The organism is Nocardia sp. NPDC052001, from assembly GCF_040680615.1.
Taxonomy (GTDB): domain Bacteria; phylum Actinomycetota; class Actinomycetes; order Mycobacteriales; family Mycobacteriaceae; genus Nocardia.
Map to the genome: position 1 here is coordinate 112,573 of NZ_JBFAXC010000009.1, position 57,671 is coordinate 170,243.

49 protein-coding genes and 4 pseudogenes (2 of these 53 only partly in view) are annotated in these 57,671 nt (G+C 66.3%); 28 read left to right on the forward strand and 25 right to left on the reverse strand.

The features are described 5' to 3' along the window. Positions 1–170: the 3' portion of a MerR family transcriptional regulator gene (locus tag AB0L82_RS33375; protein ID WP_364645958.1), read on the forward strand. It extends 124 nt beyond the left edge of the window; 170 of the gene's 294 nt are visible here — the last part of the coding sequence; the start codon falls outside the window, past its left edge; the stop codon is at positions 168–170. A 564-nt stretch (positions 171–734) separates the two neighbouring features. Here the strand turns inward: AB0L82_RS33375 and AB0L82_RS33380 are convergent. Beyond that, entirely contained in the window at positions 735–1,097 is a 363-nt protein-coding gene (locus tag AB0L82_RS33380) for a MerR family transcriptional regulator (RefSeq protein WP_364645529.1), read from the reverse strand. A gap of 152 nt (positions 1,098–1,249) precedes the next feature. Here AB0L82_RS33380 and AB0L82_RS33385 point away from each other — a divergent pair, with 152 nt between their 5' ends. The 3 genes from AB0L82_RS33385 (at position 1,250) to AB0L82_RS33395 (ending at position 2,749) form a co-directional block, all read left to right on the forward strand. After that, a complete protein-coding gene (locus AB0L82_RS33385; RefSeq protein ID WP_364645532.1) occupies positions 1,250–1,684 on the forward strand; it encodes an HSP20 family small heat-shock protein in 435 nt (144 codons plus the stop codon). Between the two features lie 596 nt (positions 1,685–2,280). Beyond that, entirely contained in the window at positions 2,281–2,424 is a 144-nt protein-coding gene (locus tag AB0L82_RS33390; protein WP_364645535.1) for a hypothetical protein, read from the forward strand. After that, the gene (locus AB0L82_RS33395; RefSeq protein WP_364645538.1) at positions 2,396–2,749 is read left to right on the forward strand and encodes a cold shock domain-containing protein; all 354 of its coding nucleotides are present in this window, start codon (positions 2,396–2,398) and stop codon (positions 2,747–2,749) included. The genes AB0L82_RS33390 and AB0L82_RS33395 overlap by 29 nt, the downstream gene beginning before the upstream one ends. A gap of 891 nt (positions 2,750–3,640) precedes the next feature. Here AB0L82_RS33395 and AB0L82_RS33400 read toward each other — a convergent pair. Beyond that, positions 3,641–4,297, reverse strand: a complete 657-nt coding sequence (locus AB0L82_RS33400) for a response regulator transcription factor (RefSeq protein ID WP_364645541.1) — start codon at positions 4,295–4,297, stop codon at positions 3,641–3,643. Continuing rightward, positions 4,294–5,433, reverse strand: a complete 1,140-nt coding sequence (locus tag AB0L82_RS33405) for a histidine kinase (RefSeq protein ID WP_364645544.1) — start codon at positions 5,431–5,433, stop codon at positions 4,294–4,296. Before AB0L82_RS33405 ends, AB0L82_RS33400 begins: the two co-directional genes overlap by 4 nt. Positions 5,434–5,592: 159 nt before the next feature. Here AB0L82_RS33405 and AB0L82_RS33410 point away from each other — a divergent pair, with 159 nt between their 5' ends. Further along, positions 5,593–6,072 (forward strand): DUF6326 family protein, encoded by a 480-nt coding sequence (locus AB0L82_RS33410; RefSeq protein WP_364645547.1) that lies wholly within the window; start codon positions 5,593–5,595, stop codon positions 6,070–6,072. 55 nt (positions 6,073–6,127) lie between these two features. Beyond that, positions 6,128–6,718: a DUF4913 domain-containing protein gene (locus AB0L82_RS33415; RefSeq protein ID WP_364645961.1), complete on the forward strand. Its 591-nt coding sequence runs from the start codon at positions 6,128–6,130 to the stop codon at positions 6,716–6,718. 222 nt (positions 6,719–6,940) lie between these two features. Here the strand turns inward: AB0L82_RS33415 and AB0L82_RS33420 are convergent. The 3 genes and pseudogenes from AB0L82_RS33420 to AB0L82_RS33430 all read right to left on the reverse strand — a co-directional run. Then, positions 6,941–7,288: pseudogene (locus tag AB0L82_RS33420) on the reverse strand (transposase); the annotation flags it as partial. A 304-nt stretch (positions 7,289–7,592) separates the two neighbouring features. After that, the gene (locus tag AB0L82_RS33425) at positions 7,593–8,138 is read right to left on the reverse strand and encodes a septation protein IspZ (RefSeq protein WP_364645550.1); all 546 of its coding nucleotides are present in this window, start codon (positions 8,136–8,138) and stop codon (positions 7,593–7,595) included. Between the two features lie 50 nt (positions 8,139–8,188). After that, positions 8,189–9,022, reverse strand: coding sequence for an SAM-dependent methyltransferase (locus AB0L82_RS33430; RefSeq protein ID WP_364645553.1), 834 nt, complete (start codon positions 9,020–9,022; stop codon positions 8,189–8,191). Between the two features lie 406 nt (positions 9,023–9,428). Here AB0L82_RS33430 and AB0L82_RS33435 point away from each other — a divergent pair, with 406 nt between their 5' ends. From AB0L82_RS33435 to AB0L82_RS33445, 3 genes are all read left to right on the forward strand, one after another. Further along, a complete protein-coding gene (locus AB0L82_RS33435; RefSeq protein WP_364645556.1) occupies positions 9,429–12,371 on the forward strand; it encodes a BTAD domain-containing putative transcriptional regulator in 2,943 nt (980 codons plus the stop codon). A gap of 137 nt (positions 12,372–12,508) precedes the next feature. Continuing rightward, positions 12,509–13,366 (forward strand): diacylglycerol kinase family protein, encoded by an 858-nt coding sequence (locus AB0L82_RS33440; RefSeq protein ID WP_364645559.1) that lies wholly within the window; start codon positions 12,509–12,511, stop codon positions 13,364–13,366. Between the two features lie 91 nt (positions 13,367–13,457). Continuing rightward, complete coding sequence (locus AB0L82_RS33445) at positions 13,458–14,951, forward strand: aldehyde dehydrogenase family protein (protein WP_364645562.1); 1,494 nt, start codon at positions 13,458–13,460, stop codon at positions 14,949–14,951. Here the strand turns inward: AB0L82_RS33445 and AB0L82_RS33450 are convergent. Together AB0L82_RS33450 and AB0L82_RS33455 are read right to left on the reverse strand one after the other, a co-directional pair. Then, the gene (locus AB0L82_RS33450; RefSeq protein ID WP_364645565.1) at positions 14,879–15,385 is read right to left on the reverse strand and encodes an IS3 family transposase; all 507 of its coding nucleotides are present in this window, start codon (positions 15,383–15,385) and stop codon (positions 14,879–14,881) included. The two genes, AB0L82_RS33445 and AB0L82_RS33450, sit on opposite strands and share 73 nt — an antisense overlap. 44 nt (positions 15,386–15,429) lie before the next feature. Next, positions 15,430–15,621: pseudogene (locus tag AB0L82_RS33455) on the reverse strand (group II intron maturase-specific domain-containing protein); the annotation flags it as partial. Here AB0L82_RS33455 and AB0L82_RS33460 point away from each other — a divergent pair. Further along, positions 15,528–15,836: a hypothetical protein gene (locus AB0L82_RS33460; RefSeq protein WP_364645964.1), complete on the forward strand. Its 309-nt coding sequence runs from the start codon at positions 15,528–15,530 to the stop codon at positions 15,834–15,836. The pseudogene AB0L82_RS33455 and the gene AB0L82_RS33460 sit on opposite strands and share 94 nt — an antisense overlap. Positions 15,837–16,290: 454 nt before the next feature. On the opposite strand, the gene AB0L82_RS33465 is transcribed toward AB0L82_RS33460, so the two are convergent. The 4 genes from AB0L82_RS33465 to AB0L82_RS33480 all read right to left on the reverse strand — a co-directional run bounded on the left by AB0L82_RS33465 (position 16,291) and on the right by AB0L82_RS33480 (position 20,471). Further along, on the reverse strand, positions 16,291–17,619 hold the full coding sequence (locus tag AB0L82_RS33465) for an acyl-CoA desaturase (protein WP_364645568.1): 1,329 nt from the start codon (positions 17,617–17,619) through the stop codon (positions 16,291–16,293). A 15-nt stretch (positions 17,620–17,634) separates the two neighbouring features. Continuing rightward, positions 17,635–18,732, reverse strand: coding sequence for a ferredoxin reductase (locus AB0L82_RS33470; RefSeq protein ID WP_364645571.1), 1,098 nt, complete (start codon positions 18,730–18,732; stop codon positions 17,635–17,637). 374 nt (positions 18,733–19,106) lie between these two features. After that, on the reverse strand, positions 19,107–20,027 hold the full coding sequence (locus AB0L82_RS33475; protein WP_364645573.1) for a hypothetical protein: 921 nt from the start codon (positions 20,025–20,027) through the stop codon (positions 19,107–19,109). Positions 20,028–20,045: 18 nt separating this feature from the next. After that, entirely contained in the window at positions 20,046–20,471 is a 426-nt protein-coding gene (locus AB0L82_RS33480; RefSeq protein WP_364645576.1) for a cupin domain-containing protein, read from the reverse strand. Between the two features lie 158 nt (positions 20,472–20,629). Here AB0L82_RS33480 and AB0L82_RS33485 point away from each other — a divergent pair, with 158 nt between their 5' ends. From AB0L82_RS33485 to AB0L82_RS33505, 5 genes are all read left to right on the forward strand, one after another. Next, complete coding sequence (locus AB0L82_RS33485) at positions 20,630–21,676, forward strand: ferritin-like protein (RefSeq protein WP_364645579.1); 1,047 nt, start codon at positions 20,630–20,632, stop codon at positions 21,674–21,676. 8 nt (positions 21,677–21,684) lie between these two features. Continuing rightward, complete coding sequence (locus AB0L82_RS33490) at positions 21,685–22,611, forward strand: alpha/beta hydrolase (RefSeq protein ID WP_364645581.1); 927 nt, start codon at positions 21,685–21,687, stop codon at positions 22,609–22,611. 93 nt (positions 22,612–22,704) lie between these two features. Further along, on the forward strand, positions 22,705–23,445 hold the full coding sequence (locus AB0L82_RS33495; protein ID WP_364645584.1) for an SDR family oxidoreductase: 741 nt from the start codon (positions 22,705–22,707) through the stop codon (positions 23,443–23,445). A 66-nt stretch (positions 23,446–23,511) separates the two neighbouring features. Continuing rightward, complete coding sequence (locus AB0L82_RS33500; RefSeq protein WP_364645587.1) at positions 23,512–25,245, forward strand: FAD-dependent oxidoreductase; 1,734 nt, start codon at positions 23,512–23,514, stop codon at positions 25,243–25,245. A 7-nt stretch (positions 25,246–25,252) separates the two neighbouring features. Next, positions 25,253–26,176 (forward strand): RNA polymerase sigma-70 factor, encoded by a 924-nt coding sequence (locus AB0L82_RS33505; RefSeq protein WP_364645590.1) that lies wholly within the window; start codon positions 25,253–25,255, stop codon positions 26,174–26,176. Between the two features lie 36 nt (positions 26,177–26,212). On the opposite strand, the pseudogene AB0L82_RS33510 reads toward AB0L82_RS33505, so the two are convergent. The 4 genes and pseudogenes from AB0L82_RS33510 to AB0L82_RS33525 all read right to left on the reverse strand — a co-directional run. Beyond that, positions 26,213–27,364: pseudogene (locus tag AB0L82_RS33510) on the reverse strand (low temperature requirement protein A); the annotation flags it as partial. A gap of 154 nt (positions 27,365–27,518) precedes the next feature. After that, positions 27,519–28,250 (reverse strand): alpha/beta hydrolase, encoded by a 732-nt coding sequence (locus AB0L82_RS33515; RefSeq protein ID WP_364645593.1) that lies wholly within the window; start codon positions 28,248–28,250, stop codon positions 27,519–27,521. A gap of 19 nt (positions 28,251–28,269) precedes the next feature. After that, positions 28,270–29,214 (reverse strand): alpha/beta hydrolase, encoded by a 945-nt coding sequence (locus AB0L82_RS33520; protein WP_364645596.1) that lies wholly within the window; start codon positions 29,212–29,214, stop codon positions 28,270–28,272. Positions 29,215–29,298: 84 nt separating this feature from the next. Continuing rightward, complete coding sequence (locus tag AB0L82_RS33525) at positions 29,299–29,967, reverse strand: sigma-70 family RNA polymerase sigma factor (protein WP_364645599.1); 669 nt, start codon at positions 29,965–29,967, stop codon at positions 29,299–29,301. Positions 29,968–30,252: 285 nt separating this feature from the next. Here AB0L82_RS33525 and AB0L82_RS33530 point away from each other — a divergent pair, with 285 nt between their 5' ends. Continuing rightward, complete coding sequence (locus AB0L82_RS33530) at positions 30,253–33,048, forward strand: AAA family ATPase (RefSeq protein WP_364645601.1); 2,796 nt, start codon at positions 30,253–30,255, stop codon at positions 33,046–33,048. A 226-nt stretch (positions 33,049–33,274) separates the two neighbouring features. Here AB0L82_RS33530 and AB0L82_RS33535 read toward each other — a convergent pair whose 3' ends face one another. Both AB0L82_RS33535 and AB0L82_RS33540 read right to left on the reverse strand, forming a co-directional pair. Further along, positions 33,275–34,006 (reverse strand): SDR family NAD(P)-dependent oxidoreductase, encoded by a 732-nt coding sequence (locus AB0L82_RS33535; protein WP_364645604.1) that lies wholly within the window; start codon positions 34,004–34,006, stop codon positions 33,275–33,277. 156 nt (positions 34,007–34,162) lie between these two features. Next, entirely contained in the window at positions 34,163–36,898 is a 2,736-nt protein-coding gene (locus tag AB0L82_RS33540; protein ID WP_364645607.1) for a BREX system ATP-binding domain-containing protein, read from the reverse strand. Positions 36,899–38,010: 1,112 nt separating this feature from the next. Between AB0L82_RS33540 and AB0L82_RS33545 the strand changes: the two genes are divergently transcribed. The 3 genes from AB0L82_RS33545 to AB0L82_RS33555 are packed head-to-tail and all read left to right on the forward strand — an operon-like array spanning position 38,011 to position 41,733. Further along, complete coding sequence (locus AB0L82_RS33545) at positions 38,011–38,652, forward strand: TetR/AcrR family transcriptional regulator (protein ID WP_364645610.1); 642 nt, start codon at positions 38,011–38,013, stop codon at positions 38,650–38,652. A 4-nt stretch (positions 38,653–38,656) separates the two neighbouring features. Beyond that, positions 38,657–40,279, forward strand: a complete 1,623-nt coding sequence (locus tag AB0L82_RS33550; RefSeq protein WP_364645613.1) for a GMC family oxidoreductase N-terminal domain-containing protein — start codon at positions 38,657–38,659, stop codon at positions 40,277–40,279. Continuing rightward, positions 40,276–41,733 (forward strand): NAD(P)/FAD-dependent oxidoreductase, encoded by a 1,458-nt coding sequence (locus AB0L82_RS33555; RefSeq protein ID WP_364645616.1) that lies wholly within the window; start codon positions 40,276–40,278, stop codon positions 41,731–41,733. Before AB0L82_RS33550 ends, AB0L82_RS33555 begins: the two co-directional genes overlap by 4 nt. A 33-nt stretch (positions 41,734–41,766) precedes the next feature. Here the strand turns inward: AB0L82_RS33555 and AB0L82_RS33560 are convergent, their stop codons facing one another. The 3 genes from AB0L82_RS33560 to AB0L82_RS33570 form a co-directional block, all read right to left on the reverse strand. Beyond that, positions 41,767–43,281, reverse strand: coding sequence for an APC family permease (locus tag AB0L82_RS33560; RefSeq protein WP_364645619.1), 1,515 nt, complete (start codon positions 43,279–43,281; stop codon positions 41,767–41,769). Between the two features lie 169 nt (positions 43,282–43,450). Beyond that, on the reverse strand, positions 43,451–44,365 hold the full coding sequence (locus AB0L82_RS33565; RefSeq protein WP_364645622.1) for a LysR family transcriptional regulator: 915 nt from the start codon (positions 44,363–44,365) through the stop codon (positions 43,451–43,453). After that, on the reverse strand, positions 44,362–44,997 hold the full coding sequence (locus AB0L82_RS33570; RefSeq protein ID WP_364645625.1) for a TetR/AcrR family transcriptional regulator: 636 nt from the start codon (positions 44,995–44,997) through the stop codon (positions 44,362–44,364). Before AB0L82_RS33570 ends, AB0L82_RS33565 begins: the two co-directional genes overlap by 4 nt. Positions 44,998–45,143: 146 nt before the next feature. Between AB0L82_RS33570 and AB0L82_RS33575 the strand changes: the two genes are divergently transcribed. The 8 genes and pseudogenes from AB0L82_RS33575 (at position 45,144) to AB0L82_RS33610 (ending at position 54,187) form a co-directional block, all read left to right on the forward strand. Then, positions 45,144–47,258: an FAD-dependent oxidoreductase gene (locus AB0L82_RS33575; RefSeq protein ID WP_364645628.1), complete on the forward strand. Its 2,115-nt coding sequence runs from the start codon at positions 45,144–45,146 to the stop codon at positions 47,256–47,258. Between the two features lie 11 nt (positions 47,259–47,269). After that, positions 47,270–47,641 (forward strand): cupin domain-containing protein, encoded by a 372-nt coding sequence (locus tag AB0L82_RS33580; protein ID WP_364645631.1) that lies wholly within the window; start codon positions 47,270–47,272, stop codon positions 47,639–47,641. Between the two features lie 2 nt (positions 47,642–47,643). Continuing rightward, complete coding sequence (locus AB0L82_RS33585) at positions 47,644–49,149, forward strand: aldehyde dehydrogenase (protein ID WP_364645634.1); 1,506 nt, start codon at positions 47,644–47,646, stop codon at positions 49,147–49,149. 42 nt (positions 49,150–49,191) lie between these two features. Next, positions 49,192–50,430 (forward strand): annotated as a pseudogene (locus tag AB0L82_RS33590) (NAD(P)/FAD-dependent oxidoreductase); the annotation flags it as partial. A gap of 54 nt (positions 50,431–50,484) precedes the next feature. After that, a complete protein-coding gene (locus tag AB0L82_RS33595; protein ID WP_364645967.1) occupies positions 50,485–50,931 on the forward strand; it encodes a RidA family protein in 447 nt (148 codons plus the stop codon). Then, positions 50,928–51,602: a DUF1028 domain-containing protein gene (locus tag AB0L82_RS33600; protein WP_364645637.1), complete on the forward strand. Its 675-nt coding sequence runs from the start codon at positions 50,928–50,930 to the stop codon at positions 51,600–51,602. The genes AB0L82_RS33595 and AB0L82_RS33600 overlap by 4 nt, the downstream gene beginning before the upstream one ends. Then, positions 51,599–52,765 carry a M20 family metallopeptidase gene (locus tag AB0L82_RS33605; RefSeq protein ID WP_364645640.1) on the forward strand — a complete coding sequence of 389 codons (1,167 nt, stop codon included), beginning with the start codon at positions 51,599–51,601 and terminating at the stop codon, positions 52,763–52,765. The genes AB0L82_RS33600 and AB0L82_RS33605 overlap by 4 nt, the downstream gene beginning before the upstream one ends. Before the next feature lie 15 nt (positions 52,766–52,780). Beyond that, on the forward strand, positions 52,781–54,187 hold the full coding sequence (locus AB0L82_RS33610; RefSeq protein ID WP_364645643.1) for an aspartate ammonia-lyase: 1,407 nt from the start codon (positions 52,781–52,783) through the stop codon (positions 54,185–54,187). Positions 54,188–54,214: 27 nt separating this feature from the next. Here the strand turns inward: AB0L82_RS33610 and AB0L82_RS33615 are convergent, their stop codons facing one another. The 3 genes from AB0L82_RS33615 to AB0L82_RS33625 form a co-directional block, all read right to left on the reverse strand. Continuing rightward, a complete protein-coding gene (locus AB0L82_RS33615; protein ID WP_364645646.1) occupies positions 54,215–54,871 on the reverse strand; it encodes an HAD family hydrolase in 657 nt (218 codons plus the stop codon). Between the two features lie 18 nt (positions 54,872–54,889). Beyond that, entirely contained in the window at positions 54,890–55,687 is a 798-nt protein-coding gene (locus AB0L82_RS33620; protein WP_364645970.1) for an EamA family transporter, read from the reverse strand. Positions 55,688–56,049: 362 nt separating this feature from the next. Further along, entirely contained in the window at positions 56,050–56,667 is a 618-nt protein-coding gene (locus tag AB0L82_RS33625; protein ID WP_364645649.1) for a TetR/AcrR family transcriptional regulator, read from the reverse strand. Positions 56,668–56,791: 124 nt separating this feature from the next. Between AB0L82_RS33625 and AB0L82_RS33630 the strand changes: the two genes are divergently transcribed. Then, positions 56,792–57,286, forward strand: a complete 495-nt coding sequence (locus tag AB0L82_RS33630; protein WP_364645652.1) for a nitroreductase family deazaflavin-dependent oxidoreductase — start codon at positions 56,792–56,794, stop codon at positions 57,284–57,286. A 94-nt stretch (positions 57,287–57,380) separates the two neighbouring features. Here the strand turns inward: AB0L82_RS33630 and AB0L82_RS33635 are convergent, their stop codons facing one another. Beyond that, on the reverse strand, positions 57,381–57,671 hold the end of the coding sequence (locus AB0L82_RS33635) for an acyl-CoA dehydrogenase family protein (protein WP_364645655.1). It continues 1,488 nt past the right edge of the window; 291 of the gene's 1,779 nt are visible here — the last part of the coding sequence; the start codon falls outside the window, past its right edge; the stop codon is at positions 57,381–57,383.

A 57,671-nucleotide genomic window follows, 5' to 3' on the forward strand; every position in this document is an offset into this window, starting at 1 on the left:
GCCTGGCCGCGCGCGTGCGCGAACTCATCGATCAGGGCACGCCCTTGGACGCGGCGTGCCGCATCATTATCCTCGAAGATCAACTCGCCGAAGCCCTTCGGCTCAACGCCGAACTTGCCGGCGCCGACAACTCGGCCGACAACTCATCCGCGCCTGCCGGGCGGCCGTAGAACACGCGCCGAACCGGCCTGGCTGGTCCTGGCTCGGGTGCGGTATCGAGCTGGCGCACACCAGCTTCCAATGATCGGGAGGCCAGGGCGCCACCGCGGGTAGGGCAGCTCGGTGTGATGTCACGATTTCGGGCCCCGGCGCTGTGTGCGCCGGGGCCCGAAATCGATCGAGTCAAAGGGTCGGATTCAATGGTTTTCTATCGATTTCCGGCCGTTGAGGCCGGTGACATGCACCCTGTCCGCTCGTGCCGACACGGACGCGTGATACGTGGATGTCTACTCGTGGAACACCTCCCGGCTCGTAGTTTCGCTGCCGTGCCCGGCTTTCGGGGCGCGGTGTCGCCGGCGGGTCACTGTGGGCGACTTCCGGCGCGTCGTGCGGTGTTTCCGGTTCCCTCCAGCAGTACTACCTATTGCCATGGTCTTTCATTCGCCGGAGGGAACCGGGCGTACAACCAAACGTCCAGCCGCAGCGTGTTCGGCTTCCTGCTACGACCTCTTGCAACTTCTTATCTTCCGAACGAGAGAGACGGTACAACGATAATCGAGGATTGTCTACACCCGTCACTGAAGATTTTTTCGGGCGTTCATCGGTCGTCCGGGGGTGTGCGCGCTGCCGGTACCGGCGCGAAGCCGATCTCGTTCATTGGTCAGCGCGGTGTTGGCGTCCTCCAGGTCCAGGATGCGTCCGATACCGGCGAGATTGACCCCCTGTCCCGCCAGGTCGGTGATACGCCGCAGGCGCACCAGATCGTCGGCGCTGTAGCGGCGGGTACCGCCTGTGCTGCGCGTGGGGGTGATCAGGCCGTGCTGCTCGTATAGGCGCAGGGTCTGCACCCCGATTCCGGCCAGTTCCGCGGCCACGGAGATCGCGTACACCCCCTGACCCGAGCGGGGCAGATGTGTGCCCTCGGGCTGTGAACGCATGGGCACTCCTCCTGGTCAACCAACTGGCAGAGATTATCTCCTGCTAAGTCTTGCACTCTCCTCAGCAAAATGCTATCTAATATCTATGCCAGATGGCATAGGTTATCTGGTGAAGCGACTACCGAGAATGGAGTGAGTTGGAGGTGGCGACCATGCTGATGCGCACTGATCCCTTCCGTGACCTGGATCGTCTGACGCAGCAGGTGTTCGGCACCGCGGCCCGACCCGCGGCGATGCCGATGGACGCCTGGCGAGAGGATGATCAGTTCCTGGTCGAATTCGACCTGCCGGGCATCGATCCCGAGTCCCTGGATCTGGATGTGGAACGCAACGTGGTGACCGTGCGGGCCGCGCGCCCTGAACTCGATCCCGGTCGGCCCATGCTGGCGGCCGAACGACCACGCGGCGTCTTCAGTCGCCAACTGGTGCTGGGCGAAAGCCTCGATACCGAGCAGATCCGCGCCGACTACCGCGACGGAGTCCTACGGTTGTCGATTCCGGTGGCCGAGAAGGCCAAACCCAGAAAGATCGAGATCGCCCGTCCCGCACCCGAATCCGAATCCGAACGCCAGGCCATCAACGCCTGACCCACAGCCCCGCCGGCTCTTCACCTCATAGGAGGTCCGGTGATGCACACCAGCACTACCCGAGAGCACGAGCCCTGGTACCTCGATCCACGTCTGCTGGCGCTGGACCCCGACGTGGCCGAACTGTTCGCCGAGGTCCGGGACATCCTGCACCAGGCTCACAACCGGGTGCCGCGCAGACCGATCGCGGCACCGGGGCGCCGGTACACCGACACCGTCCGCGAGTTCGCCCCGCAGAGCGCTCGCGGGCGGCGGCCCCCGTCGATGCCCGGCACTGGGCGCGGCCCGCCTGGTCGGCCGCAACCCCACCGCACACCACGATGCACCCCAGTCGTGAAAGCGAGGTGATGGCTGTCCCGAGTACTACACGCACACCATCGAGGGCGCGACACCACCGGTTCTGATCCCCACCACAGCGCGCACAGCGGACCCCTCGCGGTCCACGCGCACGGCCACCCGGTGGCACAACGAGTCCGGGGACCGCGCCCTCACGGGTATCAACACAGCATCAAGTTCGATCCACTCGTTCCACACGGTGGGCCCGACTAGCCGGGCCCACCTCTGGTCCCCTTGTTCCATGAGAGGAGCGATCGCAAATGAGCACCGGTGCGACCGCCGACGAGCTCGACCCCGCCCACGCACACCACCCGGCGCCGCCGGAGCCCACCCCCGTCCACGATCGGACCGACGGAATCGATCACGCCCATGCCGATGACGACTACTACTGCCTCGCCTACTGACTACACCCGCGACCGTGCCCCTGACCGCTGGCAACACGCGCGGGTGGCCTGGTTCGACGGCGAAAAAGGGTTCGGATTCCTGACCCCCGACGCCGGGCCCGCAGTGTTCCTGGACTATCAGGTGATCGAGGTCCCCGGCTACAAAACCCTCACCGCCGGCCAGCACGTCATCTACACCGCCACCGACACCCCACGCGGGCCCGAGGCCACTCGCGTGGTGCCCTACCCGCGCACCAGCACCACTCCTGCCCCCGCGCAGACACCCCGGATCCGCAGTCAGCGCACTCCCCGACACCGGTGCCGCGCCCCGCGCCGCGCGGCCTGAACACCCATCCGCCCGATCGGACAGATTCGTGAGCACCAGAACCTCTCCCGATACCGACCGCACACTCACCCACCCCGACCCGGACCCGGATCCACCGGTGGTGCACTGGCCCGACCCCAGCCCGCTCCGCCCCTGGTGGGACACCATCATGGGACCGGCGATGCCCGCCCCGCCCGCTGCCCCACGGTCCCCCGCACCGTGTCACCCCCACGCCCGGAACCCGCACGTGCGCCGACGCGGACCCGCCGGTCTCAGCCCGGCCCGCTAACCCCACACCGGCGGCGGGAAACGTTCACCGCTCAACGAGGCGGCGCCACACGAAGGCCGAATCCGATTGCCGCGCAACACCTCACAACAGGTGAGACAACGAGTAGGCCCCGGCGAATTACAGACAGAACATCCTAATGACTACCGTCCACGCACCGGGCTATTTTGTAAGCGATTATCTGCGGGGTTGCGGGTTCGCTCGACCCATCGAGCGGTACCCCTTCAGCCGATCGTTGTTCGGTGAATCAGCCAGCGAGGTAGGCGAATTCGTCGATCGGCGCCGAGTTCGTCACAGCTCGCTCGATTTCCCGCCCAACCGTACGACACGCCGTTTCGCTCACCTGCTCGCATCACGCCTTGGAAGTCGAACCTGATTTTGCCGACGACAACGCCCACGTGACGAGCTCTTCGTAGCTGATCTTGCCGTTCTTGTCGCGGTCTGCCTCCTGACCGAAGACGACTCCGGGCTTACCGGATTGTGCGTCCAGCTCCTTCAGAAGGTTTTGCACCTCAGCGACATCGAGGTACTGAGGTTCCCCCGCTAACCCGGAGAGCGTGGTCTATCCCCGGGTTTTTCGGAGCCGAGATGATGCAGGAAAAGCTGTACTCCGAACCCGTGACGGTTCAATCGGCTCTCACGCGTCGGGTGTCGTATGCCCACATCGCGATCTCGACGCGATTGCGGGCTCCGAGCTTGGTCAGCAACGATGCGACGTGGGTCTTGACCGTGCTCAGGCCGATGAAGAGCTCGGTGGCGATCTCGGCGTTGGTCCGGCCCCGTGCCACCAGCGCGAGTACCTGTTCTTCGCGTTCGGTGAGCGGGTCGATGGGCTGGAGCGGTACCACCGGTGCCTGGTCGGCGAAGGTCGCCAGCAGGCGACGGGTGACGTTGGGGGCGATCAATGCGTCTCCGTTCGCCGCCGCGTGGACGGCCTGCACGAGGAGCTCCGGACCGGCGTCTTTGAGCAGGAAGCCGCGGGCGCCTGCGCGTAGTGCGCCCAGGACGTACTCGTCGAGATCGAAGGTGGTGATCACGACGACGGCCATCGGGTCCGTGACGCCCGGCCCGGCCAGGCGCCTTGCTACCTCGATGCCGTCGAGCTCGGGCATCCGGATGTCGACGAGGAGGACATCGGGTCGCAGCCGGTTCGCAAGGTCGAGTGCTGCGAGCCCGTCGGCTGCCTCCCCTACAACCTCGACGTCGGGTTGCGCGCCGAGGATCATCACCAGTCCGGTCCGAATCAGGTCCTGGTCGTCGGCTACGACCACACGGATAGTCATGTCCGCGCCCGCACCGGTAGCACCGCCTCGACCACCCAGCCGCCTTCGGACCCCGGCCCCGCGGTGAGCGATCCGCCGAGGAGTTGGGTGCGTTCTGCCATGCCCAGCAGGCCGAACCCGGGCTCCGGGACTGGCCCCGGCTCAATCCGTCCATCGTCAGTGACACGCAGCCTGACGACGGCACCCGCTTGGCGTACGTCGATCCCGATGTGGGTTGCGTTCCGGGCGTGCCGTACGGCGTTGGTCAGCGCCTCCTGCGCGAGCCGGTAGAGCGCGGCGTCCACGGGTCGTGCCAGTCGGGTCAGCGAATCACCTAGTGAGACTTGGATATTGAGTTCCGTATCGGCGCGTGCCAGCGCGGGTAGGTCCGCGACTCCGCGCTGCGGTGAGTACGCGACGGCTTCCTCCTCGCGCAGCACCCGCACCATGGATCGCATCTCCGTGAGGGTTCGCGATGCTTCAGCCTCGATCGTGGCCAGTACCTCGACAGCCTTCTCCGGCTGGACGCCGGCGACCACGCGACCGGCCTGAGCCTGCACCGCGATGGCCGAGACATGGTGGGCGACAATGTCGTGCAGTTCGCGCGCCAGCGCCACCCGCTCCTGATTGCGGATCTCGCGCCGTTGCCGCTGCCAGAGGTCCGCGCGGTAACGGAACACCGCCGCGAGGGCGACGATCAGCAGTACGAGGACGCTTCCACCGAAAATATCGGCCCCACCCGCGGAAGAGGCGTACATCCCCAGCGTGACGACGACTGCCACGAACACAGTCCCCGCGACTATCTCTCGCCCCGAGCCCCACCGCACCAGGGAGTAGAGCAGGATCAGGATGGCCATCATGGAGTAGAGGCCGAGATCCCCACCGTGCGTGGTCAATTGGAGGATCGAGAGCAGTCCGGCGACACTCCATCCGATCAGGGCGGCAACCAGGGGGCGGCCTCGCCGCCAGAGCAGAGCGGGTACAAGCGCCAGGCCGAGCACCGCCACCAGGGGTCGCCAGGCCAACCCCGGCCGAACGATGCTCTCGACCGCGACCGCCACGGCGAACACACCCACCAGCAGCCAGTCACGACGCCCGACGGGTGGGGCGTCAGCAGGCCGCGGCTCATGCCAGAGGGGGCGCCGGACAGTGATCACGGCTCCAGCTTAGGGATCGGCGCACCTGGGTGTACCAGCCGAAAGGACGAGAAACGGATCATGCCATCGGCCAGGTGAATTCCGGCCTCCGGGCGGGTGTGCCCAGCGCCGTGCTCAGCGATCGTGGACCGAACGATCCGCAACACAACGGAGCCCACGATGAGCACACCCCGAACCAGCACCGCACTGACAGATCAGCCGATCCCGGTGCGAACCAAGCTCGCCGCTGCCTGGACGAGCTTCATGTTTCTGTACGCATACGTCGACATTCTCAACTTCTTCACCCCCGGCGCCGTCCAGGACATCCTGGACGGCAAGGTCTTCGAATTCGCTCTCTCCCAGACCTTTTCAACCACCGCGCTCACCCTCATGGCCGTCCCGATCTTCATGATTCTGCTGTCGATGACGCTGCCCGCCAGGACGAGCCGCATCGCGAACCTCATCGTGGCGTCGATCTACGTTCCCGTCACCGTATTCAACCTGGCGGGCGCCTCATGGCTGTACTTCTACGGCCTCGGCGTCGTTCTGGAATTGATCCTTCTCGCGCTCATCGTGCGATACGCCTGGACTTGGCCCCGCACCGCACCCTCGGCGGCCGGCCCGGACAGTGAAACCGTTCGCGCTCAGCAGCAAGTGTGACCCCATGAGCAGCGCTGACCTTGTTGGAAACCCACCACGCCATGTCGACGCCCATATGCGGGTTATCCTCGATGCCGCGAACGGGCCGCTGCATCGCTGTACGCGTGCCAAACACACAGCATTACAGTCTCTTTCCGCTGATCCGGTCCCGTCGGGTTGGTTCGGCGCGCCACGGCGAGCGTCCGCTGGGGACGGTGCCGACAAAGCGCGCAAGCGCAGACCGCCACGATTCACGCACTACTCGGACTTCGTAGGCCAGTGGCTCCTGCCGGTGACTGGGGTACGCGTCGCAGCGAATCACCGTGAGGGCCAGTACACCTGGTGTCGACAGTGGTGGGCGCACCACGGTGTGGCGGTGAGGTTCGCCGCGCTGCACGCGGTATTCGAAGCAGCCCGTGTCGCCGACGATGGAGCTGCGATGAGTACCCTGTTCGTTTCGCACACCGACCCGCATATGCGGGTCATTCTCGATGCGGCGCAGGGTCCGCTGCATCGATGCGCACCTGACCATCATGTGCCACAGCCTGGTCTTCCTGTCAGTTCGGTGCCGACAGGCTGGTTCAGGTCTGTGGGTAGTTCGCTGCCTGTCGACGAACTGGGCTTCGGCCCAGACTTTCGGCCCTTTCGAAACAACAGCGCGGGCTGACAGCTTGCGCTGGCTATGCCGAGTTGGTTATGAAGTGGGGACAGCAAAACCGCTGGTTCCCAACGTTTCCCGTCGTGACCTATCAATCCGCCATCGGCGCAGGTAGACGTCACAGTCGGTTCCCGACGATTCCCAGCGCTGCCCCGTCACTGCCCAACAAACTGCGGGGTCTGTCCAGATAACGGCTCTGGCTCACTTTCGGTGGTGGTTGAGCCAGCGAGGTCAGGCCAGCAGGATTCGGTGCAGGAGTAGGTCGAATCCCGCTCGACCGTACATTTGTCGTTTGATCAGTGTGGTTTTCGTGTTGACGCCTTCGATCGGGCCGCTGCTGTAGGGCAGGGTCAGACCCGTGACGACGGCGTCATGATCCTGATCAACGCCGGTGAGGAACGGTTCGAGCTCGATGAGACCGGCCGCTCGGACCTGTTTGATCCAGCAGTCGATGTCGATGCCGCGCCGGTTGGCCATGATCTGAGCGAACTCGTGCACGAGAGCGGTCAGTTCGGGGCAGGCGGCCAGCAGTTCGTCGAGCTGGGCGCGATGTTGATCGGGCAGATCGGTCGGGCGGGTGCCGCCCTGCTGCAGCGCGACTTTGGGCTTAGTTACAGTGATGCACTGTAACTAATTAGCGTCTGGTGCCAACTCGTCCTGTCGAGTGACGAGGCCGAAACGGCACCGGTTTTAGGCGGAGGCGCACGAAAAATGCCGTGCTGGGGTCGATTTCGCGCGCCAATGAGTCCCGGCCCGGTTCCGCAAGGTCGACGGCGACTAGTTCGCGGCGATCCGACGCCATGACGGGCGCAGTCAGCCCATGGTCGAGGACCGATCGCGTTCTCGACACCAGTGTCTGTCGACGATCACGCCGAGGGTGCCCTCATGCACCGGCTTCGCCCGATTGGCGGTGTCGGCGCAGCCAGATCGACAGCACCGAGGCGAAAGTCGCGGTCAGGCACGCCGGACCGACAAGCCGGTATACGACCCATACTGCGGTCGAGAAACCGTAGGCGACAACTATATTGATGACACCTAGGGTCACCAGATGAGCGATGGTGATCGTTTGCAGGCGCGACCAGGTCGCCGCAGGCACACTGATCCACTTTCCCAGCGCGCCGTGCATGACGTTCGCACCCCACCCCAGGTGCGAGGCGAGCAGCACGCCCGCGCACAACCAATAGAACGCGCTCGGCCGCAGCTTGAAGAAAATCGGGTCCTGGAACAGCAGTGTGACGCCGCCGAGACCGATGGTGAGGAGCAGGCCGACCCATTGCCAACGTGACGGGCGCTCGCCCAGCGCCAAGGTCGCGAGCATTTCCACGGTGACTCCGACCATCATCACCACCGTGGCCGCCAAGATACCCCAGCGGAGGAAGGTCAGACCGAACGCCGCCAACAACGCAACGTTAAAGCCCCACTTCATCATTCGTGGCGCTGGCATCTCCGGCAGTCGACCCCGCCGTTTGCTCGTCGACCTCACCGACCGGTGTGACCTGCTCGCAACACATGACCGCCCACCAAGTCCTCGGCCGGGTTGTCCGGAGCGAACCGTTCGATCATCGCGGACCAGTCCAGATCCTCGATCTCGTCGAATCCTAGTTCTTTCAACAGCACCGCGAACTCCGGTGCGGTGAACAGCGACAACCAGGGTTCGCCCAGCTCGGTCATGACCCGGCTGAGCGCCGCCACGATCGGCTGATTGCGTTCGGGCAGTGCGGAAATCGGTTCGCTGTAGTCGATCACCACTTGTGCCGACGCGCGATGGCGAGCGATGAACTCCAGTGTGGACCGGACGCCGCCCGGGGTCAGGTACACAAGAACACCCAGCCAGACGAAGAACGTTGGTACGTTCTCGTCGAAACCGGCGGCCGCCAAACCCTCGGCCAGCGTCTCGGTCTCGAAATCGACTGGAACAAAACGTAATTCCGAGGGAACAGCGATCCGGGCGTCGGTGAGCAGCTGCCGCTTCCATTGTTGGGTGGCGGGGTGGTCGACCTCGAAGACACGCAGCTGTGCGCCGCTGTTGCGCAAGCCGAAAGTATCGAGGCCCGCGCCCAGCACCACGACCTGCCGATACTCGGAGGCGCGTTGAGCGAACGCGTCTTCGGCGAAACGATGCCGCATCGCCAGGAACAAGCGCGCTTCCGACGGAATGCCATCGCCGTCGGCGGCTCCGGCGATCTTGTCTGCGGCATCCGCGACCGATGCTGCCATCGGGTCGGCGAAGATCAGAGGCTGATCGGCTGTCTGGTGGAATGCCCGCGCCCGGGCGGCTCCCAGTGCGGTCCGGCTCGGCTGGCCATTCTGCATGAAATGAACTCCTCTCCGGCGACCGATGGCTTGATCGCCCAGCCGCGAACGCGAGTGTATGGACCTGCGCGGCAAGGAAAATCATCCTCGAGGACGATGCAAGGATGATCTTCTCCTGGCGTAGTCAGCGCGCGTTGCGGTGCCGGGCCTGACGTCGCTGTCTGCCCGGGCCTGGTCCGGGGGTTCTGTGTTCACCTCCTCACGATCGCCGCCTTGGTTGAATTACCGCTGAACGTGCACTCAACAAGGTCGAAACCGCAGGTCGGCTCGTTCGCCGGCGGGTGGTGGGCGGCTTGGGAATCCACGTGAACGGCCAGGTGGTGGTGAATGGGCACCACACGTCCACGGTTTTCGGGCGCCGAAAGTTCGTAGGATGGGTCATCCTATGTTCGATACTGAAAGACCAATGGACACCCCGGAACTGAGTTTCACCGTGCTGGGCCAGGTCACCGTGCGCCGCGGTAGCTCGGCCGCGGTGTCGGAACGCCCGCGGACCCAGGCGGTACTGGCCGCGCTGTTGTTTGCCGAGAGCAGACCGCTGACCGCCGCCCAATTGGTGGACGCGGTCTGGGGTGCGGAGCTGCCCACCGATGCTGTCGCCTCCCTGCGCTCGCATGTGCGGTTGCTACGCAAACTCATCGAGCCCGACCGCACTCCCCGCACCGCCGCCTCGATCCTCGTGTCGGTTGGTGATGGATACGAACTGCGCGTCCCACGCGCCGCGTTGGACGCACACCGAGCCGAGATCCTGGTCGGCGCTGCCGAAACTGCCCGGGCGACAGGGGAGTTCGTGCAGGCACACGGGCTGTTGGTCCGCGCGCTCGACCTGTGGCGCGGCGAGGTGCTCGCCGGGGTTCCGGGGCCGCACGCCGCCCAGCAGCGGCGGCGCCTGTCCGAACTGCGGGTGAGCCTGCTCGAATCCCGCCTGGAACTCGACCTGCGAGTGGGTCGCCATGATCAGGTGGTGGGCGAGCTCGCCTCCGCCAGCGCTGAATTCCCGCTGCGCGAGCGCCTGCGCGGACAATTGATGACGGCCTTGTACCACTGTGGTCGCCGCAGTGAGGCGCTGGCGGTGTACACCGAGACCCGCGGGATGCTCGTCCAGGAGCTGGGCATCGAACCCGGTCCGGAATTGACGGCTCTGCACCGCGCCATCCTCGACGACGACCTCCCGTCGGCCGCGGCTCTGCTCGGTCCGGTCGCCGCCGTTTCCGTTGTACCCGTCGAAGCGCGCCCTGCGCAGTTGCCTAGGGGCATCGCGGATTTCACCGGGCGTGACGCAATGGTGCGCGAATTGTGCGAAATAGTAACCGGATTCGGTGGTTCTCCGCCCGTCGTGGTAATCACGGGAATGGGCGGCGTGGGTAAGACGACGCTGGCCATTCATATCGCCCGCGAGGTACGGGCCCGGTTTCCCGAAGGTCAGCTCTACGCCGACCTGCGAGGTATGGACGACCGGCCGACCGAGCCGGCGGCGGTGTTGGCATCGTTCCTGCGCGCGCTGGCCGTCCCGGACAGCGACATTCCACCGACCGCGGCCGAACGAGCTGGGCTGCTGCGGCGGCTACTGACCGGGCGGCGGGTGCTTCTGGTGCTCGACAACGCCAGCAACCTCGAACAGGTGGTGCCGCTGTTACCTGGTGAGCCGGGATGCGCGGTCGTGATCACCAGCCGTGCGGTGCTTCTGCCGGTGCCGGACGCCACGATCCGCCATTTGGATGTCCTCTTGGACAGTGAAGCGCGAAACCTGTTGAGCCGCATCATCGGGGCACAGCGCACCGCTGCGGAGCCGGCGGCCACACAATCCATCGTCGAGGCGTGCGCCCGCCTACCGCTGGCAATCCGGATCATCGGAGCGCGCCTGGCGGCGCGGCCACACTGGAGTGTCGCCGCGGTCGCGGGGAGACTGGCCGATGAACGTCGGCGGCTGTCCGAACTGCGCAGTGGTGAGCTTGCCGTGGACGCCTGTTTCAGTGTCGGGTATCGGCTCCTCGATTCGGCCAACGCGCGAGCCTTCGTCATGCTCGCGGTGCCATCCGTGCCGGACCTTCCGCTTGCCGCCGCGGCCGCGATTCTCGGCGTCGACGACAATGCGGCGTCGGGTATCTGTGATTCGCTGGTCGATCTCGGTTTACTGCGATCCACCGCACCTGATCGTTACAGCTACCACGACTTGTTGCGCCTGTTCGCCAGGGACACGGCGCCGGACAGCGACCGGGAACAGATCCTGGCCCGTCTCCTGGACTTCTACCTGGCCACAGCGAAAAACGTGACGCGCCACCGCAATCCGGGACACCATCTCGACTATGTACCGGCAACGACCCATCCCGGGCGGCCGATCTCCACTGAAGTCGAGGCGCAGTCGTGGCTCGACGCCGAACGCGCGACCCTGATCGCGTTGCATCGTCAAATCGCCATGGACCACCCCGGCCTCCTGCCCATGACCGTCGATGTCGCGTTATTGGTCGCCACCGGCATCGACGCCTCCGCAGAGTCCGGGCAGCTCGCCGGGGTATTCCGGCACATGCTCGCCGTCACCGAGCGACTCGGCGATCGGGACAGCGAAGTGCGGGTTCGCCTGGTGCTCGGGCTGGTGCTCGCCATCGATCTGGGTCGCGGCGAGGATGCGGTGACCGTGCTCGAACCGGCACGGAAAGTGCTGCGCGCCAACGGGAAAAGCATGCTGCTCGGCTTCGTCGAGCATGTCCTGGGGGCCGCTGCGCTGAGCGTCGGGAACATCGTCGACGCGATCACCCATAACGGCGCCGCGGCCGAGATCTTCCATGACCTGGGCGATGCCGCCTGGGAGGGATGGGCGTGCGCCACTCTCGCTGACAGGTGCGGCGACATCGCGCAATGGGATCGGGCCGCCGAGACCGCTCAGCGGGCATTGCAATTGGCCGACGACCTGGGCGGGGCGCCTTTCGACTCCTTGGCGCTCGGTCAATTGGGCCGCGCCGCGCTATGTCGCGACAACGACCCGGAGCGGGCCATGGCGCTGTGTGCGGAGGCGGTGCGGGTGGCCCGGATACACGACCGCCGACTGTATTTGGGCTGGGCCCTGTATCGGCTCGCCGAAGTCGGCCTCTACTGCGGTCGTTTTACCGCAGCCGAAGCCGCCGCAGCCGAAGCCGTCCGGATTCTCACCGATGCGACCGACCCCATCCGGCGCGACCACGCTGTGCACTTCCAAGCCTCAGCGGTGGCCGCGCAGGGGCGTGCTGCGGAGGCGGCGGAACTCGGCGCGTGCCTCGCGGAATCCTCGGATCTGGTCAGCCGTACGCTGCCTCGCCCGGATCTGTTCTCCGCCGATTCCGCAGCACCGGAGGTCGAACGGGTGCGGCTGTAACTCTCCGAGCTGCTGTCCGGGAGCGCCGGTAGCGCCAGGTCAGGACGCTGTTGATTCCTGGCTCAACGGATGCTCGAGCAGGTTGCGCACGATCGGATCGACCACCACGTCGGACCATCCGATCGGAGTTCTACGCCATGAGCCCCTTGCCAGTTCCTCGCGCGATAGCCGGCGTCGCGTCCCTCGATCTGCTCACCTATCCCTGCTCGGAGTGGGGGCTAGGGTTACGCGAGACGGTGTGGGCCGCGAATTACCTTGCCGAGCGAGGTGTTCGAGTGCGGCAATTGCGCGGCGCCTCGTTCGAGAGTTCGATCCAGCTGTTGCGCGAGCGCTTTGCCGGACCTCATCGACCGGACGCCCTGGTCTGTGTCGGCGGCGATGATCTGATCGCGGTAGCGCTGCAGGCGACCGCACCCAGCGGCACACCGTTGGGGCTGTTGCCGATCGGACCGGTGAACCGACTGGCTGCCACACTGGGCCTTCCGCGGCACGACCTACGGGCGGCGGCCGAGATCGCGCTCGCAGGCAAGCTGCGCCGGATCGACCTCGGCCTGATCGAATCCAGTTCCGGTACAACAACTCCGATTCCACCCAGCTGGTTTGCCACCGTGGTGCACGCCGGTATCGGCGGCGCGGGCGCCGACCGCAACCACCGCACGTGGTCGCTCGCCGGGCGCCTGCGCCCGGCGAGCCGTGGCACCGGGCTCAGCGCTCGGCCGTTTCGGCTCGACATGGCCTGTGCGGATGGCGCGTGCGTGAACGCGGTCGAAACCGAAGGTGTGCAGGTGAGCGTCGGCCGCGCCGGGAACGGCGGCGCACGAGCCGACGATGGACAGCTCGAGGTCGCGCTGACCGGTGCGGCGATTCGCTACCGCACCACGGCGGTTGCGCTCCGGGCACCGGGAGTCGGTGTGACGGTGGACGGGACGCCTCTGGGTCAGTTGCCGGTCACCATCCGCGCCGTCGCGGCGGCCCAGTCCGTCGTGGTTCCATGAGCTTGCCGACCGGCTGCGCCCGGGAACGGAGCCCACCGTCATTCCTGCTCCGTATGCCTTCGAAACCCGAACAAGAACAAGGACTTCCACTATGTCTGCCATCGCGCAGCCGGAGACACTGACCTCGACCGACCCCGCCACCGGCGCGGCCCTGGCCACCTATCGGGTCGACAGCGAAGCCGCCGTACGTGCGGCCATCGCCACTGCCCGCGCGGCCGCCGCTACCTGGGGTGAGCTCAGCTTCGATGTCCGCAGCAAGCATCTACGACGCTGGTCCAGCCTGCTGGTCGCGAAATCCGACGAACTATGCGACCTCATCCACGCCGAGACCGGCAAGCCACGCGCAGACGCCTTCCTGGAACTGCTGCTGGCCCTCGAACACACCGCGTGGGCCGCGAAGAACGCCGCTCGGGTGCTGCGCCCGAAGAAGGTACGGACCGGAGCGTTGATGGCCAACTTCTCCGCCGTTGTCGAGCAGCGGCCACTGGGTGTGGTCGGCGTGATCGGCCCCTGGAACTACCCGTTGTACACGCCGAACGGATCCATCGCCTACGCCCTGGCCGCCGGGAACACCGTCGTATTCAAGCCCAGTGAGTACACCACCGGCGTCGGCAATCTGCTCGCGGCCACCTTTGCGGAAGCGAATCCGGAACTGCCCGAAGGTGTCTTCGCCACAGTGAACGGTTACGGCGCGACCGGCGCGGCGCTGGTCGGCGGCGGCGTGGACAAGATCGCCTTCACGGGTTCGACCCGTACGGGTAAGCGGATCATGGCCGCGGCCGCAGACACCCTGACGCCGGTGCTACTGGAGTGCGGTGGCAAGGACGCGGTCATCGTCGCCGCCGACGCCGATCTTGCGGCGGCTGCCGACGCCGTCGCCTTCGGCGCGACCAGCAACAGCGGTCAGACGTGTATCGGAGTCGAACGCGTCTATGTCCACAGGTCCGTCGCCGAGCAGTTCCTGGCCGAACTCACCACAGTGCTGCAATCGGTGCGACCCGGTACCGGCCAAGGTGCCTCGTACGGACCGATGACCCTGCCCAGCCAGCTCGCGGTCGTGCGTCGGCACATCGAGGACGCGCTGGCCCACGGCGGCAAAGCCGTTCTCGGCGGCCTTGATTCGGTTCGTGCGCCGTACGTCGATCCGGTTGTGTTGGTCGATGTCGACGAGAGCTCCACTGCGGTGTGTGAAGAGACCTTCGGTCCGACCATTACCGTGAGCACCGTCGACAGCATCGACGATGCGGTCCGCCTGGCCAACACCAGTGGATACGGCCTCGGCTCGGCTGTATTCTCACGCCGGTACGGCCGCACGATCGCCCGCCGACTGCGAGTCGGCGCCACCTCGGTGAACTCGGTCGCAGGCTTCGCCGCGATCCCCGCCCTGCCGTTCGGCGGAGTCGGCGACTCCGGCATCGGCCGAATCCATGGTGACGCAGGCCTGCTGGAGTTCTCGCGCGCGCATTCGATTGCCGTACAACGCTTTTCGATTCCTGGCGCGGAACTGCTGTCCTACCGTCGCACCGAGCGCACACTGCGGTTGTTGGAGACGATCGTACGGCTGGTACACGGTCGCGCGCGTTGACTCGGTCGAGTCGACGACAAGTCACAGACGGCGCGAAGTCGAGGTTCCTGCGGTTTCCCGGGCTGGTTGGCTGTGCTGATTATGCCGCCGCTCGGGAGGCGGTGTGGGCTTGTTCGTAGGCGACGGGACTGAGCATGGCGGTTTTTCGAGTGCCGTCGAACGGGGATGTAGAAGGTTTCGATGTAGTCGGAGATAGCAGTGGCCAACTCCTTCCTCGTCGACCACGATCTGGTGTCGAGTAGCTCCAATTGCAGTGTGCCGAAGAAGCTTTCGGCCACGGAGTTGTCGAAAAAGTCTCCGATCGAACCCATCGATCCGAGTAGCCCGGCCCCGCGTAGGCGTTGCCCGAAAACCCAACTGGTGTACTGGGCGGTTCCGCGATCGGAATGGGCAATGGCTTGCCTGGGCCCGGGCAGGCGCCGCCATCGGGCCATGTCCAAGGCGTCGTGTGCATGCCCAGCCCGAAGTGTCGTTTGCGGAGCCAGCCGACGACCCGCCAATACGCGTAGTGGTCCATGTAGCCGAAGGTCCGCGACGACACCCCGTGGGGGAAATAATTGCACCAGCCCCGGAAATCTGGGCCCGGTTCCGTCAGTACGCGCCTACGCCGATTTCTCCGCGCGGTACGTGCGCGACCACCCCGGTCGGTTGATCGCCGGGTACGAGTTATACACGATTGCGGCACGGCACCCGCAGTTGCAACCTGCGGCACGGAGATTCGATGCCATGCTGTACGAGACCGTTTCGCAGTGGAGTGCGGACGAAACCGCTTGCAATAACCTGCTTGCGGTATGGGATGGCCTTTTCGTCCGAATGCCTCTCGGCATACCGACGAGCGCGGACCTTATTGAGCAGATGCTCGAGCGTGCCCTCGGTCGACGATGAACGACCCCTCGCGGCCCGGCCCGCTGCGTTCATGAGAGCCCGACTGCGTCCTTATCACGTCGAGCAGTGCATCTGGCACCCACATGGTGATTGACCATTGTTGGGATGTGTTGGGGCGCTCAATATTTAATGGGGGGGGTCGATGTGCTGATCGTGGGGACTGAGGGTCCTGTTGCCGCATCTGTGCGGTCTGGTGGTCGGTGCGGCCCGTGGTGCCAGCTCCGTCGTCGGTATCGAGGCTGCGGCCGGTAATGACCCGGGCACCATTGCTGCTGACAGCTCCCTGACCGCTGCGGCGGCGTCCGGCAGCCGTTCAAGTACCCGGCACCGTCGCAGCCTTCCCTCCATCAGTCCTCACACCGGCCATAGGTCGGCAGCCAACGCGATACTCCCGCAACGATTCCCGTAGCTCACCACTCCGTACTTGCTGACCGATCAGAGTGCGAACACATACTCACGCTCTGTCATCGGCCGGTATCCGGTTGCGGAATCGGTCGGATTCGCTGGGGCCGTTCGGCATGAACGGATCGGTGTCGCGGTGGTACGGGCCGGGTTTCGGACGGGGTTCGCCGCCGGGGAAGGCGAGGCGGGCGATGGTGCGGTGGACCATGGCCCACTGCCGGGTGAGGGGGCCGGAGTTGTAGGGGAGTTGGTAGCGTTCGCAGAGATCTTTGACCCGAGGGGCGATTTCGGCGTAGCGGCTGCTCGGCATGTCGGGGAACAGGTGGTGTTCGACCTGGTAGCCGAGGTTGCCGCTGATGATGTGGAACAGGGGGCTGCCTTCGATGTTGGCGGCGCCGACCAGCTGCCGGGCGTACCAGCCGCCACGGGTTTCGTTATCGACTTCGTCTTGGCTGAAAGTGTAGGTCTGGTCGGGGAAGTGGCCGCAGAAGATGATGCCGTGTGCCCACACGTTGCGAATGATGTTGGCGGTGAAGGTCGCGGCGACGGTGGCCAGGAAGGTGCGTTCGGCTCCGGGGAGCAGTCTGTCGAGCAGGTTCGCGGTCGCGCTGACGCGGCGCTTGCGGCTGATTGCCCTGAGGCCCTTGCCGATTCGTGAGGACTGTGGCTGCGGCAGTCGCCCGCGGAGCAGGAGTTGGGCAGCGCCGAACGCCGCCGCGCTCACCAGTGGCCAGCCGATATAGTCCTTGGTGATCTGCGCTCGTGCCTTGCCTGCGATGCCTTTGAGGTCCTGCCAGACCTCGGGCATCGGTTTGTCCCCGGCGCGGATGGCCTCGATGTCCAAATCGTGCACGGCCACCCCCCATTCGAAGAAGGCCATGAGCAGCACGTTGTAGAACGGCTGAGCGAGGTAGACCGGACTCCACTTCTGGTTCGGGTCGATCCGCATGATCTCGTAGCCGAGATCCTTGTCCTTGCCGCGGATATTGGTGAAGGTGTGGTGAATGTAGTTGTGGGAGTGCTTCCATGCCTCCGCGGTGGAGGCGGTATCCCAATCCCAGACGGTCGAGTGGATGTCCGGATCGTTCATCCAATCCCATTGGCCGTGCATGATGTTGTGGCCGATCTCCATGTTCTCCAGGATCTTCGCCATGCCCAGGCAGGCGGTGCCCGCCAACCAGGCCGGGGGAGAGACCGAGCCCAGCAGCAGGGTCCGGCCGGCGACGGCGAGCTGGCGCTGGGCGGTGATCACGGATTTGATGTAGCGGCGGTCGCGGTCACCGAGGTCGGCGTAGACCTCGGCGTGGATGGCGTCGCATTCCTCGGCGAGCTGTTGCAGCTGCCGATCACTGAGGTGCGCAAGGGGATTGGGTGCAGTCACGGTGGATCCTTTCGATCAGAGGTCGATGTCGATGTCGCCTTCGGCGGTGTTCACACAGATCCGCACCGCTTGGCCGGTGGGTTCGCCGATCTCGCCGGTGCGCAGATCGCGCAGTTTGCCCGAGCGCAGGACACCGGTGCAGGTATGGCAGATGCCGATCCGGCAGCCGTGCCGCAGATCCAGTCCGGCCTGTTCACCGGCGACGAGAATCGGTGTGCCGCCGTCACATTCGGCGTCGACGCCGCTGCGCCGGAAGTGCACCAGCCCGCCCTGCCCGCTGTGTTCCGCGCCGCCGATGATCGGCTGAAAGCGTTCCATATGAAGTCGGCCCGCAATGCCGTGCGCGTTCCAGTGCGCGGTGAGCGCGTCCAGCATTTCCGGCGGGCCGGAGCAGAACGCCTCTCGTTCACGCCAATCCGGGCACAGGGTGTCCAGATCGCCGGGTGTGAGCCGCCCGTGTTCGCCGGTCAGCCGGATATCCAGCCGCAGACCCTCATGGCGGCGATCCAAATCCCGCAGCAGCGCATCGAACATCACCTGCGCGGGCTCGTGCGCCGAATGCGCCACGACCACATCGCCGAGCTCCCCACGCCGATCCAAACTGCGCAGCATGCCCGCGATCGGCGTGATACCACTTCCGGCGCTGAGGAACAGCAGCTTCGCGGGTGTCGGTTCGGGCAGGGTGAACACGCCCTCGACCTCACCGAGCCGAACCACCTCGCCCGGCTGGATCTTCCGGACCAGATACGGCGAAACAACCCCGCCCTCCACGACTTTCGGCGTCACCGATATCAGCCCGTCCGCCGCATCCGGATCCGAGGTCAAAGAGTATGCGCGCCAATGGAATACACCATCGATGAGCACCCCCAGTCGCACGTACTGACCCGGCCGGTGCCCACCCCAGTCGTACCCGGGCCGGATGAACACCGACGCCGCCTGCGACCCCTCCGGCAGCACCTTCTCCACGCGCCCGCGCAACTCCCGCGTGGTCCACAGCGGGTTGATCATCTCCAGGTAGTCGTCGGGTCGCAGCGGTGTGAACAGATGTCTGACAGCTCGCAGGAGTAACCGTCTCCCGCGCGATACTTTCGGTCGAGCACCCCGTTCCGCCATGTCTTGAGACGTAACACCTGTGCACTGAATCAAACCCCGGTGGTGAGATCTCCCTACAGATCGCCAAAAATATTGCCGCTTTCGGCGGAACGCTTGTTCTCTCTACCAACACGATGGTCGATTGTGAGGGCGGTTATGGGTGAACTGCGGTGTCAGCCGAGGTTCAGCAACCAGCGGGAAGGCGGCTCCGGCGAATGACCGTGCGGCAATGGTATCGACCTGCTCCGGCGGATGAGTTCGCCCCGTCGAACACTCCGAGTGACCCGCACCGCCCCGTTCCTCCTGCTCGCACGGCGAGAGCCGCCACGCGTGAGCGACCCCGGGGGGCACCGGCGCGGCGGGGAGTTGCCACTCAAGGATTCGGCGCTCAGGCATCAACGCTGCTGTTCAGGACCGGCCGGGGCTGTTGCGGCTCCCGACGACGATGTCGCGGTCGGGGAGTGGGTGTCGGTCGCCGGGTGAAGCCACGCCGCGAGATTGTGGATGTAGTCCCGGTAGATCGTCAGGCGAGTCGGGTCGGCTTTTATCTGTGAACCCGGCGGCTCGCTGACGAAGGACGGCGCACCACGATCGAGATCCCAGTTGTAGTCGGCGAAGTGGTGGAAGGTCGATTCGGCGAGGGCACGGCCCATCGCGCGTCCTGCCGAGGTGATCTCCCCGTCCAGTGCCACGGCAAGGTTGAATAGGTTGCCGGACACCGTACTTCGGCCCTGGGCGAGGACGGTGGCGCCCGGCACGCACGCCGAGACCGCGCCCTCGTGCGGGTGGGCGGGAAACCATTCGATGCGGCCGCTGGCCGTCGCGGTGGTGCGCAACAGCGGGTGGACCGGTTCGCCGGTGATGACGGGCTGATAGTCGCCATTGTGACCCGAGTGGTAATTCGGCCACGAGATCGTCGGCGTGTCCTGGTCGTCGCGCACGCTGCGGGGATCGGGGTTGCGCTGGTGAAAATGGTTCACCTCACCCAGGGATCCCAGTCCCAATAGGCTGCTCCCCAAATCCTGGTGGTCGCGTGCGGTCAGCACCCCGCCCCCGCGCTCGCGGAACCGCACGATGGCCGGCGACTCGGCAGCGGTGAGGCCGTCGCCGATATCGACCGCCAGCAACCACAATTGGTCGAAATCCAGTTCGTCGACACGGCTCAGGATGGGGTCGTCCTCACCGCGACTCGTGCGGTCGCGCGCGGTGACCTCGTGGCCCGCGGCGCGCAACTCGTCGGCCAGTAGCGCGAACCGGGTGATGTCCCAGTCGTCGGGATGCGCTGTGATGGTGGTTTGCAGCAGAATTTTCGACATCGAAATGTCCTTCCACCCTTACTCTTTCGGCTCGACGCGGACGCGACGGTCCGCCCGGGCGAGCAGTTCGTCGTCATCGACGAGAACGAGCATGGGCTGCGTCGGATCGCAGACCATGGTGACCACGAAGCGAAGTCCGGCATCGTCGCGATTGTTGCCATCCGAATAGTGGATGATGTCGCCGCCGGGCTCCCAGAAGGCTTCTCCGGCTTTGATGACGCGAGGAGGTTCGCCCTCGAGTTCGAACAGCATTTCGCCTTCGATCACATAGCCGAACGCGGGGCCGCCGGGATGCCGGTGCGGTGGCGCGCCCGGATCGCCCGGGGGATAGGCGATCACCACGGTCATCGCATGTGCCCCTTGGGGAATGAATGGTGGCGTGGTCTCTTGAACGACGGTCAGTGCGGTCTCCCACACGCTGTTGCGTGCTGTTTCGCTGGTCATCGGGTTCCTTCGCTCGCATTTCCGGCTGGTTCCACAACTAGGACCGGATAGGCCCCCGTCGTGTGACAGCCGGGCCGAAAGGTCTTGTCACAGTTCGGGGCGATCTCCGGTCCAAGTTGCTGACACCACCGCACGACTTGTCGAGAAGAGGTTCGAACATGGGCATCAACGGCGCTCCTGCCATCGAGACATTGGAGGATCTGCGTCGCCATCTGCAGTGGGCCATCGAGCTCGAGCATGCGACCATCCCGCCGTATCTGTGTGCGCTGTACTCCCTGGAGCCGGGCAGCAATATCGAAGCGGCGCAAGTGATCAGCAGCGTGTTCGTCGAGGAGATGCTGCATCTGGCGCTCGCGGCCAATCTGCTGAACGCGGTGGGCGGCGAGCCCCGGCTCGACACACCCGAACTGTTGCCCGCGTATCCGCACGCGCTACCGCACGGGGATCGATCCCTGCAGGTGCGGCTCGCGCCCTTCGGACCCGAAGCGCTCGAGCTGTTTCTGAGCATCGAGCGGCCCGCCACGGCGCAGGCGTTACCGGAGTCGGACGGGTACCACACGATCGGGCAGTTCTACGTTGCCCTCGAACTGGGTCTTCGTACCCTCGTCGACACCCTGGGCGAGGAAGCCGTGTTCTGCGGCGACCCGAACCGGCAGCTCAATGAAATGCACTTCAGTAGCGGTGGGGGACAGGTGATTCCGGTGCACGATCTCAAGTCGGCGCTGGCCGCCTTGGCGGAAATCGTCGAGCAGGGCGAAGGGGCAGCGCGGACCGAGGTGTGGGACGGGGAGAAGGATGTCTTCCACCCCGAGCGAGACCAGGTAGCGCACTACTACCGCTTCGTCGAATTGAAGCAGGGTCGGCGTTTCCAGCCCGGTGACACTCCCGAATCCGGGCCGACCGGCGAGCCGATCGTGTTCGACCCCGACCGGATTCTGCCGATGCGGCCCAACCCCCGAACGACCGACTATCCGGAGGGCAGCGCGGTCCGCCTCGCGCAGGAGGAGTTCAACAACACCTACTGCCTGCTGCTGTATCTACTGGAAGACGTCTTCAACGGCAGTCCCTCGCAGATGAGGGACGCACTGGGCGCGATGTACGCCTTGAAGTCTCAGGCCCAGGCGCTCATGGCGATGCCCAGCGGTGACGGATTGACTACCGCAGGACCGACTTTCGAGTACGTGGCACCCGAAGATCGGGCGTAGGACAGCAGATGACTCGACATCCCGCGTGGACCGAGCCGGTGAGCGCTCTCGGTCCGATCAAGTGCATCGACGCCGGTGTACTCAGTGTCGCCTACGCCGAATTCGGTTCCGCCACTGGGCAACCCGTCGTACTGCTGCACGGCTGGCCGTACGATCCCTACAGCTACGCCGAGGTCGGGCCACAGTTGGCGGCGGCCGGATACCGGGTGCTGGTGCCATTTCTGCGCGGCTACGGGCCCACCACGTTCCTGTCCGAACAGACGCCGCGCAACGGTCAGCAGTCGGCGATCGCCCGCGACATCCTCGACTTCATGGACGCGCTGGAAATCGACCGGGCCATTCTCGGCGGATTCGATTGGGGCGCACGAGCGGTCGACATCATCGCGGCGTTGTGGCCGCACCGATGCAAGGCGATCGTCGCGGTCAGCGGCTATATCGTCACCCAGCGAGACGCGCAGCAACAGCCGCTCGCACCGGAGGACGAACGCAGCTGGTGGTACCAGTACTACTTCGCCACCGAGCGCGGGCGTCTGGGCTACAGCCGCAATCGCCACGCCTTCAACAAACTGATCTGGCAACTGGCGTCCCCGCTATGGGATTTCGATGCCGCGACCTATGACCGCACCGCCGCGGCCTTCGACAATCCGGACCACGTCGACATCGTCATCTCCAATTACCGCTGGCGACTGGGCTTGGCGACCGGAGAGCCCCGATACGACGGCTACGAACAGCAGCTCGCCACCGGACCCGCCATCGCCGTGCCCGCGATCACCCTCGCGAGCGACTTCGACGGGCATGCCAAAGACGGCAGGGCCTATCGGGGCAAGTTCACCGGCAGATACGAACATCGGATCCTCGACGGTATCGGGCATAACGTCCCGCAGGAGGCGCCCACCTCGTTCGCTCGGGCGATCATCGACGCAGACCGCCTCTGAGCAGGCCCTGTCACAAGATTCGCGCCCACTCTGTCCTTGATACAGCGGAGTCTCACCGGCCCCGCAGCAACGTTCCAACGGAAGGATTTCAGCATGAAGATCGTCGTCATAGGCGGTACCGGGCTGATCGGCTCGAAGGTCGTCGCACGCCTGGGCGAGCACGGCCACCAGGCCGTCCCGGCCGCACCGAACACGGGCGTGAACACCCTCACCGGCGAGGGCGTCAAAGAGGTGCTGCAGGACGCGAATGTCGTGATCGATGTCTCCAATTCGCCGTCCTTCGCCGATAACGATGTCATGGAGTTCTTCCGGACCTCCACGACGAATCTGCTCGAGGCGGCCGGAGCGGCCGGGGTCGGTCACTACGTCGCGCTGTCGGTGGTGGGGGCGGATCGGTTGCCCGACTCCGGATACCTGCGGGCCAAGGTCGCGCAGGAGGAGTTGATCAAGGGTTCGGGACTGCCGTACTCGATCGTGCACGCGACACAGTTCTTCGAATTCGCCGGTGGTATAGCGGATTCCGCGACCGTGGATGGCACGGTGCGGCTGTCGAGCGCCAGTATGCAGCCGATCGCCGCGGCGGAAGTGGCGTCGGCGGTCGGGCGTACGGCCGCCGGTGCGCCGATCAATGGCACCCTCGAGGTCGCGGGCCCCGAGGTCTTCGCCCTCGATCAGTGGATCGGCACGGTGCTGGCCGCGCGTTCGGATCCGCGCACGGTGGTCGCCGATCCCCAGGCTCGCTATTTCGGGTCGCTGCCCAAATTCGAACTGCTGCCCGGCCGTGATGCCCAGCTGGGGCAGATCCGACTCTCGGAATGGCTGTCCGGCAATTGATCCGAGCGCGCGGGCGGCCGATCGGCCGCCCGCGCGTTATGCCTGAATCTCGAAGGGAACGAATCGATGCTCACATCGTCCGAACGTCAGATCGCGACGTCGGTTCTCGTCGTCGGCACCGGTGGTTCCGGCCTGCGCGCGGCGATCGAATTGGCCGAGCGCGGGATCGACGTACTGGTGGTCGGCAAGCGCCCCAAGGCGGACGCGCACACCACGCTCGCCGCCGGTGGTATCAATGCCGCGCTGTCGACAATGGATGTCGAGGACAGCTGGCAACAGCACGCGGCGGACACGATCACCGAGAGCTATCTGCTGGCCCGGCCCGATACCGTCCGGGTGGTCGCCGAGAACGCCGCGCGCGGAATCGACGACCTGGAGCGGTGGGGTATGCCGTTCGCTCGCGAGTCGGACGGGCGGATCTCACTGCGATTCTTCGGCGCGCACACCTACCGGCGCACAGCATTCGCCGGTGACTACACCGGTCTCGAGATTCAGCGGACCCTGGTGAATCGGGCCGCGCAGCTCGGCATCCAAATTCTCGACACCTGCTACGTGACTCGAATCCTGGTGCGCGACAACGCGGTATTCGGCGCGTTCGGATTCGATCTCGACAGTGGTGAGCGCTATGTGATCCGCTCCGACGCGGTGATCCTGGCCGCGGGCGGGCATACCCGAATCTGGCGTCGCACCTCATCGCGGCGCGATGAGAACACCGGCGATTCCTTCCGGCTCGCGGTGCTCGCGGGCGGGCGGATTCGAGACCCCGAGCTCGTGCAGTTCCACCCGTCCGGGCTCCTCGAACCCGAGAACGCCGCCGGCACACTGGTTTCCGAGGCCGCGCGCGGCGAAGGGGGAATCCTGCGCAATGCCGAGGGCGAGCGATTCATGAAGCGGTACGACCCCGAGCGCATGGAGCTCTCCACCCGTGACCGGGTCGCACTGGCCGCCTATACGGAGATCAAGCAGGGCCGGGGAACCCCGAATGGTGGTGTCTGGCTGGATATCTCGCATCTACCCCGCGAGACGATCATGCGCAGACTGCCGCGGGTCTATCAGACGATGCTGGAGCTGCAAATGCTCGACATCACGCGCGATCCGATCGAAATCGCCCCCACCGCACACTATTCCATGGGCGGGGTATGGGTCCGTTCCGAGGATCACGGCACCGGCGTCGACGGACTTTACGCGATCGGCGAGGCTTCCAGCGGTCTGCACGGCGCCAACCGGCTCGGCGGCAATTCCCTGATCGAACTACTGGTCTACGGCCGGATCGTCGGCGAGGCGGCCGCACGCTACTCGGCCGAACTGCCCGCGCAGCGCCGGTCCGAGGGCGCACTCGGTGAGGCACGTACCGAGATCGATGCCCTGCTGGCCGCCGACGGGCGCGAGAACGTGCGTGCGCTCCAGCGCGCGTTGCGCGACACCATGACCGAGTACGCCGGGGTGGTGCGCGACGAAGCCGGGATTCGACAGGGGCTGAGCGAACTCGACGAGATCGAGGATCGCATCACCGATATCGGCGTACATCCCGATGCCGCCGGTTTTCAGGATCTGGCGCACGCGTTCGATCTGAAATCCTCGGTCCTGGCGGCCCGCGCGACATTGGAAGCCGCGCTCGAACGCCGTGAAACCCGTGGCTGCCACAACCGTTCGGACTATCCCGATCTGGATCCGGCATTGCGGGTGAACCTGGTGTGGGCCGGTCCCGGCCGGCTCGAACGGGAGCAGATCCCCGAGGTCCCGGACGATATAGCCCCGCTCATGCGGGACGTGTCCACGGCTGGGAAGCTGGTCGAATGATCGCCTCATGAGCACGCCCTCGAACCCGGAGCTGGGAAAAGCGATCCGCGACTTCTCCCGGCTCCGCGGCCGGCTGTTCGGCATCGCCTACCGAATGCTGGGCACCGTCGCCGATGCCGAGGACATCCTGCAGGACGTCTGGGTGAAATGGCAGTCGTACGAGGACCGTGATTCGGTGCGCGATGCCACCGCCTTCCTGGTGACCATGACCACCCGGCTCTCGATCAACGCGACCCAGACCGCGCGGGTGCGCCGGGAAACCTATGTGGGCCCGTGGCTGCCCGAACCGGTCGACACCAGCGCCGATCCCTCGCTGGGTGCGGAACGGGCCGCGGCGCTGGAGACCGCGGTGCTCGTCGTGCTGGAGAAGATGAGCCCGACCGAGCGAGCCGCGTTCGTGCTGCGCGAGGCGTTCGAGTACCCGTACGACGACATTGCCGAGATCCTGCGGATGAAGAAGCCAGCCGCTCGCAAGCTGGTGAGCCGGGCACGGCAGGCCATCGCGTCCGATCGGCAGACACCGGTGGACAGGCTGGATCAGCGTCGCCTGCTCTCCGCGTTTCTGGTCGCCGCGCGAGCCGGTGATTTCGATGCCCTCGAAACGCTGTTCGCCACCGATGTCGCCAGCTACTCCGACGGTGGCGGCAAGGTGCGAAACGTCTCGCGCATACCGGTATTCGGTCGGGTGCGGGTGGCCAAGTACGTGGCCGCTTTCGCCTCACACTTCTGGAACGGTGTCACCCTGGACTGGGTCGACGCCAATGGTCGTCCGTCGGTGCTGCTGCGCCGCGACGGGGCGCCGATCGCCTGGCTCGCCGTCGACCTCGCCGACGACGGGAGCATCAACCGGATCTACTGGGTGTTCAACCCCGCCAAGCTCATTCGAATCACCCAGGTCGTCGCGGACCGGGGCGAGTCCACCACCCAGTGAGTACGCCAGGGCCGTCGCCGAGATGATCGCGATCACCGCGACGGTCGCGGCCGGGATCTCGACGGTGGCCACCGGTGCGACGAGAATCGTTGCCGCCGTTGCGAACAGCACGCCCGGGCGAACCCGCGGCGATGGCGACATCCCGGCGTGAGCGGCCCACAGGAACGTCATGAACAGGGCTGTCGGAATAGCGACGGCGTAGCCGACCACGAGCGGTGAGCCGCCGTGTTCCGCGCCATTGCGCACCGCCACCTCCAAGCCCGCGCCGAGTGCCGCGAGCGCGGCGAAGATCGCGTAATGGCTGTAGCCCCAACGGAAAGACCAGGTCCGTCGATCCGCCAGGGCGTCGCCACCGGGCTGTAGCTCATAGAGCCACCACAGTGTGAACAGCAGTACCAGCCCCGAGAGGGCGACCTCGATCAGCGCCGGGCTCCAGTCGTTCTCGAGTGCGTCGGCCACACCGGTCGATACCGCGAGCACGCTCTCGCCGAGCAGGATGATCGTGAAAAGCGTGTAGCGCTCGGCGATATGGTGCGGATGCCATGGGGTGCCGTTCGCCCGCTCGGCCCACGCGGGTACCGAGAGTTCGGCCACGACCAGGGCGGGGAATGTCCACCACGAGAGGACGGCGGGCAGCGCCGCGAACTCGGTCAGCGCCAGTCGGGTCAGCCACAGCACCTGCAATACCGCGATACCCGCCGCATACCGCAGCGCGGTCCGGCGGCCCTGCGCGTCGCCGCGGGCTGCCCGGAGCCATTGCGCCACCAGACAACCGCGCATCACCACGTAGCCGATGGTGATCGCGGTGTAGTCGTCATGCTCGAACGCGGCCGGGACCCCCGCCGCCAGCACCAGCACCCCGGCCATCTGGAGCAATGTCAGCAGGCGATACGGAATGTCATCGGTGTCGTAGGACGAGGCGAACCAGGTGAAGTTCATCCATGCCCACCAGATGGCGAAGAAGACCTGGAGGAACGGCGCCAGCGCCGCCGCCGGATGGCCTTCGCCGATCGCGTGCCCGAGCTGGGCCACGATGCCGGCGACGGCGACCACGAAGGTCAGATCGAACAGCAGCTCCAGCTGTGTCGCCGCACGATGCGGTTCGTCGACAGACCGCCTGCGCATCCGAATACGCAGCGGCCCCTGTTGTTTCCTGTCGGCCGGGACCGGTGACGAGGTCATGTTCATCGTCGGCAACTCCTGTGATTCGTCGGGCACCACAAACCAGGACAGTGGAACCCCGTCATTTGTGACTCTCGCCGGGTGCGGGACGCCGAAGGGCCCGAACGCGCAGTCGACCCGGTGAAGTCGAATGGCGTTCGGGCCCAACCGCTACCGCGGACTAGCGCGCCGAAACGGTCGCGTACACCGCATCCAGGATCGATGCCGCCACCGCATCCGGTTGCGAGACACTCAGCGCGTGGGACGCACCCGGAACTTCCCGGATCGCTTCGGCTCCCGCCCGCTCGGCCATGAACCGGTGCAGGGCCACCGGAATATTGCGGTCCCCGTCGCTGAAGGCGAACCACGACGGAATCGACTGCCATGCCGGGGTTTCGGTGGGCAGCCCCGTGCTGAGAGCGATTTCGGTGACGGGACGCTGGGTCGCGCTCATCACGGCCGCCTGGGTCTGAGGCACATCGGCGGCGAACTGCTGGTGGAAGACATCGGACCGGATGGTGAACTCGTTGCCGCCGCTGCTGACCGGGTATGCGGTCAGTGCCTCGCCGAGGGTGCTGCCGGGAAACCTGGTCGACAGCGCGAGCGCGGACTCGCCCTGCTCGGGCGCGAAGGCGCAGACGTAGACCAGCGCGGCCACCTTATCGCCGCCACCGGAAGCGGCCTCGGTGATCACCATCCCGCCGTACGAGTGGCCCACGAGCACTACGGGACCGCTGATCCCGGCGAGCACATCGCGCAGGTACGCGGCATCGCCCGCCACACTGCGCAGCGGGTTGGCGACAGCGACGACATCGATCGGATGCACACGCAGTCTTTCCGCGACCCCGGACCAGCTCGCGGATTCGGCGAAGGCGCCGTGCACGAAGACAACGGTCGGTCTCTGCAAGTTCATATCGTTCTTCTTTCTCGAGTCAGTGCAGTGCATTGCGCAGCACGTGGATGGCCTGCTCGATCGCGGCGCTCGCGGCGGCGGTCGGGCGGACGGGGTTGAGCATCATGAAGTCGTGCAGGGTGCCGTTGTAGCGGGCACTGGTGGTGCGTACTCCGGCCGCGATGAGCTTGCGGCCGTAGGCTTCTCCTTCATCGCGCAGGACGTCGTTCTCATCGACGATCAGGAACGCCTCGGGCAGCCCGGTGAGATCCTCGGTGCTCGCGCGCAGCGGCGAGGCGGTGATTTCCGCGCGCTTGTCTTTCCGGGGCAGGTAGGCGTCCCAGAACCACGCCATGGCCTTGGCCGTGAGGTACGGCCCATCGGCGAACTCGTGATAGCTCGCGGTGTCCTGACCGGCATCGGTGACCGGGTAGTACAGCGACTGGTGCACGAACCGCACATCACCGCGCTGTTTGGCCAGGATCGTCAGGGCCGCGGTCATATTGCCGCCGACGGAATCGCCCGCCACCGCCAGCCGCGTCGCATCGAGTCCCGCGTCGGCACCGTGTTCGGTGATCCACCGCGCGGTGGCGTATGCCTGTTCGATCGCGACCGGATAGCGGGCCTCGGGCGAGCGGTCGTACTCGACGAACACCACCGCCGCCCCCGCGCCCACGGCCAGCTCACGCACGAGTCGGTCGTGGGTACCGGCGTTGCCGAGGATCCAGCCGCCGCCGTGGACATATAACACCGTCGGCAACATCCCTTGTGCGCCTACCGGTTTGACGATGCGAACCGGTACGTCGCCGACCGTGGCGGGCACGGTGATCCACTGCTCCCGCACCGGGAGCTTGTCGATCGGCCCGGCCTGAATATCGTCGAGAACCTTACGAGCTCCCTCGGGGCCGAGCTCGTACAGGTAGGGCGGGCCGGCGGTGGCGTCGGCGAGCTGCCGCGCGGGAGGTTCGAGGATTGGCCTGTGCATTGGACTGCCTTTCTGTGCTGACATACCAAGGACCGCGCAGTTCTCGAAGTTCGTGACAGGCGGCACGAAATCCCTTGCGGGGGATCACCTTTGTGCGGAGCGGGTGCGGACGTCAGCGGCGAGCAGGCTTTCCAGCGGTGCGACGGCACCGTCCCGCGCGGCATCGAGGAAGGCCCTCAGCAAACGGTCCCGGGACTCCCGTCGCACCGGAGAGTGTCGTGTCTCGGTGAGGTGTGCGCGAGCTCGCCGGCCGAGCTGGCGGGCGTTGGCCTCACTGATGCCGAGCCGCTGGGCGATATCGCGGAACGGATAGTCGAATGCCTCGCGGAGTACGAAGACGGCGCGTTCGGTGGGCGACAATCGTTGCAGCAGAAGCAGAACGGCATGTTCGAGGTCCGCGGACCGTTCGACCCGCAGCGCGGGATCCTCGGATGTGGCGACCTGCCCCGGTAGCCAATCATCGACCGGAACCTCGCGGCGGGCGCGGGCCGACCCGGCGGCATTGAGCGTGAGCCGGGTCGTGACCGTCGCCAGGAAGGCGATCCGATCACGCACCAGCGCTCGATCCGTGCGCTGCCAGCGCAGCCAGACATCCTGAACGACATCCTCCGCGTCGGCGGCTCGGCCCAGGATCCGATACGCGATACCGAACAGGCGGGGCCGAACGCACTGAAAGTCCACCGCGTATCCGGCGGTCTCCGGCGCCGAGTCGGCCTGCTCGGGCATGACGAGTGTGGTGCTGGCCAAGGTCATAGGTGTCGTCCTCTCCTGGTGGCCTCGACCGCCACGTGCCTCGGCGATCGATTCGGCGGCCCGGATGAGCCGCACAACCAACCGTCGTCCCGCACGGATGCCGTTCGCGCCCTGGGAGATCCCGGGTGAATCACTGGTGCGTCACCGCCAGGGACACGTGCGTCGCTGGTGGGGCAGGGACATCGCCGGTCATTCGGTGCGGTCACGCGGGCGCGGGCAGACACCGCGGGGGTGAGCCTCCCGGCTCGATACACGGGGGTGACATCATGGGTGGGCCGGCGCTGGATGGGGTCGGGCATTTCCGATTCGGTGGTGGTGGTGATGTCGGGCAGCGACCCGCTGCGCGCATTGCGCGGCAGGCGTAGTGAGAGCGAGCGGCTGGATCGGTTGCTGTCCGAGGCTCGGTCCGGTCGGAGCCAGGTGCTGGTGCTGCGAGGTGAGGCGGGGATCGGAAAATCCGCGCTGCTGGACTATCTGGCGCAGCGGGCGGTCGGCTGCCGGATCGCACGGACGACCGGTGTCGAATCCCAGATGGAGCTCGCATTCGCCGGGCTGCACCAACTGTGCGCGCCGATGATGGACCACCTCGAGCGACTTCCCGCTCCGCAGCGTGATGCGCTGGCTGTCGCGTTCGGCCTGCGCACCGGTAGCGCGCCGGACCGTTTCCTGGTCGGGTTGGCGGTCCTGAGCCTGCTGGCCGAGGTGGCGGAGGAGCAGCCGCTGGTCTGTGTGGTGGACGACGCCCAGTGGCTCGATCAGGTCTCCGCGCAGAGCCTGGCCTTCGTCGCTCGCCGACTGCTAGCGGAGCGGGTGGCATTGGTATTCGCGGTGCGCACCCCGGCTCCGGATACAAGCGATGGCCCGCTCGCGGGTCTTCCCGAGCAGGTGCTGCGCAGCCTGCGCGACGGTGATGCGCGGGCGCTGCTGGAATCGGTGATCCCCGCGCGGCTCGACGAGCGCGTCACGGACCGGATCATCGCGGAGGCACGCGGTAACCCGTTGGCGCTGTTGGAGTTACCGCGCGGATTGACAGCGGCGGAACTGGCGGGCGGATTCGGACGGCCCGATGCCCGGCCGCTGGCGAGTCAGATCGAGCAGAGCTTTCTGCGGCGTATCGCCGCGCTTCCGGGCCCAGCGCAACGATTGCTGCTGGCCGCGGCCGCCGAGCCGGTGGGAGATGCGTTGCTGCTGCGGCGGGTAGCCGAGCGACTCGATATCGGGGCCGACGCCGCCGCCGCGGTTGAGGCGGCGGGGCTGATCGAATTCGGTGCGTGGGTGCGGTTTCGGCACCCGCTGGTCCGCTCGGCGGCCTATCGCTCGGCGGACGCCCGAGATCGCCGGGAGGTGCATCGTGCGCTGGCCGAGGCGACCGATCCGGCGTCGGATCCGGATCGCCGGGCCTGGCATCGCGCCAACGCGACGGTTGAACCGGACGAAGCGGTAGCGGCGGAGTTGGAGCATTCGGCGGACCGGGCACAGGGTCGGGGCGGGGTCGCTGCGGCGGCCGCGTTCCTGCGTCGTGCGGCCGGGCTCACCCCTGATCTGGCCCGGCGCGGCGTGCGGGCGGTGGCGGCGGCGCAGACCGCATTCGACGCGGGGGCGCCCGACGCGGCGCTCGAACTGCTCGCCGCGGCGGAGATGGGCCCGCTCGATGAGCTTCAGCAGGTGCGACTTGCCCGCCTGCGTGCCCGAATCGTGTTCGCGCGCAAGCGCGGTGGTGAGGCGCTGCCCCTGCTGCTCGATGTCGCCGGACGGCTCGAAGTCCTGGACGAGGAACTGGCGCGTGAGACGTATCTGGAGGCCATCGGGGCGGCGATCTTCGCCAGCCGCCTGAACGGGGTCGACGGCGTGCGCAAGGTGGCCGAGGCGGCTCGCGCCGCACCGCGGGGACCGCGGCCGCCCCGGCCGGCCGACGCGCTTCTGGATGGCCTCGCGGCGCGCTTCGCCGACGGTTATGCCGCAGGCGCCGCACCGCTCGAGCGCGCACTGCGGGCGCTTCGCGAGCAGAGCGGTGGTGCGGGGGAGGACATCATGCGCTGGCTGTGGCTGGCGTGGCCGGCGGCGGGCGAGATGTGGGATGACCAGACCTGGTATGAGCTGAGTACCCGAGGCGTACGTGCGGCACGTGAGACCGGCGCGCTCAACGTCCTGCCGCTGGCGCTGACTTTCCTTGCGGCCGTGCACATTCACGCCGGCGAATTCGATGTCGCCGAGGCGGTGATCGAGGAAGCCGACGCGATCACCAAGGCGACCGGCAATTCGCCCGTCGGATACGCCGCGGTGCTGCTCGATGCCTGGCGTGGGCAGGACACCCGGGTCGCGGCGTTGGTCGAGGCCAAGGCGCAACGGGCGGCCACGTGGGGTGAGGGGCGAGCGATCGGTCAGGGCTACTACGTGCTCGCGGTGCTGTACAACGGTCTCGGTCAGTACCAGGCCGCCCTGGCCAGTGCGGAAAAGGCTTGTGAGTACGACGATCTGGGGGTCTACGGGTTCTCGCTCTTCGAGCTGGTGGAAGCGGCCGCCCGTGCCGATGCTCGCGAGAGTGCCGCGGCCGCCGTGGCCGAACTCGAGATTCGAGCCGCCGCGAGCGGTACCGACTGGGCCTGGGGCGTACTGGCTCGGTCGCAGGCGTTGCTGTGCGACGGCGAGGCCGCGGACCTGTTGTATCGCAAGGCCATCGAGCACCTCGCACGCGGCCGGATCGCCGTTCAGCTCGCGCGTACACACCTGGTGTACGGCGAATGGCTGCGCCGCGAGGGGAGGCGCGTCGAGGCGCGCGAGCAACTGCGCATCGCGTACGAGATGCTGAACCGTTTCGGCGCAACGGCTTTCGCCGAGCGCGCGCGGCGCGAACTCCTGGTCACCGGTGCGGCGGTGCGGCAGCGCACGGTCGAGGCCCAGGCGGTTCTCACAGCACAGGAGACCCAAATCGCCACGCTCGCCGCCGACGGGCTGACGAACTCCGAGATCGGTGCGGAACTGTTCATCAGTGCCCGCACCGTCGAATGGCATCTGCGCAAGGTATTCACCAAGCTCGATCTCACCTCACGAAAAGAGCTCCGCGCCGCACTCGATCGCTGATCGGCCACGCAGGCTCGCTGATCGGTTGTGCGACTGGCGTTTTCATGTGGGGCAAAGGCGTCCGGCGGCGGGTGGGACCAGCCACGCTCTGCTTGACGCATACTCCGATGAGCCGTCTGAAACCCGGTGTTCCGTGCTCTTACCTCGTGACTCGGCCGGACGCCTTCATGAGCAAGGACAGCCCGCCTCGTCCAAATGTGACATCGGGCAACCGAAAACGTTCCCGCTACCAGTTCTGCCCGATTGCCCGAATCGATATCTCGCCGACGGCCACTCGGCGTTCGCGTGTGACGATATAGCCGATCGCGTCGGCGATGTCATCCGCGCGCAGCGCCGGCATCCATTCCAGCGGCTGGTGAGCGGTGTCGCCGACGGTGCCCGGCGCTATCACGCTGACCCGCACATTCTCGGAGAGCAATTCCTGGCGTAGCGATTCGCTGAAGCCATGGAGACCGAACTTGGTGAAGTTGTAGACACTGCCGGCCGGCCGGACGACTCGTCCGGCGAGTGAGCCCACATTCACCAGATCCGCCACCTGTCGTGGCGAGGTCGCGGCCGCGTCGATCAGGTAGGGGACCGCGGCGTGCGTAATGTGCAGCAGCGCGGACACATTGAGCGAGATCATCCGATCCCACTCCTCGATCGTGCTGTGCAGGGCCGTGTCGAGCACCATGGTGCTGGCACTGTTGACCAGGATATCGAGGCGGCCGAGCCGATCGTGGGTGTCCTCCACCGCCTGGTAGGCGAGTCCCGGCTCGGTGAGGTCGGCAGCCACCGCGATCGCGTGCCCACCCTGGTTCGTCAGGTCGCCCGCGATCCGGTCCAGGTGATCACCGCGACGTGCGACCAGGGCCACCGACGCGCCCGCGCGCACGAGGCCACGGGCGGTCGCCTCACCGATGCCACTGCTTGCGCCGGTGACGAGCGCTACGGCTCCGTCCAGCGGCCGATCCGACATGACTGCCTCATTTCCCTGGGTCCAGGACGCATTCGGCACGCAGAGCCGACGTATCAGCCTGACCGGTGATGCCGCCGACGTGACCCAGGGAGACACCCTGGTTCGAGGAGACCAGGGTGTACGCGGACCGGTGGACGACCCGGGTGGTTCGCGGCGTCATTGGTTGTGCGGCAGGGCACCTCGCAGTTGCCGCCGGGAAGTGACCGACAGCTTCGTGAAGATCTTGCGCAGATGCCACTCGACCGTGCGCGGGCTGAGGAACAGGCGCGCGCCCACCTCCGGATTGGACAGGCCCTCGCTGACCAGCAGCGCGATCTGCTGTTCCTGCGGTGTCAGCTCGTCGTCGGTCGCTTCGTCGGTACGCTTGCGCACCTTCTCACCGCTGGCGAGCAGTTCGCGACGGGCGCGCTCGGCGAACGCCTTCATGCCTATCGACACGAACATCTCGTACGCGGTGCGCAATTGCTCCCGGGCATCGACGCGTCTGGAGCGTCGTCGCAACCACTCGCCGTACAGCAGGTGGGCCCGCGCCAATTCCGGGCGCAACAGCGTCCGGCCCAACCGTTCGATCGCGGCGCGGTAGTGCTCGTCCGCATCGGAGTCGTCGGCCAGCAGCGCCTGACAACGGGCCGAAATCCCCAGTGCCCAATCTGTTTCGGCACCTGCGGCGGCTTCGACGAGTCGGTCGAGCGCCCCGCGTGCGACCTCGTTCTCGCCCGCCCGCACCGCTGCCTCGATGAGTTCGGGTAGCACCCACACCGACACGACCAACTGGGCGATCCGGGTGCTGGCCTGGGCCGCGGACAGGGCTTCCTCATAGCGGGCGAGCCCGTTGTAGAGGATCGCGGCCGCCCAGTGTGCGGTGGTGACGCCGGTCAATTGCCCGTCGGCGGCGGTCTGTTCGATGGTTGCGGTGATCAGCGCCGCGGCTTCGACCTCCGTGCCCTGCATCGCGGTCAGGATGACCGTGGTGTACGGCGCGAGCGGGATTCCCGTTGCGGCGGCGATGCTTTCGGATTCGGCGGCGATCCCGGCGGCGGTGGCGAAGTCCCCGACCAATGTGGTCGCGGCTCCCAGCGAGGCGAGGTAGATGGGCAGTTCGGTCAGGATCCCGGCGGTGCGCACCACCTCGGCCGCGCGGGCATAGGTCGCGATCATGACCTGTTCGTCCCAGACTGCCGGGCTCAGACCGCAGGCCGCCCAGCCCCACTTCAGGAGATCGGGGACGGGCAGGTCCACCAGGGCGGTCATCGCACGTCGCAACGCGGTGATCGCGGTGCCCCGACCGTCGGTCACGAGCAGTGCACAGCTCGCGAGCACCAGATCGATGGGACGCGGGTTACCCTGTGGCGGAGGCAGTTCCCGTATCGCCGCGGAAATCGCGCGCAGACTCTCGGCGTCGGCGGCACCCCACGCCGCTGCTCCCCAGGCGAGCAGATAGGTCTCGCGCGCGAGATCCATATCGAAGGGCTCGAGCTGGCGGGCCGCCGCCAGCAGTATCGGGGGCGCCTCGTCATTGAAGCCCGCCGCGTGGGCGATCCGGCCTCGTACCAATTGGGCTCGCGCGCTGAGTAATTCGCTCGGCTCATCGAGCTCGGCGATTTCGAGGAGTCGGCGCGCGGCGTCCAGGTCACCTGCCCGGACGCTGGCGTTCGCGGCGTCGACGGCACGCTCGGCGCGCCGAGCGGGGTCGGTGGTCAGTGCGACGGACCGCTGCAGGAAGGCCGCGGCGGCAGCGAGCCCGCCACGGGCTTGCGCACGGTCGGAGGATCGCGCGAGCGTCGCGGCGACGTTCTCGTCGGGTTCGGCGGTGGCGGACGCCAGATGCCAGGCGCGGCGGTCCGGGTCGACCCGCGGGTCGGTGACCTCGGCCAGCGCCAGATGTACGGCGCGACGATCCTCCTCCGCGGCGGCTCGGTATACGGCTGACCGGACGAGCGGGTGCCGGAAGGTCACGCGGACGTCGAACGACAGCAGTCCGTCGGTCTCGTCGTCCAGAGCGGCCGCTGGGGAGACGCCGAGCCGCTCGGCGGCACGCCACACGAGGGCGGGGTCTCCGACGGGTTCGGCGGCGGCGATCAACAGGAGCAGTCGGCTCTCCCCTGGCAGCTGTTCGATTCGTGTCAGGAAGCTCTGCTCGATGCGGTTGGGCAGCGTGTCGGTGTCCAGCAGGCCGAATCCGCCCGCCAGTTGGGTGACCGAGCGCTCGTGGGGGAGTTCCAGCAGGGCAAGCGGATTGCCCTTGGCCTCCGCCACGATTCGATCGCGAATGTGGTGATCGAGCCGGGTGGGGCTCGCCGAGTCGAGCAACGCCCGGGAGTCGGTCTCGCCCAGCCCGGTGACCTCGAGTTCCGGCAGTCCGAGCAGATCCTGCGCACGGTGCCGGGTGGCGAATACGAGTGCGACCGATTCCGCGAGCAGCCGCCGGGCCACGAAGCCGAGTACCTGTGCCGACGCTCGGTCCATCCACTGCGCGTCATCGATCACACACAGCACCGGGCCGCTATCCGAGACCTCCGACAGCAGACTCAGCACGGCCAGCCCGACCAGGAACGGTTCCGGTGGGTTGCCCGATCGCATCCCGAATACCGTCTCGAGCGCGTCGCGCTGTGGTGTGGGAAGGCCGGTCAGTCGATCCAGCAGCGGTACACACAACTGATGCAAAGTGGCGAACGCCAGCTCCAGTTCGGACTCCACGCCGGCCGCGGTCAACACTCGCAGGTCCGTCGCCGAGTTTCTCAGATACGCGAGCAGCGCAGTTTTTCCGACCCCCGGGTCACCATGCACGACGAGTACGCGACTTTCACCTGTGCGGACGCCTGCCAACAGGTGCTCGAGAACAGTGCACTCGGCTTCCCGCCCCACTAGTCCGACATGCTCCAGAAACGCCACCGTCGCCTGCTTTCACCGCGGTAAATCCGAGCTGGTAAATCCCAGCAATCACGGAGTAACTTACCCAGACTCATCATTGCGTGTGTGAATCCAGGTGAAGCCGAGGTGGTCCGGCTTGCGGTGCGATGTCGATATCGTTGCGGCGTATCGGATTACGGATGTTCCCGGATCGGCAAGCGAGCGCATGACCAGGTGAAGGCGATCGGTCTATCAGGCTTTGTCAGCGGGGCGGGGGATTCCTGCGACGATACGACGACGACGGAGCCGGCGGCGTCCGATAGCGGATCGGCGACCCACATCGGAGCCGTCACAACGGTCGCGATCGTCGTCACGGAAAGGGCAATGGCGTATCGGGGGTTTCTCAACATGGTGTAGGTCCATTCCGGATTCGGTCCGTCGGGTTCTCGGCCGCGGACTGCGGCAGCTACTTACGGCTCGGCCGGTGCGGCTGTGCAGCTCTCGCCAGCACACAGCGATGACCGTCAGGTATCCGGCCGCCACCGCGGCGATCGGCAGGAGTACGCCGATCGCCAGCAGGGGCATCAACGGCACGGTGTATCCCTTTGCATGAGATGTCGGGCGCCGACCGGCATCGGTTCGAGTGCGCCGGGCAGGGCGGTGCCGGGACATGTCCGTTTCGATCCCTCCGCGACCGCGTCGTCGCTCAGTACGATGGGGGTACGCGTCACGGCCTCGGCTCGTTCGACGGTGATGCTCGTAGTGCACATGAAACCAAGGACAGCGCCGCTCACCCGATTCGTGACGGGGGCGCGGAATCGGTTGTCCAGCTGTGTTTTCCGTCGGCGGCGAGCGTTCTCGGCTACCCCTGTCGCACACGGGCGCGCTGTTCGGTCGACAGGTCCCCCACGTCCACGCGACCCGGCCCTCTCGGCTAGGAGCTCGGCCGGCCTATCCGGTATCCCTCCCGGTGCGTGCCGCGCCGACCGTACCGGCCGGGGAGGCGAACGAGAGTCGTTGTGGCAAGGGACAGTCCCGGTCACCGAGATGGTTTTCAGCCCGTAATGCCTCAAGCTGCACCGCTCGAATGTCTCTGTCCCCCAATAAACTTCGGCCTATTGACATTTAGAGACCGATTGGTTGCAATCTGCGATGTGACCGAAACCCAGCATGTGCGCCGCACCCAGGCCGAGCGCACGGCATCCACGAAGGCGGCGTTGGTGGACGCGACGATCGACACGATCGCCGAGATCGGCTACTACCGTGCTTCCCTCGGCGAGATCTGTACCCGGGCAGGGGTATCCAAGGGCGGGCTGTTCCGCCATTTCGACTCGCGGCTCGCGCTGGTCGTCGAAGTCGCCGAAGAGGTCGGGCGCCGGCACCTCGCGGGCTTTCTCGCTCTCGGTGACGCGCCGGTCGAAGAGATGCTCGCGTTGACACGAAACCAGTCGCGAGCCCAGATCAACGCGGTCTGGTTCGAATTGCTGATCGCCGCGCGCACGGACGCCGAGTTGCGCGAGCAGCTCACTCCGGTGGCGGCCCGGCTCTACGCCGCCGTCGACGAGCTCGCGGTGGTGCCCTCGGTGGGCGCCGGAGTCGATCCCGCGGTGCTCCGGTTGATGGGCACCTCGCTGGTGCACATGTTCGACGGCGAGGCCGTCCTGCGCGAAGTCCTGCCGCGTCCCGAGCTCGAGGACGCTCGTTTACAGGCCGCGATCGGGCTGAGCAATGCCCTTGTCGCGCTTCGCCGTAACTACCCGTCCGTCGCCATCGAGCGATCCGACAAAGAGAGATAACCCCATGGCTCGAGACTTACCGCGTGACACATCCGCGGACTACATCGTGGTCGGCGGCGGCAGCGCCGGAGCGGCCGCCGCACGCCGGATCGCTGATGCCGGTGCCGAGGTCCTGCTGCTGGAAGCGGGTGGCCGCAACGACTCTCGGCTCGTCCGGGTGCCGGGCATGGTCGGGGCGATGCACGGGGTCGGCGCGCTGCAGCGCAGTGTCACCTGGCGACCGCGCACCAGCCCGCAACCGCATGCCGCCGACCGCCGGGTATCGCAGATGCACGGCCGCGGACTCGGTGGCGGCAGCGCCGTCAACGGGATGATCTGGTCCCGCGGGCACCACAGCAACTACGACGACTGGGCCGCGGCCGGATGCGTCGGCTGGAGTCACACCGATGTGCTGCCGATCTTCAAGCGCATGGAGGCGTTCGAAGACGGCGCGAACGACTACCGCGGCGGCTCGGGCCCGATCGGTGTCACCCGGGCGCGCGATCTCGCCGAGGTGACCGACGCCTTCCTCGACTCGCTCGCCACGACCGCGGGACTCGCCCGCAACCCCGACTACAACGCCGCCGAACAGGAGGGCGTCTCGGTCGCCCAATGGAACGCGGCCGGAGGGCGTCGGCAGAGCTCGGCAGAGGCGTACCTGCGTGATGCGCCGCCGAACCTGCGGGTGCGGACGGGTGCGCAGGTCACGCGGATCCTGATCGACAAAGGTGCGGCCGTCGGCGTCGAAATCGCCACCAAGCGAGGCACGGAACGTCTTGTCGCACACCAGGAAGTCATCGTGTCCGCCGGTTCGTTCCGGACCGCTCAACTGCTCATGCTCTCGGGAATCGGACCGGCAGCGCACCTGGCCGAACACGGCATCCCGGTACTCGGTGATCTGCCGGTGGGGCAGGGCTTGCAGGATCACGCCGTTGTCCCGGTGGTCTACAACGTGACCGAAGGTCCGATCCTGAGTCCGGCGAAGTTCGTCGCCGCGATGGCCAGGGAACGCCTTCGGGCGAACTCGACCTTCCTGGGCGGCTCATACATGGAGGGCATCGCCCACCTCAGGTCCGAGTTCGCGGACGCCATTCCCGATCTGCAGTTGTTCGCGACTCCGCTTGGTCGCCGCGGCGACGATGCCACGATTCCGGGGGTCCACCCCGATATCGACGGCGCGTGCTTCACGGTCTATCTGGTGCTGCTCTACCCGGAGAGCTCGGGCACGGTTCGGCTGGCCTCGCGCGATCCGCATGCCACGCCCGTGATCGACCCTCGCTACCTGAGCGCGTCCGCGGATCTCGATGTGCTGATGTCGGGGCTGGAGATCGTCCGCGAGGCGATGGCACACCCGGGGGCCGCGTCCTACGTCCGCGCCGAAGTCGCGCCCGGCCGCTCCGGCACCACGCCCGCGGCTGCCCGGGAGGACGCGCGCCGTCGGATCTCGAGCGTCTATCACCCGACCGGCACATGCCGGATGGGCGTGGATGAGCGAGCCGTGGTCGACCCCGTCTTGAAGGTGCGCGGCATCGAGCGGCTGCGCGTCGCCGACGCATCGGTGATGCCGTCCATTCCCGGTGGCAACACCAACGCGCCGTCGATGATGATCGGCGAGCGCGCCGCCCAATTGATCCTGGAGGACGCATGACCCCCCTGTTCGAGGTTGCCGTGATCGGCGCCGGCATCTCCGGTCTCGGCACCGCGATCACGCTGCGCGAGGCGGGGATCACCGACTTCGTGGTGCTGGAGAAGGCCGACAGCGTCGGTGGCGTGTGGCGGGACAACACCTATCCGGGGTGCGCGGTCGACATTCCGTCGATCGCCTACTCGTATTCCTTTGCGCCCCATGATAACTGGAGTCGAAAGTTCGCGCCGCAGCCGGAGATCCTGTCCTATCTGCGTGCGACCGCCGAGCGCTTCGGCGTCGGCGAGCATCTGCGTCTAGGCGTCGAGGTGTTCGAGGCGAGCTGGGATGAGCCGCAGCGGTGCTGGGTATTGGACACCAGCGACGGTGAGATCCGTGCCCGTTCGCTCGTCGCCGCCGCCGGACCGTGGCATGAGCCGAGCCTGCCCGATATAGACGGCCTCGACTCCTTCCCGGGGCCGGTGTTCCACACCTCGCGCTGGGATCATGAGGTCGATCTGACCGGACAGCGGGTGGCGATCGTCGGAACCGGAGCCTCCGCGATCCAGGTGGTGCCGAGCATTGCCGAACAGGTGGCCGAACTCCATGTGCTGCAACGGACTCCGCAGTGGGTGGTGCCCAAGATGGAGCCCGCGCCGTCCCGGATCACGCGACGCCTGGGTATGCATCGTCTGGGATGGGTGCACCAATTCAACCGTCGCCGTGAGGAATTGATTCTCGAACTCACCAATATCGCGTTCAATCATCGCTGGGGCCAGGCGGCCTTCAAATGGCTCGGACGCCAGAACATCCACGCGGCCATCGAGGACCCCGCATTGCGCGCCGCCCTCACACCCGAGTGGTCGGTCGGCTGTAAACGGCTGCTGATGTCGAGTGACTACTACCCGGCGCTCGCCCGCCCGAACGTCTCGGTCATCTCGACCGGCCTGACCGCCGTTCGCGGGAATACCCTTATCGGCGAAGACAATTCCAAAACCGAAGTCGATGTCGTGATCATGGCGACCGGATTCAAGATCCTCGACATGCCGATCGCGGGCAAGGTCCGGGGCAGTGACGGCCGCACTCTGTCCGAGCACTGGGACGGCAGCCCACAGGCGTACCTCGGAACCACGGTGCCGGGCTTCCCGAACCTCTACATCCTTTTCGGGCCGAACGTCTCGGCCGTCGCATCGGGGTTCCTGATCATCGAATCCCAACTGCAGCAAGTGATTCAGGCACTCACTCATCTGCGGCGCAGCGCCGCGACAGCGCTGGAAGTCCGGGCACATGTGATGCGGCAGTTCAACACCGACGTCCAAGCCGCGCTCCAGAGCACGGTCTACAACTCGGGCGGATGCCGCAGCTACTACTTCGACAAGAACGGCCGCAACGGCTTCTCCTGGCCCTGGTCCGCCCGTCGCCTCCGCCGCATGACCGCACGCTTCAACCCAGCGGACTACACCGTGACGCGAGCGTGAGCACGCCATGTCGATTCAGCGTGCTCGAACGAGTTACTCGGTGGAGGTGACCAGTGCCGGGTTGTTCTGTGCCGGAACGGTTTCGGTCTGACCCCGTACCGCGCCCGCGCGCCAGTAGCCGACCCCGCCGAGCGCCAGCAGGACCGCCAGCGTGCCGAGGGTGAATACCTCGAACTGGGTGCGGTTTACGCCCCAGACCGCCATGAAGTCGTAGTCGAGTCCGAACAGGCTGTCCAGAACGCCGGGGAAGATCGCCACGAGCGAGCCGAGCAGCACCCAGGCCAGGCAGATTATGCCCAGGGCGGCGAAACCACGATTGCTCACCGGCACCCGGAACGGCCGAGGCTGATCGGGGAATCGGGTGCGCAGGCGGATCGCCGCCGGGATCACCAGCAGATAGCTCAGCAGGAAGGTCGTGATCGAGATGCTCAGCACGACCGCGAAAACCGAAGCGCTGGAACCGGTTACCTGCATCGCCACGAGCATGAACACCGTCGCGACGACGCCGGAAAGGAGATTCACGCGCAGCGGCGTGCCGAGTCGGCGATGGAAGACGCCGAAGAACCCGCCGAAGAACGCGCCGTCCGCAGCCGCGACGGCCTGAACGCGGTCACTGATGATCATCCACGCCGAGCCCTGACTCATCAGGATCACGATGAACAGCACGGCCGCGACGGTCGCGAGTGGTTCGGCGGCCGGACCATAGACCGAGAACACGGTGCCGATGGCTTCGAGGAGTCCGCCGATACCGGTGATCTGGTCCTTCGGGACGACGACCAGGATCGCGAAGATCGGGATCAGGTAGCACGCGGCGGCGGTCAGGCAGGAACGCAGCAGCGAGATGGGGACGTCGCGGGCCGGATTGTCCATCTCCGCCGCTGCGGCGCTGGAGGATTCGAAGCCGAGGTAGGCGAACAGCAGGATCGGAGTGACTCCGAGCAGGCCGGTCATCGTGGGGCTGAAGTCGTCGAAGGAGAGTCCGGCGACGCCGTGCTGGATCGCGTACGCGACGGTGGTGGCGACGAAGAACAGCAGCAAGCCCAGTTTCAGGATCGCGCCGATGGTCGGAATCCATTTGCCCCGGCGCAGGCTGACGACCGCCGCGAGCACGGTCAGCCAGATGAAGCCGAGTTTGAACAGGTAATCGCCGACCGATCCGGCGGGCAGGGATCCGACGTGCTCATCCCAGGTGGCGGCGGCGAGAAACGAGATCGATCCGCCGACCCATACCGGTTGGGTGACCCAGGTGAGCAGCGCGGCGATGGCCCCGGCGCCGCGACCGAAAGCCGTGCGGACCCAGGTGTACGCGCCGCCTTCCTCGGTGAACGTCGAGCCGACTTCGGCGAAGATCAGGCCGTAGGGGAGCAGGAAGGTCACCGCGAGTACCAGGGCCCAGGTGAAGGTTTGTGCGCCGAAGGTGGAGACCTGACCGAGGGTTTCCAGGCCGACGACAGCGGCGATGATGAGGAAGACGATGTCGAAGCGGCGCAGGGCTTTGACCAGGTGCGCTGATTGTTCGGTCGCCAGGGCTGTCGGGGTGTCAGTCATGTCTGTCTCGATTCGGTGTGCCGAGAATTCTTTGAGATTCATCTCGATGAATGATGTTCAGCAAACAACGCCATCGTGTTCAGAACATGTGAACGGCCAATTTCGAGTCGTATGGTTTTTTGATGCAGATCATCGAAAATGGTGAGCCCCGGCGGACTCGCCATGCCACTCACGTGGCGAAGGTCGCCCGAATCCGGGTGGCGACCGCGCGCACTCGGGCGGTGCTCTGCACGCCTTTGAGGCTCGCGAGCACGACCGATAGCGGCTCGACCTCGTCGGCTATCGGGACGGTGACCACGCGCCCGCCGTCATAGGTGACATCCGAGGCGGGCAGCTGATTGAGGATCGAGAAGCCGTGACCGCGCGCCACCAGCCCACGCACGGCTTCGTAGCTGCCGGTCCGATACCGGACGGTCGGCGTGATGCCCGCGGCGGTGAACATCGCGAGGAAATAGTCGCGACTCACCGGCAGGTCGAGCAGGACCATCGGGTCATCGGCCAGGTCCCGCAGCGCAATCGCCGCCGCGCCCGCCAGTCGATGGTCCGGGGGCAGCACCACGTGCGGGGCGTACGTGGCCAACACCTCGCAGTCGAGATCGTCGGCGATGCCCAGGTCGTAGCACAGCGCCAATTCGCTGCTGCCATCACGCAACGCCGCCCGCACGGTGTCGGGCCGCACCTCGACGACATCAATCTCCAGCTCCGGATGTGCTTGCCCCACATCGGAAATGAGTCGGGGTAGCAGGAACGGAGTCAGCGTGATGAAGGACGCCAACCGCACCCGACCTCGGACCGCGTCCTCATGACCGCGCGCAGCGTCCAGGACATCGCCCAGATGCGCGAGCACGCCGCGGGTATCGCGCAGCATCTGCTCACCCGCGGCGGTGAGCACCAACCCGCGCGAGCGCTGGCGGATGAACAGGGGAGTGCCGATCTGGTTCTCCAACTGCGAGATCGACGACGAAATCGCCGATTGCGCCACCATCAACCGTTCGGCCGCGCGAGTCATGCTCAGGAACGTGGCCGCCTCGACGAAATACCGCAACTGCGTGAGGGTCACATCGGGTCGTCGCTGCGAGTTCATGACACCGCCGTGCTCTCGGCCGCCTCGAACTCATCTAGGTGACACCCGAGCATCGCCTCCAGGTACCGCAGCACACTGTTCCGTGCACCGATCGCGCTGATCCGGCGGTTGCGCGCGACGATATGCAACCCGAACGCATCCTCCAATCCGACTGCCGTCTGGGCGATTTCGTCCGCGGAGGCGGTGAAGGTGAACGCACCGTGACTGCGGCCGATCTCCAGCGCGGTGGTGTACAGCGACACCTCGAGATCGAACAGCGTGGTCATCAGCACCGAATGCCGGGGATTGCGACTGGCGTGCACATGTAGCTCGTACAGCACGACGCACAGCGGGTCGTCGGCGGAATCGGGGATGCCGAGTTGCACTGTTCTGCACAGCCTCTCGACCGGATCGGAGCATTCGCGCACGGCGTCGAGCCTGCGTCGATAGAACCGATCCACCGCCGCTTCGTGAACTTCGAGCAGCAGATCCTCCATCGAGGGGTAGTAGTAGCTGACCAGCCCCGCCGACAGTCCCGCCTCCTGCGCGACATCCTTGATGCGCAGCCCGGTCAACCCCCGCTGGGCGATCGCGGCTGTCGCGGCGGCCACCATCTCGTGCCGCCTGTTCTCCTGCTTCTTCGGACGCGCCATGTTCATCATTATTTATGAACTGCATCAGAAAACAAGTTCTGAGTTGACCTTTCTTGAAGTGGACAGATGGTCCGGGCTGGGCAATTATTTGAGATCAATCGCAAAGAACGGTTCGATCTGATCCCCACTCCAGTCAGGAGCCTGCCGTGCGTGATCCCCGGTACGACATCCTCTTCGAACCGGTCCGAATCGGACCGGTGACCGCCCGCAATCGCTTCTTCCAAGTCCCGCACTGCAACGGCATGGGCTACCGCGACCCCTCCGGCGAGGCATACATGCGGCAGGTCAAAGCCAAAGGCGGCTGGGCGGTGGTGTGCACAGAACAGGTCGAGATCCACCCCACCTCCGATATCGGCCCGTTCATCGAACTGCGGCTCTGGGACGACCAAGACCTGCCCGCCCTCACCCGGATCTCGGAGAAGATCCACGAGGGCGGCGCGCTGGCCGGTATCGAGCTCGCCCACAACGGACTCAACAGCCCCAACCTGATCAGTCGCGAAACCCCGCTCGGACCGCAGAACCTGCCGGTGGTCTCCTGGAACTACGACCCGGTGCAGGCCCGCGAGATGACCCGATCCGATATCGCCGACCTGAGGCATTGGCATCGCGAAGCGGTGCGCCGGTCCCTGCGCGCGGAGTACGACATCGTCTACGTCTACGCCGGGCACGCGATCGGCGGACTGCATCACTTCCTGTCCCCGCGCTACAACAACCGCACCGACAAATACGGCGGCAGTCTGGTGAACCGGGTCCGGCTGCTGCGCGAAATCCTCGAGGACACCCGCGAGATCTGCGAGGGCCGCGCCGCAGTCGCCTGCCGCATCTCGGTGGACGAGTTGCTCGGCGACGCGGGCATCACCCGGGCGGAGATGGAAGACGTCATCGGAATGCTCGGCGAGCTCCCGGACCTGTGGGATTTCGTCCTGGGCAGCTGGGAGGACGATTCGGTCACCTCCCGCTTCGGGCCCGAGGGCGAGCAGGAACCCTATGTGCGCGGGCTCAAGCAACTCACCACCAAACCCGTTGTGGGCGTCGGCCGTTTCACCTCGCCGGACATGATGGTGCATCAGGTCAAGAGCGGCGTGCTCGATCTCATCGGCGCGGCACGGCCCTCGATCGCCGATCCCTTCCTGCCCCGCAAGATCGAGACCGGCGATCTCGAGGACATTCGCGAGTGCATCGGCTGCAATATCTGCGTCTCCGGTGACTTCACGATGTCGCCGATCCGCTGCACCCAAAACCCCACCATGGGTGAGGAATTCCGGCGCGGGTGGCATCCCGAGCGGATCAAACCCCGCTCATCCGAGTCGACGGTGCTGGTCGTCGGCGCGGGCCCGGCGGGGCTCGAGGCCGCGCGTGCGCTCGGTCAGCGCGGCTACACGGTCAGCCTGGCTGAGGCGACGCGCGAACTCGGCGGACGAGTGCGCACCGAATCGAGTCTGCCGGGTCTGTCCGCGTGGATCCGCGTGGTCGACTACCGCGAACAGCAACTGCGTCGACTCGACAATGTCGAGGTCTTCCGGCAGAGCCCGATGACCGCGGATGACATCCTCGACAACGACTTTCAGCAGGTGGTCATCGCCACCGGTTCGCACTGGCGGCGCGATGGTGTCGCACGCTGGCACACCCACCCGATCCCGATCGATGCCGAAGCCGAAATCCTCACGCCCGACGACATTTTCGCCGGACTGCGCCCGCGCGGTCGCAAGGTCGTGCTCTTCGACGACGACCACTACTACCTCGGCGGCGTGATCGCCGAACTGCTCGCCACCGAGAAGTTCGACGTCACCCTGGTCACCCCCGCCGCCCATGTCTCGCAGTGGACCACCAACACCATGGAAGTGCATCGCATCCGCAAGCGGGTGATGAACGCAGGTGTCGAGGTTCAGGTCAACCGGGCCGTCACCTCGGTCGCCGCCGATGGTGTGACGACGACCTGTGCGTTTACCGGCCATGAGGTCACCGTGCCCGCCGACAGCGTCGTCTTCGTCACCGCCCGGCTGCCGCATGACGGCCTGTACCACGAGCTGCACCGGCGCAAGGACGAATGGGAGGCGGCCGACCTGCGTTCGGTGCGTGGCATCGGCGACGCCTGGGCTCCCGGGACCATCGCCGCCGCCGTGTGGTCGGGCCACCGCTACGCCGAGGAACTCGACGAGCCCGCCAATACCGATCCGGTGCCCTTCCGGCGCGAAGTCACCGGCCTGTCAACCGAATCCGTGCTACTGCCCTTCCCTTCACTTGTCGCACACCAACTTTGAGGAGACCACCGATGCCTTCCGCCACTCCCATTCCCACCGGCCCCGAACTCGCCGCCACCATGACCCCCAGCGCCTATGTCACCGCCGAGACTCTGCGCGCCGGAGATCCGCAGGAACACGAAAGCGCTCACCTCGCCAGTGCCGACCAGCGATTCAGTGTCGGCTCCTGGCGCGCACAGCCCTACACCGAATACATCGAGTCCTATCCCGGCGACGAGTTCACCCACGTGCTGGAAGGGTCGCTGACGCTGACCTCCGAGGACGGTGTGGCTCGCACCTTCGGTCCCGGCGACTCATTCACCCTCGAACGCGGCTGGCGAGGGGAGTACCGGGTCGACGCGCCGCTGCTCAAGCAGTTCGCCATCTACATCCCCGGGGAGTGACGATGACACCACCATCCTCGGCCGCGGACTGGTCGGCCCTGGCCGAAACACTCGCTCCGCGTACCGAACTGTTCATCGACGGATCCTTTCGCCCCGCCGCCTCGGGCGAGACGTTCGACTCTATCGCACCGGCGACCGGCGACGTGCTGGCGCGTGTAAGTGCTGGTGACGCCGCCGACGTGGACCGGGCCGTGCGCGCCGCGCGCTCGGCGTTCGAGTCCGGGGTCTGGTCCCGGGCGGCCACATCCGAACGCAAGCGGGTGCTGCTGCGGCTCGCGGAGCTGATGCTCGAGCATCGCCACGAACTGGCGCTGCTGGACTCGCTCGATATGGGCAAGCTCGTCGCCGAGGCCGACACGGTCGATGTGCCTTCTGCCGCAGCGCTTTTCACCTACTATGCCGAAGCCCTGGACAAGATTCCCGGCGAGATCGCGCCCACCGATCCCGGCGCACTGGCCCTGGTCACGCGCGAACCCTTGGGTGTGGTCGGAGCGGTCGTGCCGTGGAACTTCCCCCTCGATCTCGCGGTGTGGAAGCTTGCGCCCGCACTCGCCGCCGGAAACAGTGTCGTGCTCAAACCCGCTGAGCAGTCACCATTGTCGGCGCTGCGGCTCGCCGAGCTGGCGGCCGAAGCCGGGCTGCCCGATGGCGTACTCAATGTCGTGCCCGGCCTGGGTGCGACCGCGGGTGCGGCGCTGGGCCTGCATATGGACGTCGATGTGCTCGCGTTCACCGGCTCGACGGAGACCGGCAAGCGGTTCCTGCGCTACGCCGCCGACTCCAACCTCAAGCAGGTGTGGCTCGAATGTGGCGGCAAGAGCCCAAATCTCGTGTTCGCCGACGCCGATCTCGACGCGGCCGCGGAGAAGGCGGTGTTCGGTGCCTTCTATAACCAGGGGGCGGTGTGCTCGGCCAACTCACGCCTGCTGGTGCAGGAAGACGCGGCCGAGTATCTGACCGAGGCGCTGTTGCGGCACGCCGCCGAGATCCGCCCGGGCGATCCGCTCGATCCGGCCTCCACCCTGGGCGCGCTCGTATCCGAGGAACACACCCGCACCGTCATGGGATTCATCGACCGCGCCCGCGCCGAGGGCGAGGTGCTGCTCGGCGGCAACCGCACCACCGTGGCCGGGCGGGGATGCTTCGTCGAGCCCACCATTTTTACCGGCCTGCAAGCGGACTCGGAACTGGTCACCCAGGAGGTCTTCGGTCCGGTGTTGTCGATACAGACCTTCCGCGATGAAGCCGAGGCGGTGCGCATGGCCAACCACAGCGTGTACGGGCTGGCCGCATCGGTGTGGACGAACAGTCTCGATCGCGCCCACCGGGTGTCGTCCGCGCTGCGGGCGGGCACGGTGTCGGTGAACACCGTCGACGCGCTCAGCGCCCAAACACCTTTCGGCGGTTTCAAACAGTCGGGCTTCGGCCGCGATCTGTCGCTGCATGCGCTCGATAAGTACACCGGCTTGAAGACGACCTGGTTCACCATTCGCCCGGCGGTCGGTTGAGTCATGGAATTGACAACTCTCCCAAGGCATTCGGAGGTGCAAGTGTCCACCGAGGAGATCGACGTTCTCGTGGTCGGTGCCGGTCAGGCCGGTATCGCGATGAGTGAGCACCTCACCGCCCACGGCATCACACACCTGGTGCTCGAGCGTGATCGCGTCGCGGAGCGATGGCGTTCGTGGCGCTGGGATTCGCTGGTTGCCAATGGACCCGCCTGGCATGACCGCTTCCCCGGGCTGGAATTCGATATCGCCGCAGACGAATTCGCCACCAAAGAGCAGGTCGCGGATTATCTGGCCGCCTATGCCGACAAGATCGCCGCGCCGATTCGCACCGGCGTCGAGGTCACCGCGGTGTGTCGCAACACCGGCCGACCCGGCTTCCGCGTCGAGACCTCCGCCGGAACCATCGACGCGCGCTTCGTCGTCTCGGCGACCGGTGCGTTCCAGCGGCCGATCATCCCCAATGTCGTTCCCACCGACGCGGGTATTCATCAGATCCACTCGAGCTCCTACCGCAATCCGCGGCAGCTGCCCGAGGGCGCGGTGCTGGTGGTTGGGGCCGGATCATCCGGCGTGCAGATCGCCGATGAGCTGCGGCGCTCGGGCCGCGCGGTCCATCTCGCCGTCGGGCCACACGATCGCCCACCGCGCAGCTATCGAGGCCGCGACTTCTGCTGGTGGCTCGGAGTTTTGGGCAAGTGGGGAGCGGCGGTTCCACCGCTGGGAGCCGAGCATGTGACGATCGCGGTCAGCGGAGCTCGCGGCGGGCACACCGTCGACTTCCGAGCTCTCGCCGCCGACGGGATCACCCTGTGGGGAACGGCGACGACCTTCACCAACGGTGTCCTACGGTTCGCCTCGGACCTGCGGACGAACATCGAGAACGGTGACGCGAACTACCTGGCGATGTTGGCTGAGGCGGATGAGTATGTCGCCCGCAACGGTCTCCAGCTGCCCGAGGAGCCCGACGCGCATCTGCTCGGCCCCCTGCCGAACTGTGTGACCGAACCCGCCGCCGAACTCGCGCTCGCCGAGGCTGGTGTGAGCACGATCGTGTGGGCGACCGGATTCGCCAATGACTATGACTGGCTGCGGGTCGACACATTCGACGACCGAGGAAGACCGGTGCACCAGCGCGGCGTCTCGGCCGAGCCGGGACTGTACTTCCTCGGCCTGCCGTGGCTGTCGAATCGCGGATCGAGCTTCCTGTGGGGCGTGTGGCACGACGCCGCATACATCGCCGGGCAGATCGCGATCCAACGCGGCTACCTCGCCCACAAGGCGGCAACCCGAACAATCCCGTCTCCTGAACCATCCCTCGGCATCCGAAAGGAACTGTGCGCCTTGACTTCCCCTACACACCGGCGGATTCGGCCGTTCAACACCAAAGACACCTATCCCGAGCAGAATCTCTCGAACGACCTGTGCCAAGCCGTGGTCGCCGGTGGCGTGGTGTACCTGCGCGGCCAGATCGGCCAGGACCTCGAGACCCGGGAGTCCGTCGGCATCGGTGATGTGGCCGCGCAAGCCGAGCGGGCCATGAGCAATATCGCCATGCTGCTCGACGAGGCGGGCAGCTCATTGGGCGACGTCGTCAAGGTCACCGTCTATCTGACCGACATTCGATACCGCGAACCGGTGTATCAGGTGATGGGACGCTGGCTCGAGGGCGTGTTCCCGGTCTCGACCGGTCTCGTTGTCGAGGCCCTCGCCCGTCCGGAGTGGCTGGTCGAGATCGATGCCACAGCGGTGCTCAGCGAGCCCGAGGACGGCGGCGCATGACTCTGTCACTGGTAGCGCGTGACCCCCGCACCGGGGCCTTCGGTGTGGTCATCTGCTCGTCCAGCCCCGCAGTGGCGGCGCGCTGTGCACACCCGCGCGCGGGCGTGGGAGTTGTTGCCTCGCAGAACATTACGAATCCGGCACTCGGCGTGCACGTCCTGGACCTGCTGGACGCTGGACATAGTGCCACCGCAGCGCTCGAGGCGGCATTGGCGCAGGAGCGGTTCCCGGACCACCGCCAGGTGACCGTCGTCGATATCCATGGCGGCACGGCGGTGCACTCCGGCGCATTCAGTCTCGGAGCCCACGGTGAGGCTGTCGGTGAGCAGGCCGTGGCCGCGGGAAATCTGCTCGCACACGACGGCGTCCTCGCCGAAATGCTCGCGGGATACACCGGCAGCGTGTCGGCGACCTTCGAGGACCGCCTACTCGACGGGCTCCGCGCGGGCTTGGCCGCTGGCGGTGAGGCGGGACCGGTGCATTCCGCCGGTCTGCTGGTCGTCGACGATGTGTCCTGGCCGGTGACCGATCTGCGGGTCGACTATGCCGCCGACCCGTTGGCGGATCTCGTTGCCCTGTGGGAACTTTGGCGACCGCAGAAGGCCGACTACCGGCTGCGCGCCGTCGATCCGACGGCCGCGCCCTCCTACGGCGTTCCGGGTGATCTATGACCACCATCGACCAGGTGATCGCCCGGGGAGTGACCACCGCCCATCCGGGCTTGATCCGGCTGTCCCGCGATCTGTACGACCATCCCGAAACCGCCTGGGAGGAGGTCCGTTCGGCGCGCCGGGTCGCGGAACAGTTGGCGGACAACGGATTCGAGGTCACCGACCGATACTGCGATCTGGACACCGCGTTCGCGGCCCGGATCGGCAGCGGTGACCTGCGCATCACTCTGTGCGCGGAGTACGACGCATTGCCCGGCCTCGGACACGCGTGCGGCCATAATCTGATCTCGGCCATCTCGGTGGGTGCGGCGCTCGCGCTCGTACCCGTCGTCGATGACCTGGGCCTCACATTGTCGGTGATCGGGACACCCGCCGAGGAGGGCGGCGGTGGCAAGATCGAGCTCCTCGACCGCGGCGGTTTCGACGGCCAGCACGCGGCTGCGATGGTCCACCCCGGCCCGGTCGATGTAGCCGTGGCGCGCCCATTCGCGGTGTCGCACAGTCACATCGAGTATCGCGGCAAATCCGCGCACGCCGCCGCCTACCCCGAACGCGGCGTCAACGCGGCCGACGCGTTCACCATCGCACAGGTCGCGATCGGGCTGCTGCGCCAGCAACTGCCGCACTCGGTGCGAGTGCACGGCATGATGACGCGCGGCGGTGAAGCACCGAACGCTATCGCCGAACACACCGAAGGCCGGTGGTACGTGCGCGCGGAAACTCTCGGCGAACTCGCCGAGGTCGAACCCCGCATCCTGCGCTGTTTCGAAGCGGGCGCGTGGGCCTCGGGTGCTGAACTCACCGTCACCCCCGAGTCCAAACCCTACGCCGAATTCCGCACGGACACCGAACTTCTCGCCTGCTACGAGCGGCGCGCGATCGCGGCGGGACGCCATTTCACCTCGGGCGCCGACGCGATGTTGGCCCGGGCATCCACCGATATGGGCAACGTCTCCCAGCTCATTCCCGCCATCCATCCCTACATCGGCATCGATTCGATGCCCGCGGTCAACCACCAGCCCGAATTCGCCACCGCCACCACCACTCCCGCCGCCGACGCGGCGATCGGACAGGGCGCGGTGGCGCTGGCCGGCACGATCGTCGACGCCGCCACCGATACCCGGATCAGGAATCGCCTGATCCACGGCCACCGCGCGGACTGACGCAGGAGCACAGCCATGGTCACACCGACCCCGTCCCCTGTCCGCACCGAGCATGATCTGCTCGGCTTTCACGATGTTCCCGCCGATGCCTACTACGGCGTGCACACCGCGCGCGCAATGGCGAACTTTCCGATCAGCGGGGTACCGATCTCGCGGCTGTCCGATCTGGTCGTCGCGATCGCCTCGGTGAAACAAGCAGCCGCACAAGCCAATCGGGACCTCGGCGAGCTCGATGGCGATATCGCCGAGGCGATCATCGCGGCCTGCACCGAGATTCGCGCCGGTGCCCTGCACGAGCACTTCGTCGTCGATCAGATCCAGGGTGGTGCGGGGACTTCGACCAACATGAACGCCAATGAGGTGATCGCCAACCGAGCGCTCGAGATCCTCGGCCATGAACGCGGCGACTACCACATCGTCCACCCGCTCGAACACGTCAATCGCGGCCAGAGCACGAACGACGTCTATCCCACCGCGGTGAAGGTCGCGCTCGGATTCGCCGCGCGCACACTGGAACACGCACTGCGGCTACTCGCCGAGCAATGCGTGGGGAAAGCCGTCGAATTCGCCGACATGCTCAAACTCGGCCGCACCCAGCTCCAAGACGCCGTCCCGATGACCCTGGGTCAAGAGTTCGGCGCCTTCGCGGTGACCATCGGCGAGGATGCCGACCGCCTCGCCGAAGCGTCCACGCTGATCGCCGAGATCAACTTGGGCGGCACCGCGATCGGGACCGGCCTCAATACCCATCCCTCATACCCGGGCATCGCGTGCGAGCACCTGCACCGGATCACCGGCCTGCCGCTGATCACGGCCCGAGACCTGGTCGAAGCCACCTCCGACGTGGGCGCGTTCGTTCAGCTCTCCGGTGTGACCAAACGGTCGGCGATCAAACTGTCCAAGATCTGCAACGACCTGCGGCTGCTGTCCTCCGGACCACGAGCGGGGCTCGGCGAGATCAATCTCCCACCCGTGCAAGCGGGTTCGAGCATCATGCCGGGCAAGGTGAACCCGGTTATCCCCGAGGTCGTCAACCAGGTCGCCTTCGAAGTCGTCGGCAACGACCTCACCATCACCATGGCCGCCGAGGCCGGACAGCTCCAACTCAATGCCTTCGAACCGATCATCGCCCGCGCCCTGCTGTCCTCGCTCACCCACCTCACCGCCGCCGTGCGAGTGCTGACCGACCGCTGTATCCGCGGCATCACCGCCAACCCCGACCGCATGCGCGACACCGTCCTGAGCTCCGCCAGCATCGCCACGGTGCTCAACCCCGTACTCGGATACGAAGCCACATCCGCCCTGGTCACCGAAGCGATCGCCACCGGTGCCACGATTCCGGAGCTGATCCGCCGCTCCGCCCTGATCGACGATGCGGTCCTGACGCGCATATTGAGCCCGGACAATCTGCGCCGCCGATGAGGGCGTTCCGAGAGGATCCGGTCCGGCTCACGGCCACGTGCTGGTGAGTGACTGCACGAGGGCCACAACAACATTCGGATTCAACACGTCGACGATCGCATCCGGTGAATGCTCAGCCAGCTCCTCGCGAGGTGTTCGATGGGCGACGACGATGACACCGAACCTCGCCTGCCTGGCGCAGTCAATGTGATGGGGCGCGTCGCCGATGACAACCGTGTGCGCCGGGGAGAGCGGCTTGCCGTACTTGCTTTCGAACCGTGCGGCCACGACGGCGGGAAGGTCGAAGCGGTCGCGCGCATCGGATCCGAAAGCCCCTATGTCGAAATCGATATGCCGGTCCAATCCGGCGCTCCGAAGTTTGAGCTCGGCGGCGGATCGCGGATTATCTGTCAGCACAGTCTGTACGAGCCCGTGCGCGTCAAGGATTTTCAAGGTGTCCGCCGCGCCCGGGTACGCGGGCTGATCGTGTGCCGGCTCTGATTCCTCTTCGGCCACAACCTCATCCATTTGCCGATGAGGCTCGTCGACACCCTCGTCGTCGGCATCGGCCGGAATCAAGGTGCCGTCGACGTCCCAGATGACGAGTCCCGCACGCTCCACGCTCATTCCGTGCATCTTGGCAGATTCGGCCACAATGCACACAGGCTCGTCGATCCGGATCGGCTCGTGGTCCTGCGATGACATCGCCGATGGGGCAGGAAGTTACAGCGGCGCGGGTGGTTCCGGTGCCGGCTGGCGCGTGGGTAGCGCGCTGATGGTCAAGGCCAGCATGACCAACGCCATGCCCGCCAGTTCGAACAGCGTCGGGCGTTGGGCGAGGGCGATCGCGCCGACCACGGTCGCGGTGGCAGGAAGCAGAGCGAGCAACAGCGCGAAACGAGCCCGGCCGACCGCGGTCAGCACCACCTGATCCAGGGCGTACGGCACCGCGCTCGACAGGATGCCGATGCCGAGACCGAGTAGCCAGGTGCGGGGGTCGGCGAAGACCGTTGCGTCGATGGCGAATTGGGGGATCAGAACGAAGGGCGCGGACAGGATCGCGGCGGCGGCCATTCCCACCGCGAGGGAGTCCTGACCATCGCCCGCGTCGGCGACGCGTTTGCCGACCAGGATGTATCCCGCCCACAGGACGGCCGCAGCAAGGGCGAAGCCGATGCCGACCGGTTCCACGTCGAGTTGGACTCCGGCCAACAGGATCACACCGATCGCGACCAATGCGACAGCGAGCAGATCGCGGGCTCGACGCGACCCGAGCGTTGCGACGGCAACGGGGCCGAGAAATTCAATGGCGACCGCCGTGCCGAGTGGAATACGCGCGATCGCCTCGAAGAACACGATATTCATCGACACCGTGACGATGCCGAACCCGGCCGCCACGGCGATCATCCGCCGAGTCCAGCGAGCTCGCCATGGCCGCCGCCAGGCCAGCAATGCCACGCTCGCCGCGGCGGCCCGCAACCAGGCGACGGTCGCGGGTTCGGTGGTATCGAACAAGGACACTCCGAGCGCGGCACCAGCGTATTGGGAGGTCGCGCCGACGATGAACACCATCGGAACCGACCAGAGGGGAAGCGCGCGCCCCGACGAGCGTTCGATAGTCGAGACCGAATTCATCCTATGAGTAAGCCACAGCACAACACGGAGTTCAACGCGGTTCCGGATCATGTCCGGCCCGCGCCTTGACCATTCGCGTGCAACACGATTCGAGATGCGGGCACGCTCTGCCTGGAGAAGAGTTCAGGGGACTCCAACTTTCACTCTGCACCCGTGCCTGCCATCCGACACGACGTTCCCGCTTATTCTCGGAATCGGACGTTCGAAAAGTGATACGCGGCGGTGACTTTCGAAGTCGGTGACGTGGCTCAGCGTGTCTTCGTCGCGGTAGCGAACCCGGCTAGAGCCGGGGCGACCCAGGTGGTGAGGTAGTCGCGCAGTTCGTGCCCGCGGCGAGGGGGTCGTCCGGGATCGATGACGAAGGACTGGACGATCCGCAGCATGTGTTCGACGAGTTGGTTCAGGTCGGCTTCGGAGAATCCCGCCGCGGTCCAGTCGACGGAGTAGCGTCGCAGCATCGATCGGCCGAATTCCAGTGCGGTGTCGGAGGTTACCCCGGCGGAGAAGGCGCTGGCGCGTCCTGGGGCGAGTAAGAGGTTGAGGTATTTCTCCTCGGGCAAGCGTTCGAGGGTGTAGGCGATCCCCTCCACCACGGCGGTGGCAGGGTCTCGGATCCGGCTCAGGTGATCGGCGAGCACATCGAGGAAATGCGTGGTCTGAGCGACAGCGGTGGCGGTCAATAATGCTTCGGCACTGGGGAAGTAGCGATACACGGTCTGACGGGTGACGCCGAGGTCGCGGGCGACTTCCGCGATGCTGATGTCGACACCGGACCGATCGATCGCCTGGCGTGCCGAGGTGAGAATGCGCTCCACGGCTTCCTGATCATCGGCTGGTGCGGCGCCTGACCAGCCATGTGTTCGCACCGATGTGCCCACCCCTCCGCTCGTCCATGGGTTCCGGCCGAGATTACCGGCTCACCTCCATCGACCAGCACATGCGTCGACAGTTCACCCTTGACCATACATATGGTTATGAATGTATGGTCTGATGGTGAACTCCACTCAGCCCCCGCGCCCCAAACAACTCGATTCACCCGTCCTGCCGAAGGTCTTCAAAATCGTTGGCAGAGCCCAGGTCTGGGTCTACAAGCGCACCGGCGGTCGCATCGGGGGCAAATGGCGAATCGGCGCCGGATTCCGCAAACCGGTCCCGACGCTGCTGCTCGACCATTCCGGCCGCAAGTCCGGCACCACCTACACCACGCCACTGCTCTACATCACCGACGGCGCCGACACGATCATCGTCGCGTCCCAAGGCGGGCTGGCGAAACACCCGCAGTGGTACCGCAACCTGTGCGCGAACCCGGACACCCACATCCAGATCCGCCGTGAGCGCCTACCGGTGCGCGCCGTCACCGCCGATCCGGAGCAACGCGCCCGCTTATGGCCGAGGCTCGTGGATGCCTACGCCGATTTCGACACCTATCAAGCCTGGACCGAGCGGGAGATCCCGGTGATCATCCTGCGGCCACGAACAGAATGACGGTGGGTTCAGATCCTGAAGCGTCCGGCGGACGCTCGCAACGGTAGATGAACAGCGACCCCGCCGGGGGTGTCAGCGGGGTCGCCGGATGTGTTCACCGAGCTATTGGAACACTGGCCGAGAACGTAGTGTCCGCCCAACCCGCGTGGTTCTGCCAGGCGCGGATGTAGTCGGCAGAGAAGATGGGACCGGGCAGTTCGGGGATGTCGAAGGCGCTCACCATGGTGGGTAGGTGCGCGGTGAGCAGCGCGTAGTGGTGGTGTAGTTCGGTGGTGAGCTGCGCGGCGCGGTGCGATGACATGTGTTGGTGGGTGGTGTACCACACCGCGTGCGCGCGGATTCGCTGCAGTGCGTAGGCGGCTGCCGCCGAGGATGCCAGTTGCCG

Bases quoted from the DNA above. Each gene is read 5' to 3' on its own strand.
- AB0L82_RS33410 (WP_364645547.1), top strand. From the start codon at position 5,593: ATGAGCACACCCCGAACCAGCACCGCACTGACAGATCAGCCGATCCCG.
- AB0L82_RS33495 (WP_364645584.1), top strand. From the start codon at position 22,705: ATGAAGATCGTCGTCATAGGCGGTACCGGGCTGATCGGCTCGAAGGTC.
- AB0L82_RS33400 (WP_364645541.1), bottom strand. From the start codon at position 4,297: ATGACTATCCGTGTGGTCGTAGCCGACGACCAGGACCTGATTCGGACC.
- AB0L82_RS33385 (WP_364645532.1), top strand. From the start codon at position 1,250: ATGCTGATGCGCACTGATCCCTTCCGTGACCTGGATCGTCTGACGCAG.
- AB0L82_RS33485 (WP_364645579.1), top strand. From the start codon at position 20,630: ATGGGCATCAACGGCGCTCCTGCCATCGAGACATTGGAGGATCTGCGT.
- AB0L82_RS33395 (WP_364645538.1), top strand. From the start codon at position 2,396: ATGACGACTACTACTGCCTCGCCTACTGACTACACCCGCGACCGTGCC.
- AB0L82_RS33615 (WP_364645646.1), bottom strand. From the start codon at position 54,871: ATGTCATCGCAGGACCACGAGCCGATCCGGATCGACGAGCCTGTGTGC.
- AB0L82_RS33515 (WP_364645593.1), bottom strand. From the start codon at position 28,250: ATGAACTTGCAGAGACCGACCGTTGTCTTCGTGCACGGCGCCTTCGCC.
- AB0L82_RS33535 (WP_364645604.1), bottom strand. From the start codon at position 34,006: ATGTCGGATCGGCCGCTGGACGGAGCCGTAGCGCTCGTCACCGGCGCA.
- AB0L82_RS33555 (WP_364645616.1), top strand. From the start codon at position 40,276: ATGACCCCCCTGTTCGAGGTTGCCGTGATCGGCGCCGGCATCTCCGGT.
- AB0L82_RS33610 (WP_364645643.1), top strand. From the start codon at position 52,781: ATGGTCACACCGACCCCGTCCCCTGTCCGCACCGAGCATGATCTGCTC.
- AB0L82_RS33390 (WP_364645535.1), top strand. From the start codon at position 2,281: ATGAGCACCGGTGCGACCGCCGACGAGCTCGACCCCGCCCACGCACAC.
- AB0L82_RS33470 (WP_364645571.1), bottom strand. From the start codon at position 18,732: ATGGCGGAACGGGGTGCTCGACCGAAAGTATCGCGCGGGAGACGGTTA.
- AB0L82_RS33565 (WP_364645622.1), bottom strand. From the start codon at position 44,365: ATGAACTCGCAGCGACGACCCGATGTGACCCTCACGCAGTTGCGGTAT.
- AB0L82_RS33585 (WP_364645634.1), top strand. From the start codon at position 47,644: ATGACACCACCATCCTCGGCCGCGGACTGGTCGGCCCTGGCCGAAACA.
- AB0L82_RS33550 (WP_364645613.1), top strand. From the start codon at position 38,657: ATGGCTCGAGACTTACCGCGTGACACATCCGCGGACTACATCGTGGTC.
- AB0L82_RS33605 (WP_364645640.1), top strand. From the start codon at position 51,599: ATGACCACCATCGACCAGGTGATCGCCCGGGGAGTGACCACCGCCCAT.
- AB0L82_RS33480 (WP_364645576.1), bottom strand. From the start codon at position 20,471: ATGACCAGCGAAACAGCACGCAACAGCGTGTGGGAGACCGCACTGACC.
- AB0L82_RS33415 (WP_364645961.1), top strand. From the start codon at position 6,128: ATGCGGGTTATCCTCGATGCCGCGAACGGGCCGCTGCATCGCTGTACG.
- AB0L82_RS33630 (WP_364645652.1), top strand. From the start codon at position 56,792: ATGGTGAACTCCACTCAGCCCCCGCGCCCCAAACAACTCGATTCACCC.
- AB0L82_RS33560 (WP_364645619.1), bottom strand. From the start codon at position 43,281: ATGACTGACACCCCGACAGCCCTGGCGACCGAACAATCAGCGCACCTG.
- AB0L82_RS33580 (WP_364645631.1), top strand. From the start codon at position 47,270: ATGCCTTCCGCCACTCCCATTCCCACCGGCCCCGAACTCGCCGCCACC.
- AB0L82_RS33450 (WP_364645565.1), bottom strand. From the start codon at position 15,385: ATGGCCCGATGGCGGCGCCTGCCCGGGCCCAGGCAAGCCATTGCCCAT.
- AB0L82_RS33435 (WP_364645556.1), top strand. From the start codon at position 9,429: ATGGACACCCCGGAACTGAGTTTCACCGTGCTGGGCCAGGTCACCGTG.
- AB0L82_RS33600 (WP_364645637.1), top strand. From the start codon at position 50,928: ATGACTCTGTCACTGGTAGCGCGTGACCCCCGCACCGGGGCCTTCGGT.
- AB0L82_RS33500 (WP_364645587.1), top strand. From the start codon at position 23,512: ATGCTCACATCGTCCGAACGTCAGATCGCGACGTCGGTTCTCGTCGTC.
- AB0L82_RS33380 (WP_364645529.1), bottom strand. From the start codon at position 1,097: ATGCGTTCACAGCCCGAGGGCACACATCTGCCCCGCTCGGGTCAGGGG.
- AB0L82_RS33505 (WP_364645590.1), top strand. From the start codon at position 25,253: ATGAGCACGCCCTCGAACCCGGAGCTGGGAAAAGCGATCCGCGACTTC.
- AB0L82_RS33430 (WP_364645553.1), bottom strand. From the start codon at position 9,022: ATGCAGAATGGCCAGCCGAGCCGGACCGCACTGGGAGCCGCCCGGGCG.
- AB0L82_RS33440 (WP_364645559.1), top strand. From the start codon at position 12,509: ATGAGCCCCTTGCCAGTTCCTCGCGCGATAGCCGGCGTCGCGTCCCTC.
- AB0L82_RS33445 (WP_364645562.1), top strand. From the start codon at position 13,458: ATGTCTGCCATCGCGCAGCCGGAGACACTGACCTCGACCGACCCCGCC.
- AB0L82_RS33425 (WP_364645550.1), bottom strand. From the start codon at position 8,138: ATGATGAAGTGGGGCTTTAACGTTGCGTTGTTGGCGGCGTTCGGTCTG.
- AB0L82_RS33530 (WP_364645601.1), top strand. From the start codon at position 30,253: ATGGGGTCGGGCATTTCCGATTCGGTGGTGGTGGTGATGTCGGGCAGC.
- AB0L82_RS33475 (WP_364645573.1), bottom strand. From the start codon at position 20,027: ATGTCGAAAATTCTGCTGCAAACCACCATCACAGCGCATCCCGACGAC.
- AB0L82_RS33525 (WP_364645599.1), bottom strand. From the start codon at position 29,967: ATGACCTTGGCCAGCACCACACTCGTCATGCCCGAGCAGGCCGACTCG.
- AB0L82_RS33520 (WP_364645596.1), bottom strand. From the start codon at position 29,214: ATGCACAGGCCAATCCTCGAACCTCCCGCGCGGCAGCTCGCCGACGCC.
- AB0L82_RS33570 (WP_364645625.1), bottom strand. From the start codon at position 44,997: ATGGCGCGTCCGAAGAAGCAGGAGAACAGGCGGCACGAGATGGTGGCC.
- AB0L82_RS33490 (WP_364645581.1), top strand. From the start codon at position 21,685: ATGACTCGACATCCCGCGTGGACCGAGCCGGTGAGCGCTCTCGGTCCG.